Annotated in this window: 57 protein-coding genes, 3 tRNA genes, 3 rRNA genes and 10 pseudogenes (2 of these 73 running past the window's edge); 7 read left to right on the top strand and 66 right to left on the bottom strand. The window is 45.6% G+C overall.

Translation table 11 applies throughout. The features are described 5' to 3' along the window. Nucleotides 1-1,038, bottom strand: partial view of a phosphate--AMP phosphotransferase gene (locus tag ACYF68_RS04045; protein WP_461047482.1) — the 5' portion only. It extends 330 nt beyond the left edge of the window; the window shows 1,038 of its 1,368 coding nt (coding positions 1-1,038); it begins with the start codon at nt 1,036-1,038; the stop codon falls past the left edge of the window. Nucleotides 1,039-1,233: 195 nt separating this feature from the next. Between ACYF68_RS04045 and ACYF68_RS04040 the strand changes: the two genes are divergently transcribed. Continuing rightward, nucleotides 1,234-2,934 carry a M3 family oligoendopeptidase gene (locus tag ACYF68_RS04040; protein WP_461045461.1) on the top strand — a complete coding sequence of 567 codons (1,701 nt, stop codon included), beginning with the start codon at nt 1,234-1,236 and terminating at the stop codon, nt 2,932-2,934. 118 nt (nt 2,935-3,052) lie between these two features. Here ACYF68_RS04040 and ACYF68_RS04035 read toward each other — a convergent pair whose 3' ends face one another. The 8 genes and pseudogenes from ACYF68_RS04035 to ACYF68_RS04000 form a co-directional block, all read right to left on the bottom strand. After that, nucleotides 3,053-3,487 (bottom strand): hypothetical protein, encoded by a 435-nt coding sequence (locus ACYF68_RS04035; RefSeq protein WP_461045460.1) that lies wholly within the window; start codon nt 3,485-3,487, stop codon nt 3,053-3,055. A gap of 17 nt (nt 3,488-3,504) precedes the next feature. Continuing rightward, nucleotides 3,505-3,924, bottom strand: a complete 420-nt coding sequence (locus tag ACYF68_RS04030; RefSeq protein WP_461045459.1) for a hypothetical protein — start codon at nt 3,922-3,924, stop codon at nt 3,505-3,507. A 212-nt stretch (nt 3,925-4,136) separates the two neighbouring features. Continuing rightward, nucleotides 4,137-4,973, bottom strand: coding sequence for a MurR/RpiR family transcriptional regulator (locus ACYF68_RS04025; RefSeq protein ID WP_380570472.1), 837 nt, complete (start codon nt 4,971-4,973; stop codon nt 4,137-4,139). 124 nt (nt 4,974-5,097) lie between these two features. Next, nucleotides 5,098-5,547 carry a GH32 C-terminal domain-containing protein gene (locus tag ACYF68_RS04020; protein ID WP_461047480.1) on the bottom strand — a complete coding sequence of 150 codons (450 nt, stop codon included), beginning with the start codon at nt 5,545-5,547 and terminating at the stop codon, nt 5,098-5,100. A gap of 84 nt (nt 5,548-5,631) precedes the next feature. Further along, nucleotides 5,632-6,515: pseudogene (locus tag ACYF68_RS04015) on the bottom strand (glycoside hydrolase family protein); the annotation flags it as partial. Nucleotides 6,516-6,559: 44 nt separating this feature from the next. Further along, nucleotides 6,560-7,315 (bottom strand): twin-arginine translocase subunit TatC, encoded by a 756-nt coding sequence (gene tatC, locus ACYF68_RS04010; RefSeq protein WP_461045458.1) that lies wholly within the window; start codon nt 7,313-7,315, stop codon nt 6,560-6,562. Nucleotides 7,316-7,364: 49 nt separating this feature from the next. After that, nucleotides 7,365-7,589, bottom strand: a complete 225-nt coding sequence (locus tag ACYF68_RS04005; RefSeq protein ID WP_461047478.1) for a twin-arginine translocase TatA/TatE family subunit — start codon at nt 7,587-7,589, stop codon at nt 7,365-7,367. 19 nt (nt 7,590-7,608) lie between these two features. Next, nucleotides 7,609-8,241 (bottom strand): redox-sensing transcriptional repressor Rex, encoded by a 633-nt coding sequence (locus ACYF68_RS04000; protein ID WP_461045457.1) that lies wholly within the window; start codon nt 8,239-8,241, stop codon nt 7,609-7,611. A gap of 137 nt (nt 8,242-8,378) precedes the next feature. Here ACYF68_RS04000 and ACYF68_RS03995 point away from each other — a divergent pair. Further along, nucleotides 8,379-10,294: pseudogene (locus tag ACYF68_RS03995) on the top strand (ABC-F family ATP-binding cassette domain-containing protein). A gap of 288 nt (nt 10,295-10,582) precedes the next feature. Here the strand turns inward: ACYF68_RS03995 and tsaD are convergent. The 12 genes and pseudogenes from tsaD to ACYF68_RS03935 form a co-directional block, all read right to left on the bottom strand. Further along, nucleotides 10,583-11,603, bottom strand: a pseudogene (gene tsaD, locus ACYF68_RS03990) (tRNA (adenosine(37)-N6)-threonylcarbamoyltransferase complex transferase subunit TsaD). Next, nucleotides 11,596-12,021, bottom strand: coding sequence for a ribosomal protein S18-alanine N-acetyltransferase (gene rimI / locus ACYF68_RS03985; RefSeq protein WP_461047476.1), 426 nt, complete (start codon nt 12,019-12,021; stop codon nt 11,596-11,598). Before rimI ends, tsaD begins: the two are co-directional and overlap by 8 nt. Nucleotides 12,022-12,026: 5 nt before the next feature. Beyond that, nucleotides 12,027-12,680, bottom strand: a complete 654-nt coding sequence (gene tsaB, locus ACYF68_RS03980) for a tRNA (adenosine(37)-N6)-threonylcarbamoyltransferase complex dimerization subunit type 1 TsaB (protein ID WP_461045456.1) — start codon at nt 12,678-12,680, stop codon at nt 12,027-12,029. Next, nucleotides 12,661-13,128, bottom strand: coding sequence for a tRNA (adenosine(37)-N6)-threonylcarbamoyltransferase complex ATPase subunit type 1 TsaE (gene tsaE / locus ACYF68_RS03975; RefSeq protein ID WP_461045455.1), 468 nt, complete (start codon nt 13,126-13,128; stop codon nt 12,661-12,663). The genes tsaB and tsaE overlap by 20 nt, the downstream gene beginning before the upstream one ends. A 102-nt stretch (nt 13,129-13,230) precedes the next feature. After that, a 5S ribosomal RNA gene (gene rrf / locus ACYF68_RS03970) occupies nt 13,231-13,345 on the bottom strand. A gap of 88 nt (nt 13,346-13,433) precedes the next feature. Beyond that, nucleotides 13,434-16,308, bottom strand: a 23S ribosomal RNA gene (locus ACYF68_RS03965). Between the two features lie 227 nt (nt 16,309-16,535). Continuing rightward, nucleotides 16,536-18,088 (bottom strand): 16S ribosomal RNA (locus tag ACYF68_RS03960). The 16S, 23S and 5S rRNA genes sit together here with 3 tRNA genes alongside, the layout of an rRNA operon. Before the next feature lie 135 nt (nt 18,089-18,223). Next, nucleotides 18,224-18,297 (bottom strand) — tRNA-Gly (locus ACYF68_RS03955). 30 nt (nt 18,298-18,327) lie between these two features. Continuing rightward, nucleotides 18,328-18,415, bottom strand: a tRNA-Leu gene (locus ACYF68_RS03950). Nucleotides 18,416-18,506: 91 nt separating this feature from the next. Next, nucleotides 18,507-18,578 (bottom strand) — tRNA-Glu (locus tag ACYF68_RS03945). A gap of 319 nt (nt 18,579-18,897) precedes the next feature. Next, nucleotides 18,898-19,110: a hypothetical protein gene (locus ACYF68_RS03940; RefSeq protein WP_461045454.1), complete on the bottom strand. Its 213-nt coding sequence runs from the start codon at nt 19,108-19,110 to the stop codon at nt 18,898-18,900. An 11-nt stretch (nt 19,111-19,121) separates the two neighbouring features. Further along, entirely contained in the window at nt 19,122-19,364 is a 243-nt protein-coding gene (locus ACYF68_RS03935; protein WP_461045453.1) for a hypothetical protein, read from the bottom strand. A 299-nt stretch (nt 19,365-19,663) separates the two neighbouring features. On the opposite strand from ACYF68_RS03935, the gene ACYF68_RS03930 reads away from it, so the two are divergent. Continuing rightward, on the top strand, nt 19,664-21,220 hold the full coding sequence (locus ACYF68_RS03930) for a catalase (RefSeq protein WP_461045452.1): 1,557 nt from the start codon (nt 19,664-19,666) through the stop codon (nt 21,218-21,220). Between the two features lie 44 nt (nt 21,221-21,264). Here the strand turns inward: ACYF68_RS03930 and ACYF68_RS03925 are convergent, their stop codons facing one another. The 18 genes and pseudogenes from ACYF68_RS03925 to ACYF68_RS03840 form a co-directional block, all read right to left on the bottom strand. After that, complete coding sequence (locus ACYF68_RS03925; RefSeq protein WP_344700762.1) at nt 21,265-23,400, bottom strand: Tex family protein; 2,136 nt, start codon at nt 23,398-23,400, stop codon at nt 21,265-21,267. A gap of 83 nt (nt 23,401-23,483) precedes the next feature. Then, nucleotides 23,484-24,259: pseudogene (gene sigB / locus ACYF68_RS03920) on the bottom strand (RNA polymerase sigma factor SigB). After that, nucleotides 24,234-24,710 (bottom strand): anti-sigma B factor RsbW, encoded by a 477-nt coding sequence (rsbW, locus tag ACYF68_RS03915; protein WP_461045451.1) that lies wholly within the window; start codon nt 24,708-24,710, stop codon nt 24,234-24,236. Before rsbW ends, sigB begins: the two are co-directional and overlap by 26 nt. A gap of 1 nt (nt 24,711) precedes the next feature. Next, nucleotides 24,712-25,038 (bottom strand): anti-sigma factor antagonist, encoded by a 327-nt coding sequence (locus ACYF68_RS03910; protein ID WP_380570436.1) that lies wholly within the window; start codon nt 25,036-25,038, stop codon nt 24,712-24,714. A gap of 79 nt (nt 25,039-25,117) precedes the next feature. Next, nucleotides 25,118-26,134, bottom strand: coding sequence for a PP2C family protein-serine/threonine phosphatase (locus ACYF68_RS03905; RefSeq protein ID WP_461045450.1), 1,017 nt, complete (start codon nt 26,132-26,134; stop codon nt 25,118-25,120). Between the two features lie 54 nt (nt 26,135-26,188). After that, entirely contained in the window at nt 26,189-26,554 is a 366-nt protein-coding gene (locus ACYF68_RS03900; protein WP_461045449.1) for a type II toxin-antitoxin system PemK/MazF family toxin, read from the bottom strand. Then, on the bottom strand, nt 26,555-26,719 hold the full coding sequence (locus ACYF68_RS03895) for a hypothetical protein (protein ID WP_344700768.1): 165 nt from the start codon (nt 26,717-26,719) through the stop codon (nt 26,555-26,557). Nucleotides 26,720-26,788: 69 nt separating this feature from the next. Next, nucleotides 26,789-27,937, bottom strand: a complete 1,149-nt coding sequence (alr, locus tag ACYF68_RS03890) for an alanine racemase (protein WP_461045448.1) — start codon at nt 27,935-27,937, stop codon at nt 26,789-26,791. Nucleotides 27,938-27,940: 3 nt separating this feature from the next. Beyond that, complete coding sequence (acpS, locus tag ACYF68_RS03885) at nt 27,941-28,303, bottom strand: holo-ACP synthase (RefSeq protein ID WP_344700770.1); 363 nt, start codon at nt 28,301-28,303, stop codon at nt 27,941-27,943. Further along, nucleotides 28,300-28,773, bottom strand: coding sequence for a PH domain-containing protein (locus ACYF68_RS03880; RefSeq protein WP_461045447.1), 474 nt, complete (start codon nt 28,771-28,773; stop codon nt 28,300-28,302). The genes acpS and ACYF68_RS03880 overlap by 4 nt, the downstream gene beginning before the upstream one ends. Then, nucleotides 28,727-29,149 carry a PH domain-containing protein gene (locus ACYF68_RS03875; protein WP_461045446.1) on the bottom strand — a complete coding sequence of 141 codons (423 nt, stop codon included), beginning with the start codon at nt 29,147-29,149 and terminating at the stop codon, nt 28,727-28,729. The genes ACYF68_RS03880 and ACYF68_RS03875 overlap by 47 nt, the downstream gene beginning before the upstream one ends. Beyond that, nucleotides 29,149-29,349, bottom strand: a complete 201-nt coding sequence (locus tag ACYF68_RS03870; RefSeq protein WP_461045445.1) for a hypothetical protein — start codon at nt 29,347-29,349, stop codon at nt 29,149-29,151. Before ACYF68_RS03870 ends, ACYF68_RS03875 begins: the two co-directional genes overlap by 1 nt. A gap of 20 nt (nt 29,350-29,369) precedes the next feature. Next, nucleotides 29,370-29,855: a hypothetical protein gene (locus ACYF68_RS03865; protein ID WP_461045444.1), complete on the bottom strand. Its 486-nt coding sequence runs from the start codon at nt 29,853-29,855 to the stop codon at nt 29,370-29,372. Beyond that, on the bottom strand, nt 29,852-30,253 hold the full coding sequence (locus ACYF68_RS03860) for a PH domain-containing protein (RefSeq protein ID WP_461045443.1): 402 nt from the start codon (nt 30,251-30,253) through the stop codon (nt 29,852-29,854). Before ACYF68_RS03860 ends, ACYF68_RS03865 begins: the two co-directional genes overlap by 4 nt. After that, nucleotides 30,246-30,455 (bottom strand): annotated as a pseudogene (locus ACYF68_RS03855) (PH domain-containing protein); the annotation flags it as partial. The pseudogene ACYF68_RS03855 and the gene ACYF68_RS03860, both read right to left, overlap by 8 nt. A gap of 366 nt (nt 30,456-30,821) precedes the next feature. Further along, a pseudogene (locus ACYF68_RS03850) lies at nt 30,822-32,313 on the bottom strand (DEAD/DEAH box helicase). 75 nt (nt 32,314-32,388) lie between these two features. Continuing rightward, nucleotides 32,389-33,072 (bottom strand): alpha/beta hydrolase, encoded by a 684-nt coding sequence (locus ACYF68_RS03845; protein ID WP_461047474.1) that lies wholly within the window; start codon nt 33,070-33,072, stop codon nt 32,389-32,391. Nucleotides 33,073-33,082: 10 nt separating this feature from the next. Continuing rightward, complete coding sequence (locus ACYF68_RS03840) at nt 33,083-34,447, bottom strand: UDP-N-acetylmuramoyl-tripeptide--D-alanyl-D-alanine ligase (protein WP_461045442.1); 1,365 nt, start codon at nt 34,445-34,447, stop codon at nt 33,083-33,085. A gap of 181 nt (nt 34,448-34,628) precedes the next feature. Between ACYF68_RS03840 and ACYF68_RS03835 the strand changes: the two are divergent. Further along, a pseudogene (locus ACYF68_RS03835) lies at nt 34,629-35,758 on the top strand (FtsW/RodA/SpoVE family cell cycle protein). Between the two features lie 30 nt (nt 35,759-35,788). On the opposite strand, the gene ACYF68_RS03830 reads toward ACYF68_RS03835, so the two are convergent. Further along, nucleotides 35,789-35,938, bottom strand: a complete 150-nt coding sequence (locus ACYF68_RS03830) for an Lmo0850 family protein (RefSeq protein WP_344700777.1) — start codon at nt 35,936-35,938, stop codon at nt 35,789-35,791. Nucleotides 35,939-36,072: 134 nt separating this feature from the next. On the opposite strand from ACYF68_RS03830, the gene cls reads away from it, so the two are divergent. Beyond that, entirely contained in the window at nt 36,073-37,557 is a 1,485-nt protein-coding gene (gene cls, locus ACYF68_RS03825; RefSeq protein ID WP_344700778.1) for a cardiolipin synthase, read from the top strand. A 53-nt stretch (nt 37,558-37,610) separates the two neighbouring features. Here cls and yidC read toward each other — a convergent pair whose 3' ends face one another. The 3 genes from yidC to ACYF68_RS03810 form a co-directional block, all read right to left on the bottom strand. After that, nucleotides 37,611-38,480 (bottom strand): membrane protein insertase YidC, encoded by an 870-nt coding sequence (yidC, locus tag ACYF68_RS03820; RefSeq protein ID WP_344700779.1) that lies wholly within the window; start codon nt 38,478-38,480, stop codon nt 37,611-37,613. Nucleotides 38,481-38,662: 182 nt separating this feature from the next. Then, nucleotides 38,663-39,625 (bottom strand): transglycosylase family protein, encoded by a 963-nt coding sequence (locus ACYF68_RS03815; protein ID WP_461045441.1) that lies wholly within the window; start codon nt 39,623-39,625, stop codon nt 38,663-38,665. Nucleotides 39,626-39,948: 323 nt separating this feature from the next. Then, nucleotides 39,949-40,521, bottom strand: a complete 573-nt coding sequence (locus tag ACYF68_RS03810) for a single-stranded DNA-binding protein (RefSeq protein ID WP_461045440.1) — start codon at nt 40,519-40,521, stop codon at nt 39,949-39,951. A 189-nt stretch (nt 40,522-40,710) separates the two neighbouring features. On the opposite strand from ACYF68_RS03810, the gene ACYF68_RS03805 reads away from it, so the two are divergent. Beyond that, entirely contained in the window at nt 40,711-40,953 is a 243-nt protein-coding gene (locus ACYF68_RS03805) for a YwpF family protein (protein WP_461045439.1), read from the top strand. Between the two features lies 1 nt (nt 40,954). Continuing rightward, entirely contained in the window at nt 40,955-41,137 is a 183-nt protein-coding gene (locus ACYF68_RS03800) for a YwpF family protein (protein ID WP_461045438.1), read from the top strand. Here the strand turns inward: ACYF68_RS03800 and fabZ are convergent. The 23 genes and pseudogenes from fabZ to prfA form a co-directional block, all read right to left on the bottom strand. After that, nucleotides 41,134-41,577 (bottom strand): 3-hydroxyacyl-ACP dehydratase FabZ, encoded by a 444-nt coding sequence (fabZ, locus tag ACYF68_RS03795; protein WP_461045437.1) that lies wholly within the window; start codon nt 41,575-41,577, stop codon nt 41,134-41,136. The genes ACYF68_RS03800 and fabZ overlap by 4 nt on opposite strands. A gap of 4 nt (nt 41,578-41,581) precedes the next feature. Further along, the gene (locus ACYF68_RS03790; protein ID WP_344700784.1) at nt 41,582-41,770 is read right to left on the bottom strand and encodes a DNA-directed RNA polymerase subunit beta; all 189 of its coding nucleotides are present in this window, start codon (nt 41,768-41,770) and stop codon (nt 41,582-41,584) included. Nucleotides 41,771-41,782: 12 nt separating this feature from the next. Beyond that, nucleotides 41,783-43,072, bottom strand: a complete 1,290-nt coding sequence (gene murA / locus ACYF68_RS03785) for a UDP-N-acetylglucosamine 1-carboxyvinyltransferase (protein WP_461045436.1) — start codon at nt 43,070-43,072, stop codon at nt 41,783-41,785. Between the two features lie 89 nt (nt 43,073-43,161). Then, nucleotides 43,162-43,389: a DUF1146 family protein gene (locus ACYF68_RS03780; RefSeq protein WP_461045435.1), complete on the bottom strand. Its 228-nt coding sequence runs from the start codon at nt 43,387-43,389 to the stop codon at nt 43,162-43,164. 45 nt (nt 43,390-43,434) lie between these two features. After that, on the bottom strand, nt 43,435-43,842 hold the full coding sequence (locus ACYF68_RS03775; protein WP_380570418.1) for a F0F1 ATP synthase subunit epsilon: 408 nt from the start codon (nt 43,840-43,842) through the stop codon (nt 43,435-43,437). A gap of 18 nt (nt 43,843-43,860) precedes the next feature. Next, nucleotides 43,861-45,271: pseudogene (gene atpD / locus ACYF68_RS03770) on the bottom strand (F0F1 ATP synthase subunit beta). 22 nt (nt 45,272-45,293) lie between these two features. After that, nucleotides 45,294-46,172, bottom strand: coding sequence for an ATP synthase F1 subunit gamma (gene atpG / locus ACYF68_RS03765; protein WP_380570416.1), 879 nt, complete (start codon nt 46,170-46,172; stop codon nt 45,294-45,296). 32 nt (nt 46,173-46,204) lie between these two features. Beyond that, the gene (gene atpA, locus ACYF68_RS03760) at nt 46,205-47,713 is read right to left on the bottom strand and encodes a F0F1 ATP synthase subunit alpha (RefSeq protein ID WP_461045434.1); all 1,509 of its coding nucleotides are present in this window, start codon (nt 47,711-47,713) and stop codon (nt 46,205-46,207) included. A gap of 17 nt (nt 47,714-47,730) precedes the next feature. Continuing rightward, on the bottom strand, nt 47,731-48,273 hold the full coding sequence (gene atpH, locus ACYF68_RS03755) for an ATP synthase F1 subunit delta (RefSeq protein ID WP_461045433.1): 543 nt from the start codon (nt 48,271-48,273) through the stop codon (nt 47,731-47,733). Continuing rightward, nucleotides 48,273-48,787: pseudogene (locus ACYF68_RS03750) on the bottom strand (F0F1 ATP synthase subunit B). Before ACYF68_RS03750 ends, atpH begins: the two are co-directional and overlap by 1 nt. 98 nt (nt 48,788-48,885) lie before the next feature. Beyond that, a complete protein-coding gene (gene atpE, locus ACYF68_RS03745) occupies nt 48,886-49,101 on the bottom strand; it encodes a F0F1 ATP synthase subunit C (RefSeq protein ID WP_031545243.1) in 216 nt (71 codons plus the stop codon). A gap of 53 nt (nt 49,102-49,154) precedes the next feature. Further along, on the bottom strand, nt 49,155-49,889 hold the full coding sequence (gene atpB, locus ACYF68_RS03740; RefSeq protein WP_344700793.1) for a F0F1 ATP synthase subunit A: 735 nt from the start codon (nt 49,887-49,889) through the stop codon (nt 49,155-49,157). Between the two features lie 78 nt (nt 49,890-49,967). Beyond that, complete coding sequence (locus ACYF68_RS03735) at nt 49,968-50,177, bottom strand: hypothetical protein (protein WP_461047471.1); 210 nt, start codon at nt 50,175-50,177, stop codon at nt 49,968-49,970. A 227-nt stretch (nt 50,178-50,404) separates the two neighbouring features. Further along, nucleotides 50,405-51,538, bottom strand: a complete 1,134-nt coding sequence (wecB, locus tag ACYF68_RS03730) for a non-hydrolyzing UDP-N-acetylglucosamine 2-epimerase (protein ID WP_461045432.1) — start codon at nt 51,536-51,538, stop codon at nt 50,405-50,407. Between the two features lie 27 nt (nt 51,539-51,565). After that, nucleotides 51,566-52,195: a uracil phosphoribosyltransferase gene (upp, locus tag ACYF68_RS03725; protein ID WP_380570411.1), complete on the bottom strand. Its 630-nt coding sequence runs from the start codon at nt 52,193-52,195 to the stop codon at nt 51,566-51,568. 60 nt (nt 52,196-52,255) lie between these two features. Next, the gene (glyA, locus tag ACYF68_RS03720) at nt 52,256-53,491 is read right to left on the bottom strand and encodes a serine hydroxymethyltransferase (protein WP_461045431.1); all 1,236 of its coding nucleotides are present in this window, start codon (nt 53,489-53,491) and stop codon (nt 52,256-52,258) included. 23 nt (nt 53,492-53,514) lie between these two features. Next, nucleotides 53,515-54,060 carry a TIGR01440 family protein gene (locus ACYF68_RS03715; RefSeq protein WP_461045430.1) on the bottom strand — a complete coding sequence of 182 codons (546 nt, stop codon included), beginning with the start codon at nt 54,058-54,060 and terminating at the stop codon, nt 53,515-53,517. Further along, nucleotides 54,029-54,457 (bottom strand): ribose 5-phosphate isomerase B, encoded by a 429-nt coding sequence (gene rpiB / locus ACYF68_RS03710; RefSeq protein WP_461045429.1) that lies wholly within the window; start codon nt 54,455-54,457, stop codon nt 54,029-54,031. The genes ACYF68_RS03715 and rpiB overlap by 32 nt, the downstream gene beginning before the upstream one ends. Nucleotides 54,458-54,520: 63 nt before the next feature. Then, nucleotides 54,521-54,934: an arsenate reductase/protein-tyrosine-phosphatase family protein gene (locus ACYF68_RS03705; RefSeq protein ID WP_461045428.1), complete on the bottom strand. Its 414-nt coding sequence runs from the start codon at nt 54,932-54,934 to the stop codon at nt 54,521-54,523. Beyond that, complete coding sequence (locus ACYF68_RS03700) at nt 54,931-55,878, bottom strand: L-threonylcarbamoyladenylate synthase (RefSeq protein ID WP_461045427.1); 948 nt, start codon at nt 55,876-55,878, stop codon at nt 54,931-54,933. Before ACYF68_RS03700 ends, ACYF68_RS03705 begins: the two co-directional genes overlap by 4 nt. A gap of 99 nt (nt 55,879-55,977) precedes the next feature. Next, nucleotides 55,978-56,235: a hypothetical protein gene (locus ACYF68_RS03695; protein WP_461045426.1), complete on the bottom strand. Its 258-nt coding sequence runs from the start codon at nt 56,233-56,235 to the stop codon at nt 55,978-55,980. Further along, nucleotides 56,186-56,827, bottom strand: coding sequence for a N5-glutamine methyltransferase family protein (locus tag ACYF68_RS03690; protein WP_461045425.1), 642 nt, complete (start codon nt 56,825-56,827; stop codon nt 56,186-56,188). Before ACYF68_RS03690 ends, ACYF68_RS03695 begins: the two co-directional genes overlap by 50 nt. Further along, a pseudogene (prfA, locus tag ACYF68_RS03685) lies at nt 56,814-57,269 on the bottom strand (peptide chain release factor 1); it runs 623 nt beyond the window's last position. The gene ACYF68_RS03690 and the pseudogene prfA overlap by 14 nt, the downstream one beginning before the upstream one ends.

The raw sequence follows: 57,269 nt of genomic DNA, 5'->3' as shown, positions 1-57,269 counted from the left end.
CTTGATTTCCTCGTAGGATTGCTGCCATTCCTGTTTTGAAGCCAGTCCTTCAATGCGTTCCACCAGTACCCGGCCGTACCAGCTCCGGTCGTAGAAGGCCACATGGCCGCTTCTCGGAAGAGCTGTGGCAAACCGCCATAGATAATGATGGCGAAGCTCCACATCAGTCGGGGCACCGGTTGCATTGACCGTATAGCCGGTCGGATCCAGATGCTCTCGGATGCGTTTGATATTTCCGCCCTTGCCGGCTGCGTCCATACCCTCATAGACGAGGATGAGCGGCACCTTTTCCTTGTAGAGTTGGAATTGGATTTCCCTCATCCTAGACTGCAGATCAGGGAGGATGGCTTTATAGTCTTTACGGCTGATCTTTTCATCCTCAAAATTAAAGTCAAAGCACTCTGCTTCATAATTTTTTGTAAAATCACCATCGACTACTTCTTCCTGTGTCTGATCTTCTCTCTCCAGACGTGCTTCAAGACGTTCGACAACTGTGGAGAACAAAGCGTTGACCGCGCCGCCTTTATCCTCAAAGTCGATGACGGTCCACGGACACCCGGTCGGCATGTCCAAAAACTTTTTCATTTCCTTGATGTAGTCTGTTTTGTCCAGCTGTTCCTCAAATTCTTCAGCTTTCCATTTAAGTATCGGGTTATCCTTCAGCTTTTGTATATGCCGTGCCCTGACCGCTTCTGGAGCATCAATATAGAGTTTGATGATTTCATAGCCATTATCCGTCAGCATCTGTTCGAAGTGCTTCATGTCCTGTCTGATGTCGGCATATCCCGTCCGGATATTTTCCTTGATGCCATACGACTTATAATTGATGTACTGGGCATACCAGCTTCTGAAGTGGATGTTGATGTCCCCGGCTTTAGGCAGATGGTTCCAGAACCGCTGCAGAAAAGGGTATCTGAGATCGATATCCCTGGGCGGACGCGTGGCCATGAAGTTTGTATATTTTGCATCCAATGCCATGTATAAAGCATTTGCCAGCCGCGACTTCCCGGAGGCCGGGGGCCCTTCTATCACAATCATCAACGGGATGCCCCGCTTCTTCGTCTCCCGCGTGAGTTCCCCAAACGATTTTCCAGTGCTTCATCAAATTCTGCCATGCTATCGCTCCTTTCTTTCCGTTATAGATGTGTACCCTTAATTTCCATTATCTGAACATACAGAAGATAATGGAATCTATGTTACTATATTGTTAGAAACTGATAAGGGGATGAACTGATGGTACATACGTTTTCGGAATATGAATATGAAAGACCCGATATCAAAAAGATAGCGGCGGAAGTCGACACACTGCTTGAAGAGTTTAAGGAAAAGGATTCGGCGGATGCTCAAGCCGAGGTCATCGACCGCCTTAACACATACTTCAATCACCTCTCCACGATGAGTAATCTGGCGCTTATCCGTTCGACAATAGATACAAGGGATGCATTTTACGATAAAGAGCGGAATTTCTTCGATGAATACGGCCCAGCCATCCAGGAGATCGATTTCAAATACTACCAGACGCTCATTGCCAGCCCCTATAGAAGTGAGTTGGAACAGCGCTACGGCAAGCAACTTTTCTCATTGGCTGAAAAAGCCGTCAAAGGATTCGACCCTAAAGTCAAATCCCTCCTTCAAAAAGAGAACAAGCTTGATTCGGAATACTCCAGACTGCTCGCTTCAGCAGAAATCGAATTCGATGGAAAGGTCCTCAACCTATCGGAATTCGGACCCTACGCCCAACATACTGACCGTCAAATGCGTCGATCAGCCACTGAAGCGGTCCAAGGATTCATGGGGACGCATCTGGATAAAATCGACCAGATTTATGACGACCTGGTTAAGACGCGCCACCAGATTGCGGTGGAGCTCGGCTACAAAAACTTCATCGAACTCGGTTATATCCGCATGAACCGCATCGATTATGACAGTGATATGGTACAGAACTTCAGGGATCAGGTTGCAGAACATGTCGTGCCACTCGTCACTGAACTTAAGGAGAGGCAGCGTAGGCGGATTGGTGTCGAGAAACTGAAGATATATGATGAATCATTCGATTTTACAACCGGTAATGCTGTGCCCAAAGGGGATACCGAAGATATCCTGCAGGCGGGCGAAAATATGTATCTTGAATTATCCAAGGAAACTGGTGAATTCTTTAAGTTCATGAGGCAGCGCGAACTGTTTGATGTTGAGGCCAAAAAAGGAAAAGAAGGCGGCGGGTACTGCACTTTCATACCAGACTACTCCTCCCCTTTCATCTTCTCCAACTTCAACGGCACCCTTGATGATGTGACCGTTTTGACGCACGAAGCGGGTCATGCGTTCCAAAGCTATATGTCAAGCGGCTTCGAGGTGCCGGAGTATCAGTTCCCGACTCTTGAATCTGCAGAGATCCATTCCATGAGCATGGAGTATTTCACATATCCGTGGATGGAACAGTTCTTCAAGGAGGATACTGATAAATTCAAATACACGCACATGGCGGATAACATTTCTTTCCTGCCTTACGGAGTTGCCATAGATGAATTCCAGCACATCGTCTATGAGCATCCTGAACTGTCTCCAGCAGAACGGCGACAAGAATGGCAGAAACTCGAAGACAAGTATTTGCCGCATCGTGATTACGATGGCATAGAACCGCTTGCAAGTGGCGCTTTTTGGCATAAACAGGGGCATGTCTTCAGCGATCCGTTCTACTATATCGACTATACCCTTGCACAAGTCTGTGCCATGCAATTCTGGAAGCGTGCCAATGAGGATTTCGATGGCGCATGGAGCGACTACATCAACCTGTGCCGTCTCGGTGGCTCATTGCCGTTCAATGCACTGGTTGAAGAAGCAAATCTCATCTCGCCTTTTGAAGATGGTTGCCTACAATCGGTCGTTAAAGAAGCGGAAGGCTATCTCAATTCGATTGATGACAGTGCACTATAGATTGAAACGCCCATTTCTCATCGAAATGGGCGTTTCAATCTTTTTTTATGGACGTATGATGCAGACCATTTCTGCACATTCACTCTACTGCCAACTTCAACAATTTTGGTGTTCCAGCTTAGTCAGCTCTAAGGATTCTTGAGCACATCAGTTTGTTGACCCGTTCATCCAACAAGTTCAACTCTTCAACAGGAGCACCTGGGTGCAATGAAATACCTTCCAGTATATCACCATGGTCATAACGATAGAACTTAGGTGCCGAGGCAGTTCCTGTAATGTTTTGCTTGGCAGGAGCGCTTTCATCATACTGTTCTGTTTCTCTAGTACTGTCCTGGGGTGGGTTCTTCGGAGAAGGTGCATTGTCACCATCTCTCACCCCGCTTTGTACAGTCCCCTTCTCTTCGGCAGCAGGCATTCCGGCATCTTCAGATTCTTCTTCGTTCGAGGGTTCGGCTTTGGGTCTATCAGTTGACCCTTCTCTATTCTCCGCTACACCTCCAGTTGGTTCTGGAGCAGCTGGTTCCTCTGAAGTTGATTCTGGTTCTTCTATCATATATTCAGCATCTTCCACTATTGAATCAGCGATGGGCGGGGCTTCTCCTGTGGAAGGTTCAGATGTATCCGGTGTGTTTTCCCATATTTCTCCGCTCTCTTCTTCTGAAGAGGGAGCAGATTCCGCTTCTTTTTGTCCTCTGCTGCACGCTTATGAATTGCTTCTTCCTGACTCTGTTCCGGCTCTGTCTGTATCAGTAGCCCTTCTTCAGGTTCGACGGCAGGTGTTTCCGGCGCTTGCACTGCATCTTCCTGATCAGGCGTGTCTTTTATCATATCTTCCTGCCCGGGGGCCTCTTCTGCAGATGGCGCTTCATGGCCTCCCTCCGCATCTTCATCTACTTGTTCTGCCTCCATGACAGCATTTGTATTAATGGCAAACAGGGTGGATATCATCAAAAGCGATGAAATGCCCAGCCTTATTGTTCTATCTATCAATTCAATGCCTCCAAACTGCCTCTACGTTCTTTGAACAATTAATGTCATAGACCGAGTATATTAGAAGAATGCATCGGCATCTATAAAAATGGAAGTTTGTTACACAACCTTAATAATGGCTGATTTATTTTAAAGATTATTGCAGATATGTTGCAGTCAGATGTCCGCTTGACATTTCAATTTCCCCATAATAAAAGCCCCTCAATGAGGGGCTAATGTGTGATATCATATGTCTTCATAATCGTTTCATAAGCCTTCGAACCCAGTTGGCGGCACGTATAGAAGAATAGCACATCACATATCGCAAGCTGTGCGATACGGCTCGTCATATTCATATACTGAATATTGTTCTCTTCCTCCGTAATCTCTATTGCCACATCTGAATTACGCTTAGCGATCGAGGCGTGGTTCTGGGTCAGTATGACTGTCTTGATGCCCAACTTTTTGGCGAGTTTGACCACTTCCACCACTTCCCGGGTCTTACCTGATAGAGTGATGAGGAATAGTACATCATCTTCAGTCGCATTCGATAAGCGGGTCATGCAGAAGTATTTATCCGTGGTGAAGAAAGCATTGATGTTTATGCGGTGGAGGTTCTGTTCGAACTCGGTACCGACGCTCGCTGCGTCGCCCACTCCGAATATGAAGGTATTGCGGGATTTTGCAAATAGTTCCGCCGCTTGCTTGATTGCATCGCGGTCCACTATCTTTTCGGTATTATAGAGTGCCTGGATGGTGTTTTTGAAAACTTTATCGAAAATCTCCCGATGGGTATCCTGCTCCAGATCGATCACTCTTGAAATATTCTCTTTCTCAAGTGTATGTAACTCTTTGGCAAGTTCCACTTTCAATTCCTTGATGCCTGCAAGACCAATCCGCTTTGAAAACCTGACGATGGCAGCATCACTCGTACTGCTGTTTTTAGCGATATCCTTGACTGGCATGTTGATGACTTTAGCTGGATTTTCCAGCATGAAATTAGCAATGCGCTGCTCCACAGGTGTCATGTATTCAAACCGTTTACGAATCTGACTTAATACCGAAAACATAGTTTTTCCCCTCTCGCCTACGTTGTTACTCCCAATGATAACAAAATAATCAAAATATTATAAGAAGAAATGAAAGTTTTTATCCTTCAATAATAAAATTTATTTCATGATGCGGAGCGAAGCGTTAATCACCATTGATTGGCTTTATATCATACCTTGCCATTTTGACATGACACCCTCCTATTTCCGTGGAAAATTCTACGCCTGTAGATTCACTCGAGGGAAATATTCTCGCACTCATCACCGCTTCTCCGTCATTGGCGAACACTTCTATGCTGGAGATATCCATAAAGATATTAAGATGCGATAACGGGGCATCGAGTTGGACTTTCCGGGTGGTCCCATCAACATTGCCGGGCAGTTTGCCGCTGAAGGTCCTGTCCAATGTCAAAACCTGCGATTCGCTGTCATAGATCAAGCTTGTATGTTCGCGCCTGCTTACCCGCAAATCGATGTGGATGCGGTTTGCGTTATTCTCGAGTATATCGAGGACCAATTCATAGCTGTGGCCATAGAAGTCTTTAATCTTTCTTGGATGATAATCGAAATAACCTTCAGCAGTCAGTTCGTTCATTCTATATTTGCGCAATCCGAAAAAAGGCTTCTGCATCACACGCGACCCTTGAACAGCCACCTCTCTAGGTATAGTCAAGCAATGGCCCCACTCTCCATCTGTTGGATAGTCCGTCTCCTCTGTGCCCATCCATCCGATCAACAGCCTTCTCCCTTCAAACATCACGGTTTTAGGAGCATAGAAGTCGAATCCGTGGTCCAGTTCATGAAATGCGCCATGTGTCATATGCAATGCATTAAAATCAATATCCCCTACAAGGTAGCCCGATTGATAAATATTCCAATAGCTGTTCTGATACTTATCCAGACCTTTGACATTGAAGATTAATATATCTTTGTCACTCACCTTGAAGTATTCAGGGTGGGTCCACATGAAACCGAACTGATCGAGCTCTGTAGTCAAGGGGCCATCATACTGGAAGGCGGAGGGGCTGTCACCGCTGAAAAGGAGTATACGTCCAAACTCATCTTCAGTCCCGGTTCCGAGCATCATGCGATACCTATCCTTATGAAATACATACGGCGCGTTCATTATCGGCAGATACCCCTGAGGCGTCCCTTTTACGATGGCTTCAGTTGCCTTGACTTCTTTTTGGGCATCCAATATGGAGCGATATTGAATGCATCTCCCCATTTTAAGCCAGTGTAGAAAAGATGTAGCCCATCTTGATTGTCGGCAACGATGGCAGACCCTGGTGAGTCGCCGTCCGACAACATTTTTATGACGCCTTGGTCATCGAATGTCACCATATCCTTTGATGTGAGATGATACAGACATTTCGTTCGTTGACCATATACAGGCATCCATTCATAGAACAAATGATACCCCTCATCATCCGACACAAGGCCCGCAAGGCCATTCAAGGCCCCTGTAGGGGGTTGCACATGATAACGCTGTCGCCATTCATGCGACACGTTTTTTGGGATATGTGTATCAAGCTGCCCATCAGCCGATGGATGGCTGAACATCCTTCCATCTGAATCCAATGCCATCTCAAAAAACCTCCCAAATCTTAGTCCAATGATTCTTCAATTGCCTTTTGCTCTGCCCTTAAATGTCTACGGTAACCGATTTTGGAAATATAGATGCTGATTTCGTACAGGACGATCATCGGGATTGTCAACATGATATGGGTCATCAAATCAGGTGGCGCAATCAAAGCTGCTACAACCAACAGGATGAAATAGGCATACTTTCTGTTCTTCTTCAAAAACATTGGGGTCAGCAGCCCCAGCTGAGTCAGGAAAAGTACCAGTATCGGCATTTGGAAAATCAGGCCGAATGGCAGGACTGTCCTGAACAGGAAACCAAAATATTGATTGATGCCGATCGTCGTCTCTATCCCTATATCTTCTGACAGTTCAAAGGTGAATTGTATGATGTATGGTACAAGTATGAAGTAGCTGAAAGCCATGCCAAGAAGCATAAGCAGCATGACAATCGGAATGTAGGATAGCGTCAGCTTCCTCTCATTGCTGTAGAGCCCCGGCGATACGAAGGCCCATATCTGATACAGTATTACCGGGAGTACGATTACAAAACCGATGATCATGATGACCATCAGATATATTTTAAGCGGATCGGTCACTTGGAATGCGTGCATCTGTATGGATTCGGTCCACGGTGCTTCCTGAACCTGGTATATTAACGGTTTAGAAAGGAAAAAGCCGACCAGCATTGCGCCTGCAAAAAAGTATATGACGATCATAAGCCGTTTGCGCAATTCATCAAGGTGCTCAGTGATTTCCTTCTTTTCCAATTCATTCATCAATTTTCCACCTCTTTAAAAAAAGGCGGCTTCCGCCACCTCAAGACCTTTATACTTCAGATTCGATTTTCTTCTGGGATTTCTTCTTCTCTTCTTCTTCGTCATCATCATCTGTAGCAAGGCCTTTTGTTGCATCTTTGAATTCCTTCAAAGTGGAGCCCATGGCTTTTCCGAATTGGGGCAGTTTCTTAGGTCCGAATATGATGAGCGCTACAACCGCAATTACAATCATACTCGTTGGCGTTACTACCATAAGTGTAGTCGGTATGAACATTTCGAGCACAGTATCCCTCCTAGATATGTTTCATATAAAAGAACAGTGCCTGCAATTCGACACTCAAATCTATATTGTGTACATAGATTCCATCGCTTACATCCAGCCTCATCGGTGTAAAATTAAGAATGCCTTTAATTCCGGCCGCCTCAAGACGTTCAGCCATCTCCTGGCTGACTTCTGCAGGCAATGTGAGGATTGCCACATCTATGCCGTGTTCTTTAGCCATCTTTTCAATTTCATCCGAGTGGTGGACTGTAGTATCATTGATTGTTGTTCCGACAATGCTGCTGTCATTGTCAAATGCAGCAACTATGTTCATTCTATCATTTATGTTGCTGAATTTATAGTTCAATAATGCACTACCCAAGTTACCTGCACCGATGATGGCGACATTCCGCTTCTGGTTGCCCTGGATATGTTCCATAAAGAATTTCAACAGGCTCTTGACGTTGTATCCGTAACCTTTTCGGCCAAGTTCACCGAAATAGGAGAAATCACGCCGAATTGTTGCAGAATCTATATCCAGTGCTTCACTGATCTCCCGTGAAGAAACCCGATCCACCCCTGATTTTTCGGAGTTTTTAAAGAATCTATAATACAGGGGCAAGCGCTTCATCGTTGCATTCGGGATTTTCTTTTTATTATTCAAATCTCGTACACCTCTTCTATTGCACTTTGTTGATATATTATATCATAATTGCACGCCTATAGTGCCATAAGAGTCACCTGATTTCATCGTTTTTTTACGCTATATATTGTAAACTTGAGGAAAGTGAGGGATTTATGATGATAGTGATGCAATTAGGGAACATAAAAAAATCTTTCGGTACAGATATGATTTTTGAAAATATGAACCTGGAAATTAAAACAGGACAGACAATCGGCATCGTCGGTAAGAATGGTGCCGGAAAAACAACTTTGATGAAGATGATGGCCGGTGAGATGAGTATTGATGAAGGACAGATCACCAGCCCCAAAGGCATTTCAATAGGTTATCTGACACAACAGATGACACTCGAGTCCAATCATAATGTCAGGGAGGAAATGCTACGCCCTTTCTCGAGGCTGCTTGAGACGGGAAAGGAAATGGAAAGGATTGCCGAATGGCTTGCTGTACATGACTATGATGATAAAGACTATCAAGACCAACTCAATAGATACGAGAAAGTGCAGAATATCTTCGAAGCTGAAGGCGGATATACGATAGATTCAGAAGTAAAGACCGTTCTGACCGGTCTCGGGTTCATGCCTGAGGACCTCCACCGGAGCGTAGAAGCTTTCTCCGGCGGCCAGAAGACACGCCTTGCGCTCGGACAGATGCTCCTATCCAAGCCTGATCTGCTCCTTCTGGACGAACCGACCAACCACTTGGATATGGATACCGTCGCGTGGCTCGAGCAGTATCTTAACAGCTTCTCAGGCGCCATAGCCATAATCAGCCATGATCGCTACTTCCTCGATCGTACTGTCGATAAGATATATGAAGTCGAGATGCATAGAGGCACCCTTTACCATACCGACTACTCGGGTTATGTAAAGGAAAAGGAAAAAAACCATGCGTTGCAGATGAAGGCCTTTGAACATCAACAGAAAGAGATTAAAGAACTGGAAACGTTTGTAGAGAAAAACATTGCCCGTGCCTCGACAAGCAATATGGCGAAGAGTCGCCGGAAGAAGCTAGAGAGCATGGAACGTATAAACTTGCCTAGAATGGACACGAAAAGTGCAGACTTCTCATTCGACATCAGACGGGAGAGCGGCAATGATGTGCTCAGAATCAAAAATCTCGCCATCGGGTACGAAGAGACTTTAAACAGTCACATCAATCTGAACATCGATAAAGGCGACCGTCTCGCAATCATTGGCCCGAATGGCATCGGTAAATCAACCCTGGTCAAGACGATCGCCAAAAAGTTATCACAGCATGACGGGGAAATCATCTATGGGGCCAACGTATCGATCGGTTATTATGACCAGAAGCAGGCAGAATTCACTTCCGGGAGAAGCGTCCTTGAAGAATTATGGCATGAATACCCAAACATGAACGAAAGTGATGTCCGCAAAGTGTTGGGGCGTTTCCTGTTCACCCAAGACGAGGTCATGAAACAGATCAATGATTTGAGCGGTGGGGAGAAGGCCCGCATCCAGTTGGCGAAATTGATGCTTGAAAAAAATAATCTGCTCATACTTGATGAGCCGACGAACCACTTGGATATCGACAGCAAGGAAGTCTTGGAGCAGTCGCTGCAGAATTTCCCCGGCACCCTACTATTTGTTTCGCATGATCGCTATTTCATCAACCGCATTGCCAATAAAATCGTAGAAATGGGCGATCAGCACACCGATATATATAACGGCGACTACAGTTATTATCAGCATAAAAAAGAAGAACGGGCGGCAATGCAGATAAAAATCGAACAAGAAGAGAATGAGGTAAAACACACGAACAGTTATGAAGCGCACAAGCAAAAGCGTAATGAAATTCAAAAAACAAGAAAGAGCATCACTAAAACTGAAAAAGAAATACAAGAGAAAGAAGCTGAAATTGAATCCATTGAAGAGACGCTTGCCTTGCAGAAATTTATGGGGACTATGAAAAAGCAGCAGAGTTCAACAAGCAATTGATTGACTCAGAAGCAGCACTCGAGCGCCTTATGGAAGAATGGGCCTCATTGTCGGAAGCATTGGAAGCAATGGAATGATGAACGTATGTTCGTCGTTCCCCATCTTTACCCATAATCGATTTACCCACGATATTATACACACCCTAAATGCTGTTATACCAGTTACTCCACATAGTTATCCACAGTGTTGATAACTATTAAGGACTACTTAACCACAGATATACCCACAATTACGTGCTTGATATTAGCAGATAAACCATTTTCATCAACAAGTTATCCACAGCCGTGGATAAAACAAACGTTCCGTATTGACAAACTATACTACAGAAAAAATGCCTATATGGATGTCCATCCATATAGGCATTTCTACATTGTATATTCTTCTATATCGATCGTATTGCGCCCATTTAGCTCTAATGTTCCGAAAGCACCCTTTTTATAGAGGTGATAGGCTACAGCGCCAATCATCGCTGCATTATCTGTACAGTACTTTAACTGTGGCACACTTAATTTTATACCTTCATCTTGGCATTTCTCTTCAAAACGCGCGCGCAGACCACTATTGGCTGCGACGCCACCAGCTACTATCAGATTTTCTACTCCATAATCCTTTACTGCCCTCAAAGTTTTAACAGTCAGCACTTCTACAACACTTTCCTGAAAACTTTTTGCTACATCCGCTGCATTCACTTCCTGGCCCTTCTGCCTCTGGTTATGAAGTGTGTTGATGACGGACGATTTCACGCCGCTGAAACTAAAATCATAACTCCCTGGTTCAAGATAAGCCCGTGGAAATTCATAGATATCATGTCCTTCTTTACTGAGCCGGTCGACATGTGGTCCGCCGGGATAGGGCAAGCCTATGACCCGCGCAACTTTATCGTAGGCTTCCCCACTGCATCATCACGCGTTTCACCGATGACCTCAAAGGACAGATGATCTTTCATGTAGATCAGTTCTGTATGCCCTCCTGAAACGATGAGCGCCACCAAAGGAAAATGCAGTTCTTCATCCAACTGGTTGGCATACACATGTCCTGCAATATGATGGACAGGAATAAGCGGTAGATCATGGGCAAAACTAAATGCTTTAGCTGCGTTGATACCTATCAGCAGTGCCCCTATCAACCCTGGCCCTTCCGTAACTGCAACGGCAGATAGATCCGCAGGTGTCATCCGTGCTGCTTCAAGTGCTTCTTCAATTACTACCGTAATGGTTTCCACATGGTGTCTGGAAGCCACCTCGGCACCACACCCCCAAACCTTTTATGGCTGTCGATTTGACTGACTACTATATTGGATAGCACTTCATTGCCGTTTCTTATCACACTGCACGCTGTTTCATCACAGCTTGTTTCGATACTTAAGATGACTATATCTTCATTCATTCAAATTCACCCACATCACGTGGGCATCCTTGCCTGGACCATAATAGTCCTTCCGGATGCCTCCATATTTGAAACCTTCATTCTCATATAAGGTCATTGCCCGTTCATTATCCACGCTCACTTCGAGCGACAGGATTTCGGCGGATTTTTTTGCATACGCTTTAGCATATTGCAAAAGGGCTTTACCGTAACCATGGCCCCGCATTCCTCTATCGATGGCAATTGTAGTGATCTGACTCTGATCAATGATGATCCAAGTCCCGCAATAACCTACTATTTCCCCATAATGTTCGATGACGAAATATGTAGCGAATTCATTTGCCGTCAATTCACGCCTGAAAGCCTCGATGCTCCAGGATGTGTTGGGAAATGAGGCACATTCTATGCTGTACACATCTTCTACGTCTTCTAGCGTCATCTGTCTTATGATTGCTGTTGATTCATCCAATTTTTCTCAGCCTCCGATATTTTGAGGTATTCGGGAACCATCTCATGAATGTTTTCTCTTCTGAGAATTTCAGGATACTGTTCGACTGTGGTGATGCGCGGTACAGCATGTGTATACTTAGGCAAGTTTTCAGTGAAGGCTTCACTTCCATCAGCCAATAAGCAAACTTTTTCATGTTTTTCCATTTCTTCATAAACAGTTTCCAAAGATTTATACCCTGCTGCTTCCATCTCTTCAAAGTGATCAGATACATGGTACAGTCCGCTGTAGACGTTTCCTCGTCTTCCATCGAACATCGGTAGAACATTGCCCTTAGCGCCACTAGAAGCAGCTATGACAGCGAGCGAAGAGACGGAATATAACTCTACTCCGAGAGCCTGGGCCAATGTTTTCGCAATGGTCACGCCAATTCTTACTCCAGTATAGGAGCCTGGACCTCGCGCCACTACAATACGGTTGATATCACTGCGCTTATAGCCTGAAGATTCAAGCAGATGATTGATATGTACCATAATTGTTGCTGAATGTGTTTTTCTTACCGTTGTATTTATTTCAGCGACCATACGGCCATCTTCATTAATGGCCACAGATAAAGGTCTGTTTGAGGTATCAATCATTAGCGTAATCATCTTCAAGGTCCTCCAATAGTTTAATATAATGCTCTCCAAATGCTTTAAAATGATAACGGCGCACATCTTCACTCACGTATTCTATATTAATATCCAGATGCTCAGATGGCAGGAAGTCTTGTATGAATTCAGGCCATTCGATGATTGCTACATCTTCGCCATTGAAGTATTCATCAAAGCCCATATCTTCATCACTATCTTCGAGGCGATAACAATCCATATGGTGGACTGTGAATTTTCCCTGATAACTTTTTATGATATTGAAAGTTGGAGAGCTCATTCTACGCTTCACACCTAAATACATCCCCATGAACTGGGTGAAAGTGGTCTTTCCAGCACCTAGGTCACCGGAGAGGAGGATGACAGTCCCTTCCATTATATAATTCGTTAAAGTTTTAGCCAGTTTCTCAGTTTCCATTAAGCCAGTGACTTCAATGCTGAATTCCATCGTACAACCACCTTCCTTGATTATATCCCCATTATACAAAAAAGAGACCTATAAAGGTCTCAATGCGGCTCATCGCATCCATAATTGAATTATGTACATACTGCCCGGCGGCGTCCTACTCTCACGGGACGTCAGTCCAACTACCATCGGCGCTGGAGAGCTTAACTGCTGTGTTCGGCATGGGAACAGGTGGAACCTCTCCGCGATTGCCACCGGACAATATGGAATGCTTGAATGCCCCTTGGACATTCAAAACCGGATAGAAGCAATGCGTTGCGTAGAAGACCATACACGGTTTTCTTCATTTGAATAAGTCATCGATCGATTAGTATTCGTCCGCTCAATGTGTCGCCACACTTACACGCCGAACCTATCTACCTCATCATCTCTGAGGGATCTAATGGGGAAATCTCATCTTGAGGGGGGCTTCATGCTTAGATGCTTTCAGCACTTATCCCGACCATACATAGCTACCCAGCGATGCCGTTGGCACGACAACTGGTACACCAGTGGTATGTCCATCCCGGTCCTCTCGTACTAAGGACAGCGCCTCTCAAATTTCCTACGCCCACGACGGATAGGGACCGAACTGTCTCACGACGTTCTGAACCCAGCTCGCGTACCGCTTTAATGGGCGAACAGCCCAACCCTTGGGACCGACTACAGCCCCAGGATGCGATGAGCCGACATCGAGGTGCCAAACCTCCCCGTCGATGTGAACTCTTGGGGGAGATAAGCCTGTTATCCCCGGGGTAGCTTTTATCCGTTGAGCGATGGCCCTTCCATGCGGAACCACCGGATCACTAAGTCCGTCTTTCGACCCTGCTCGACGTGTCTGTCTCGCAGTCAAGCTCCCTTATACCTTTACACTCTATGAATGATTTCCAACCATTCTGAGGGAACCTTTGAGCGCCTCCGTTACTCTTTAGGAGGCGACCGCCCCAGTCAAACTGTCCACCTGACACTGTCTCCCACCCGGATTACGGGTGCGGGTTAGAATCTCAACATCACCAGGGTGGTATCCCACCAGTGCCTCCACGTAGACTGGCGTCCACGCATCAACGGCTCCCACCTATCCTGTACAAGTGAGGTCGAGGTTCAATATCAGGCTACAGTAAAGCTCCACGGGGTCTTTCCGTCCTGTCGCGGGTAACCTGCATCTTCACAGGTACTATGATTTCACCGAGCCTCTCGTTGAGACAGTGCCCAAATCGTTACGCCTTTCGTGCGGGTCAGAACTTACCTGACAAGGAATTTCGCTACCTTAGGACCGTTATAGTTACGGCCGCCGTTTACTGGGGCTTCGATTCGCACCTTCGCTTACGCTGAGCGCTCCTCTTAACCTTCCAGCACCGGGCAGGCGTCAGCCCCTATACGTCACCTTTCGGTTTGGCAGAGACCTGTGTTTTTGATAAACAGTCGCTTGGGCCTATTCACTGCGGCTCATTTTCATGAGCACCCCTTCTCCCGAAGTTACGGGGTCATTTTGCCGAGTTCCTTAACGAGAGTTCGCTCGCTCACCTTAGAATTCTCTTCCCAACTACCTGTGTCGGTTTGCGGTACGGGCGGTAATGTATTCACTAGCGGGTTTTCTTGGCAGTGTGAACCCACAGCTTCGCCTACTATTTTCGGCTCCCCATCACATCTCGTCGTTACACAGGCGGATTTGCCTACCCTGACGACTCGATGCTTGGACGTGCTCTTCCTTCCGCACGCTCTGCTTCTCCTCCTGCGTCACCACATCGCTCAAACACACATCACCGGTACAGGAATTTCTACCTGTTATCCATCGCCTACGCAGTTTCGCCTCGGCTTAGGTCCCGACTAACCCAGAGCGGACGAGCCTTCCTCTGGAAACCTTAGTCGTTCGGTGGACGGGATTCTCACCCGTCTTTCGCTACTCACACCGGCATTCTCACTTCCGATCGCTCCACATGTCCTCACGATCATGCTTCGCTGCAATCGGAACGCTCTCCTACCATCAATATAATTGATCCACAGTTTCGGTAATATGTTTAGCCCCGGTACATTTTCGGCGCAGCGTCACTTGACTAGTGAGCTATTACGCACTCTTTAAATGATGGCTGCTTCTAAGCCAACATGCTAGTTGTCTGTGCAACGCCACATCCTTTTCCACTCAACATATATTTTGGGACCTTAACTGGTGGTCTGGGCTGTTTCCCTCTCGACAACGGACCTTATCACCCGCTGTCTGACTCCCGTGCATCACATAGGTGGCATTCGGAGTTTGTCTGAATTCGGTAACCCGGGATGGGCCCCTCGTCCAAACAGTGCTCTACCTCCACGATGCTAACACGAGGCTATACCTAAATATATTTCGGAGAGAACCAGCTATCTCCAGGTTCGATTGGAATTTCTCCGCTACCCACACCTCATCCGGTCACTTTTCAACGTAAGTCGGTTCGGCCCTCCATCCAGTGTTACCTGGACTTCAGCCTGGACATGGGTAGATCACCTGGTTTCGGGTCTGCAACCCCATACTAGACGCCCTATTCAGACTCGCTTTCGCTACGGCTCCACATTCGCTGCTTAACCTCGCATGCAATCACAACTCGCCGGTTCATTCTACAAAAGGCACGCCATCACCCATTAACGGGCTCTGACTACTTGTAAGCACACGGTTTCAGGTTCTATTTCACTCCCCTTCCGGGTGCTTTTCACCTTTCCCTCACGGTACTGGTTCACTATCGGTCACCAAGAAGTATTTAGCCTTGGGAGATGGTCCTCCCGGTTTCCGACGGAATTCCTCGTGTTCCGCCGTACTCAGGATACACCGCCACAGATCAAAACTTCGCATACGGGACTGTTACCCCCTATGGTGCGACTTTCCAGTCGCTTCTGCTCGCTTCTCTCTGCTTTTTCGGTGTCCTACAACCCCAGTCAAAGACTGGTTTGGGCTCTTCCCGTTTCGCTCGCCGCTACTCAGGGAATCGATTTTTCTTTCTCTTCCTCCGGGTACTAAGATGTTTCAGTTCCCCGGGTCTACCTCTCTCAGGCTATGTATTCACCTGAGAGTCGCACTAACGTGCGGGGTTCCCCCATTCGGAAATCTTTGGTTCAACGCTTACTTACAGCTCCCCAAAGCATATCGGTGTTGGTTCCGTCCTTCATCGGCTCTTGGTGCCAAGGCATCCACCGTGCGCCCTTCATTACTTAATCGCAATGAATTTGTGAGTGTGTCTCTCGACACAACGCGTGTTTTTTATGAACTCTTCAGTTCTCGGTTTCTACGCTTGATTTCGGTTAAAATCATTTTTCGCATTGCTTCTATACGGTTTTCAATGTGCAAGGGGTTGAATCGTCAATGAAGACCATTCAAAACTGAATACAATATGTCAAACGCCAATTCCGCCGTCCCATAAGGGACGTTCCGTAATATTCCTTAGAAAGGAGGTGATCCAGCCGCACCTTCCGATACGGCTACCTTGTTACGACTTCACCCCAGTCATCGGTCCCACCTTCGACGGCTGCCTCCATAAAGGTTGGCCCACCGGCTTCAGGTGTTACCGACTTCCGTGGTGTGACGGGCGGTGTGTACAAGACCCGGGAACGTATTCACCGTGGCATTCTGATCCACGATTACTAGCGATTCCAGCTTCATGGAGTCGAGTTGCAGACTCCAATCCGAACTGAGAACAGTTTTATGGGATTCGCTTGGCCTCGCGGCGTAGCTGCCCTTTGTAACCTGTCCATTGTAGCACGTGTGTAGCCCAAATCATAAGGGGCATGATGATTTGACGTCATCCCCACCTTCCTCCGGTTTGTCACCGGCAGTCTCACTAGAGTGCCCAACTGAATGCTGGCAACTAATGATAAGGGTTGCGCTCGTTGCGGGACTTAACCCAACATCTCACGACACGAGCTGACGACAACCATGCACCACCTGTCACTCTGCCCCGAAGGGAAGCCATGTCTCCATGGCGGTCAGAGGATGTCAAGATTTGGTAAGGTTCTTCGCGTTGCTTCGAATTAAACCACATGCTCCACCGCTTGTGCGGGTCCCCGTCAATTCCTTTGAGTTTCAGCCTTGCGGCCGTACTCCCCAGGCGGAGTGCTTAATGCGTTTGCTGCAGCACTAAGGGGCGGAAACCCCCTAACACTTAGCACTCATCGTTTACGGCGTGGACTACCAGGGTATCTAATCCTGTTTGATCCCCACGCTTTCGCACATCAGCGTCAGTTGCAGACCAGAGAGCCGCCTTCGCCACTGGTGTTCCTCCATATCTCTGCGCATTTCACCGCTACACATGGAATTCCACTCTCCTCTTCTGCACTCAAGTTCGCCAGTTTCCAATGACCCTCCCCGGTTGAGCCGGGGGCTTTCACATCAGACTTAACGAACCGCCTACGCGCGCTTTACGCCCAATAATTCCGGATAACGCTTGCCACCTACGTATTACCGCGGCTGCTGGCACGTAGTTAGCCGTGGCTTTCTGGTCAGGTACCGTCACCCGATGGACAGTTACTCCCACCGGCGTTCTTCCCTGACAACAGAGTTTTACGAGCCGAAACCCTTCTTCACTCACGCGGCGTTGCTCCGTCAGACTTGCGTCCATTGCGGAAGATTCCCTACTGCTGCCTCCCGTAGGAGTCTGGGCCGTGTCTCAGTCCCAGTGTGGCCGATCACCCTCTCAGGTCGGCTACGCATCGTCGCCTTGGTGGGCCCTTACCCCACCAACTAGCTAATGCGCCGCAGGCCCATCCATCAGTGGCAGTCAAAGACCGCCTTTCAACTCATCCCCCTGCGGGGATCAGGATCATCCGGTATTAGCCACGGTTTCCCGCGGTTATCCCAGTCTGATGGGTAGGTTGCCTACGTGTTACTCACCCGTCCGCCACTCGCAGAACCCGGAGCAAGCTCCGGGGCTGCGCGTTCGACTTGCATGTATTAGGCACGCCGCCAGCGTTCATCCTGAGCCAGGATCAAACTCTCCATAATTGGAGTGCTCTGACTCGTTGCGGTTTTACTTGTCGCCCAAGTTGAATGGTTCATGACCATCCGGTTTTATTGGAATTAACGTTGACATATTGTCATTCAGTTTTCAATGTTCTCTCGTTGACTCTTAAAAATTAATGGAGCGGGTGATCGGAATCGAACCGACGACATCAGCTTGGAAGGCTGGGGTTATACCATTTAACTACACCCGCATTATAAAGTTGCTTATTCCAAAGAATAAATGGTGCGGCTGAGAGGACTTGAACCTCCACGGGATTAACTCCCACTAGGCCCTCAACCTAGCGCGTCTGCCGATTCCGCCACAACCGCATTTATAATATCTTTTGTTTTTAGCGACATACTCTATTATATATCAACCGTTTTAAAAAGTCAACAACCTTTTAAAACTTTTTTAAGAGAATGACCCGTACGGGACTCGAACCCGTGTTACCGCCGTGAAAGGGCGGTGTCTTAACCGCTTGACCAACGGGCCAAAGGAATATTGCAACGATATTTATAATAACGGGTTTTGTTTTGGAAGTCAATGCTTTTTATTAATTTTATTACATTTCTTTTAAAAAGCCTCGAACAACGCTAAACCAATGGTCGTCTTTTCTTCATAACAACCGTGTTTCTACTATATAAGTGTCCGAATTGGAATCGGACTTCCTTACCATTGCTTAGATACCTCGTATCGTTAAGGCCTTTCTAACATCCGAGGACTTACTTTAGTCGTAAGCTAGGTGTTAGAATAGTTGCCTATGTTACATTATACATACCTTCTGATGCATTCCACTCATTTACTCCTAGTATCAATCCGTTTCAGATTCTTCAACGAATATGTAGGGTTCATTAATCCCCATATAACTTTTATAAACATTCTTTAAGTGGGATACTTCCCCTCCCTCCTCTAATTTAATTTTATCACTTTCACCACTGTAACTATAATAATCATCATCATTCTTTTCAAACTGGACAAAGGTCATGGCTAAGCTTGTTCCCCCATCTTTTACTTCAATGTCCAATCGTTCATCTTCTAACGTATAATGTCCTTCATATTCATTTCCAGATGCTCAAGTACTATGTCATCGTCTGTTTTAAAGTCGAACACTGGCATGTGCGAATCAAATATGACTTCCTTATCTTTTTTCTTTTCTTCAGTGATGGTCGGATCATAATTGGTCATCCCCAGTTTCTTACCTGCCAACTCTGAGTCCCCATTACTACACCCTGCTAGAATTAAAAGAGCAAAGCTGAATATCATTATTAAATTCTTCATAATGCCTCTCTCCTCATAAGAAGTCCGTGCGCTGGACCTGTCATTTATAAACTTACCATAATAATTAAGAAAATTGAAATAAATTATATTCTTAAATTGACCTAGAGCCATTAGCTCTGGCCCAGTGTTCAATTACATATGACTTTCGAGCTTCAGTAGACAATTGATTATCAATTTCGAAGATACACCTTTAGTAGTAATTTTCGTGCATAAAGATTGTTTTTTTTCTTCACTATGTTATTATTTATTTATAATCATTCTAAACAAGGTTATAATATTTTCTTGGAGGGACTACATCTATGGACTTTGAAAATAACGGCAACAAACCTGGTACTACCCGCAGCGGTGGTGGCACTCAACCCAGGAAACAAGGCAAAGGTGCATCCGGAGATCGTCTGACTACTCTCTTCGGAGCTCCGGTAGGAGACAGGGAAAATACAATGACTGCAGGACCACGTGGCCCAGTAGTCATGCAAGATCCTTACTTCCTTGAACAGATGGCGCACTTCGACCGTGAAGTAATTCCTGAAAGACGGATGCACGCAAAAGGTTCCGGAGCATTTGGTACTTTCACTGTAACACATGACATTACACAATATACGAAAGCTAAAATATTCAGCGAGGTCGGCAAACAGACAGAAATGTTCGCACGCTTCTCTACGGTAGCCGGAGAACGTGGTGCTGCAGATGCTGAACGTGACATCCGTGGTTTTGCGCTTAAGTTCTATACTGAAGAAGGTAACTGGGACCTGGTCGGAAACAATACACCAGTATTCTTCTTCCGCGATCCTAAGCTTTTCGCAAGCTTGAACCACGTCGTTAAACGGGATCCTAAAACAAACATGCATAATGCTGAGAGCAACTGGGACTTTTGGACATTGCTTCCTGAAGCACTGCATCAAGTCACAATATTGATGACTGATCGTGGCATTCCTAAAGGATTCAGAAACATGCATGGATTCGGTTCCCACACTTACAGTATGGTGAATGCAGACAACGAACGCGTCTGGGTGAAATTCCACTTCCGTACAGAACAGGGTATCGAAAACCTGACAGCCGAAGAAGCTGAAGAAGTAATTGCGAAAGACCGAGAGTCTTCCCAAAGGGATCTCTTCAACGCAATTGAAGATGGCAACTTCCCTAAATGGAAGATGTACATCCAGGTTATGACGGAAGAACAGGCCAAAAACCACTACCATAACCCATTCGATTTGACTAAAGTATGGTATAAAGATGAGTATCCACTTATCCCGGTTGGTGAATTCGAACTCAATCGCAACCCTGAAAACTATTTTGCAGAAGTTGAGCAAGCAGCATTCGCCCCGACCAATATCGTTCCGGGCATCGGCTTCTCACCAGATAAAATGCTTCAAGGACGCCTCTTCTCCTATGGAGATACTCAGCGTTACCGTCTTGGTGTAAACCACCACCAGATTCCTGTAAACTCCCCTAAAGGTGCAACAGGTGTCTGCCCATTCAGCCGTGATGGTGCAATGAGGGTTGATGGCAACTTAGGTTCACACACAAACTACTATCCTAACAGTTATGGTCAATATGAAGACGATCCGAGCGTTAAACAGCCACCTCTCGAAATGGATGGTTTGGTCTACGAGCATGATTTCCGTGAAGATGACGACCACTATTATGAGCAGCCAGGCAAACTCTTCAACCTCCAATCTGATGAAATGAAGCAACGCATATTCACTAACACAGCAAATGAGATGAGTGGCGTTTCCGACAAAGTGAAACACCGCCATATCAGAAACTGCTATAAAGCCGATCCAGCTTATGGTGAAGGTGTCGCAAAAGCAATGGGCATCAACATTGAAGATGTAGACATGGATAGTAATGAATAATAAATGAGAAATATCCCGATCGAGTCATTTCGATTGGGATATTTTTATTTCATGCTCAATGAGATTCTGCCTTTTCCTTCATCTATATCGATTACTGTGACATCTACTATGTCTCCGACACTGACTGCCTCCATTGGATGTTTGATGAATTTTTTCGTCAGTTTTGAAATGTGAACGAGTCCGTCCTGTTTTACACCAATATCGACAAACGCGCCAAAATCGGTGACATTGCGGACTGTTCCAGATAGTTTCATACCTTTTTTCAAGTCTTCCATCTTCAGCACATCAGATTTCAATAGAGGCACTTCGTACTCATCCCTGATATCACGCGTTGGCGCTTTCAGGCTATCTACGATATCAAGCAGTGTCGGAAGACCGATTCCAAGGTCTTCGGCCACCTCTTCCAAGTTCACCTGATCCAGCGCTTCCGCCAGTTCTTTTGTACCGATGTCAGACTCGGTCATGCCGATGAGGGAAATCAGTCTATAAGTTTCTTTATAGCGTTCGGGGTGGATAGGCGTCTGGTCGAGCGGTTCTTTTCCTTCTGCCACACGCAGAAAGCCGACACATTGCTCGAAAGTCTTTGCTCCAAGGCGGGGCACCTTTTTGATTTCATTGCGCGACTTGAAGCCTTCATTTTCTTCGCGGTATTTTACGATATTCATACTGATGGCTGGAGACAATCCCGCTACATGTTGAAGCAAAACATGCGAAGCCGTGTTTACATCGACTCCCACTTGGTTCACTGAAGTTTCAACGACAAAATTAAGCGATTCATTCAAAAACTTCTGGTTGACGTCATGCTGATATTGCCCGACTCCAATTGCCTTAGGGTCAATCTTGACCAGTTCACTGAGCGGATCCTGGACCCTTCTGGCTATGGATACAGCACTCCGTTCTTCGACATTGAAATGCGGGAATTCTTCACGCGCCACTTCAGAAGCTGAATAGACGCTGGCCCCCGCTTCGTTGACGATGATGAATTTGACATCTAAATCCTCAGATTGCACCAGCTCACTGATGAACAGTTCGGTTTCGCGCGAGGCTGTACCGTTACCGATTGCCAGAAGCGTAACTTCATGCTCATCTATCATCTTAAGCAGCTTATTTTTGGCTGCATCTTGCTTAGACTGTGGCGGATGCGGATAAATTACATCCTTATCAAGGAATTGACCGGCGGCATCGATTACCGCAAGTTTACACCCTGTCCTGAAGGCCGGATCCACACCAAGAATGACATGGCCTTTTAGGGGTGGCTGGAGCAGAAGCCGCTTCAAATTCTCTTCAAATATATGCACAGCATGCCGCTCACTCTTTTCAGTCAATTCTTGTCTGGTTTCCCGTTCGATGGAAGGGATGATAAGACGTTTTAAGGCGTCTTCAATAGCCTCCTGTATATATCGTCTGGTGGTTGACCCTTCTTTTATGGTCTGTTTGCCGATATATCTCTTGAAACGTTCTATATCGTAATCGAATTTTACAGTAAGCACACCCAATTCTTCACCACGGTTGATCGCCAATACCCTGTGCGGTACGATTTTACCGATTGGCTCACTGTAGGCATAGTACATTTCGAAGGTTTTTTGTTCATCTTCAGCATTCTTCTTCCTTTTGGTCATCAAATCCGCGCTTTCCTTGAACACTTTCAATATATACGCTCTATATTTGGGATTGTCTGATATATCTTCAGCAATGATATCAAGGGCGCCTTTGATGGCATCTTCTTCAGAAGTCACTTCTTCACTCAAGTAGCGGGTTGCTTCCGCTTCAACATTTTCTGAAGTCTGTCCCTTGATGAATTCGGCCAGGTTCTTCAGTCCCTTACGCTTTGCCTCGGTTGCCCGTGTTTTTTTCTTCTGCTTAAATGGCCTGTAGAGATCTTCTACCCTGTTCAATACAGTCTGCTTTTTTATGTCCTGTGCCAGTTCCGCAGTAAGGAGACCCTGCTCATCAATGCGTCTAAGCACTTCCTGCTTACGCTTCTCCAGATTTTCGAGATATGAAAAGCGGTCTGAAATTGCTTTAATTTCTTGTTCATCCATACCACCGGTCATTTCTTTTCGGTAGCGTGCTATGAACGGCACGGTATTCCCCTCTTGTAGAAGCCCGAGCACATTCCCTATATCCTTTGCTCGTTTTCCTGTTGTTTTTTCAAGTTCTTTAATCAGCGTTTCGTTCATCTTATCTCTCCTGTTTTAAATCTGGTTGATCCTTATATATTATAACACTGAAAACCCCCATCCTTAAGGACGGGGTAGATATTCTACTCTTTCTCGCTCACTGCCTGGCGCAACTTATTGATTGCGGTGCGCTGAAGTCGTGATACATGCATTTGACTAAGTCCGATGCGCTCTCCCGTTTCTTTCTGACTCAAACCTTCCATGAAGGTGAACTGGATGATCTCCCGTTCTCTGTCTGAAAGTATCGGAATCACCTTTTCCAGAATCAGTCTTTTTTCTGATAGATCATAGTTGTCATCAGACTGTCCCATGACATCGAGCAACGTTACTGTCGATCCGTCTTTATCTGCCTCAATGGAATGATCGACACTCAATGCATTGTAGCTTTGTCCCATTTCCATCGCTTCCAGCACGTCTTCTTCTGAAACTTGCAGATGATCTGCAATTTCACTTATCTTTGGAGATCGTTCCAATCGATTGGTGAGTTCGTCATTCGCATTTTTGATCTTGGGCTCATTTCCTTGATTCTCCTCGGGACATGTACGCTCCATGTCTTATCCCTCAGATACCTTTTGATTTCACCAACGACTGTCGGGACGAGGAATGCTTCGAAACGTCGATCAAAAGATACATCAAACCTTTTGATTGCGCCAAGAAGCCCAACCATGCCGACCTGCACAAGATCTTCATGATGGCTTTGACCCTTTGAATAGCGATAGGCGAGAGATTCGATGAGTTTCCTGTAGTGCTCTGCCAATCTCGCTTGAGCCGCATCATCCCCATTCTCCTGATGGCTGCGAATCAGTTCATTAATATCTTCCGGTGTTAATTTTCTATCGATTGACGATTGTTTCTCCATTCGAATGCACCTGACTTTCATTAATAAACTTCGTCATGCTGATTGTGACGCCAGGATCTTTTTTAATATAGACTTCATCCATTAATGTTTCAATCAGGAATAGTCCCAAGCCTCCCTCTCTGAGGTAGTTGACATTGTCATCTTCAGTATAAGGACCCAGTTCTTCTTTTACTGCTTCATAATTGAAACTCTGCCCGTGATCTGCAACGATAATCTCCACTTTTTCAGTGTATATCGCAAAACCAATCAGTACTTCTCCACCCTTTTCTTCATCATAGGCGTGTTTTACTGCATTGGTGACAGCTTCTGACACAGCAATTTTAGAGTCTTCTATCTGATCATAAGTGGCGCCTACTCTTGAGAGAACGCCGGACAATGTCAATCGTATCAATCCTACATACTCGGCGCTCGAAGGAAATTTCATTTCTATATAATCGTAATTCTCTGACATACTATTCAACCCCCGACGCTTCGTTGATATGCATAAGGTCTCTCAAACCTGTAATTTCAAACAGCCTTAATATCCGCTTTGTCACTCCAGTGACATAAAGTTCTCTATCGTGTTGATTCAATTCCTTTAAAGTACCGACGAAAATGCCGAGACCCGTAGAATCCATATATTCGACATCCGTCAAATCTATTCTGATATCGTGACTGCCCGACTGGCGGATGGGTTCCAAGATTTTCTGCAACTCAGGCGCAGTATAGACATCTAACTCCCCTTTAAGCACAATCACATATTCTTGTTCTCTCTCTGTTGTATCGATATTGAGATTCATTAAGTTCCACTCCCATTCAACTTAAATACATAAACACTTCAAGCTTTACCCGTATATGAAATTTCTAAACACATAAAGCTTAATTTTTATTATTTTTTAATATGAACAACGTCAGATCATCTTTTTTATGCGGGTTCTGGACACGCATTAGTGATTCATAGATATATTGGACAATATCCTGTGGATGATGATCCTTCACCTGCTTGATCATATCCTTTACATAGTCGAGCTCGATGAATGTATCATCATGCTTCCTCAGCTCTGTCACACCATCAGTAAATACGATGATCATGTCCTTAGGCCCGAGCCGTGTTTCTCTCTGCTCATAGCGTGCATGCCGCTTTACTCCAAGGACAATCCCCTTGGCATCAATTTCTTCAAATTCATCCGTATCATGCCTATAGAGCAGTGCAGGCTCATGTCCTGCAGAAGAGTAATAGAACCGATCTGTATTATGATCGTACAAACCATAGAACATGGTGACGAACATATTTTGATTGACGTTCTTCTCGACCACCCTGTTCAGCTTCCTCAGACTGTCGCTCGGCAATTGGGAATAACCATACGAGTCCATACCGAACTTTATCATGCTCATCGCAATTGCGGCCGGTATCCCCTTGCCTATGACGTCAGCAATTGCAAAACTGAGCATGCCGTCATTATGGTCGATGATGTTGAAATAGTCTCCGCTGACTTTCCTGGCGGGCACGCTGATGGCGCCGATTTCCATCGTGTCAAACGTTGGGATTTCAGTCTTCAGCATCGTTTCCTGCAGACTGGCTGCGACGTCCATTTCCTTATCATGGATTTTAAGCTTGTTCATCATGGACCTATAATCTCTGTATGTAAATCCGAATGAGATGATCACTTCCTGCAGGATGTCTAAAGATTGCTTTATGAGGGCACCATCCTCTATTGCCATATCATCAAGGAGCTCCATATGGAGCGAAACGATCTCCTCAGGAGAGGTGTCCATTTCAATGACTTCTTCGCTGAATGATTGGCACAGATCCATAGCTTTGTCTGCGTCTCCCCCATAAAGATAGAGCTGGATGATTTCCCTGTACTTATTTACAATATTATCAATATACGTCATGATCTCACCTCATACTGAAAAAAAGACTTTTGTACACAAAAGTCCATCAGCTTTTCATTTTCTTGGATTTCCTGGGTTTTTTGGCAGGAGATCAAGGCTTATCATCAACGCCTTGTCCACTTCTTTCATCTTTTCTTCATTCAAATATGTAAGTTTTTCCCTAAGCCGTTTCTTATCGATTGTACGGACTTGTTCAAGCAATATGACCGAATCCTTGTCCAGATTATATGTATCCTTTGAAATCTCCACATGTGTAGGTATCTTCGCTTTGTCGATCCGACCAGTAATTGCGGCAACTATCACAGTGGGGCTATGGTAGTTGCCGACGTTATTCTGGATGATCACTACTGGACGTTTACCACCCTGTTCAGAACCTTGCACAGGTGAAAGATCAGCAAGATATACTTCGCCTCTCTTCATCTATTCACCATCTTTACTGTAAACGAGGAAATCTTCGTTGCATTTTTGTGCTTCACATTCAAGCTCATGACTTTCAGACGCAATGGAAAGGTTGATCTCACTCATCTCTGTATATCCATGTTCAAGAGAGAGTACTGTGCTGCTGCACAATGTCGTGTTCATCATTACTAGACCACTCCTCTATTACATCGCTATTCATAATAATGATAACATGTATAAAAAATCATTACTAGTTTATTTTAAAACTTCATTGCTGATGCGACTACCGTCTGTGCCATGGTAAATACGCGGCAGTCTGCGGCCGAGCTTGCACATAGATTCGTAAGGTATCGTATCCACATAATCACTGTAGGATTCCATAGACTGTGCGGAATGCCGTTTTGGAATGATGATATGTACTTTGTCTCCCAACTCGATATGGTCAGGAACACGGATCATGATGTAGTCCATACATACGGTCCCGACTACCGGGCAGGGTGTGCCGTCCTCCAAGGCCACTTCATAACCTGTGCGTGAACGGAGGAACCCATCTGCATAACCGATCGGCAGCGTGGCTATGGTCACTTTCTCATCTGCTATATATTTCAATCCATAACTGACCCCCTCCCCTTCTTGCAGCACATGTGTATCCACTACATGGGTCACAAGGCCGACGGACGGCTTCAGCTCGACAGGTGATATCCCCGCTATGAAATCAGACGGATAATATCCATATAGGGAGATGCCGATGCGCATGGCATTGCATTCATCTGCCTCAAGATGAAAGGCACCTGCTGAATTCTGGACGTGCACAAACTGAGGTTTTTTAACTTGCGAAATAATGGATTTGAATGTTTCGTACTCTTTGAAGGGGCGCTCCGAATCAACCTCCGCTGAACTGAGGTGACTGAACAGGCCTTCATAGGTAAGGTAAGGAGAGTCCTCTATCAGCGCGATCATCTGATTGACCTCTTCGATGTTGGATACACCCAGTCGATTCATGCCACTGTTCACCTTGATATGGATCCAGACACCCTTTCCATCATCTTCGATAGCCTGTTCCGCTCTTTTGAGCCATTCATAGCTCGGGGCGGTGACAGCTATACGGTGCTTTATGGCTTTGTTCATATCTTCCGGCCTGATCGGTCCAAGAATGAGTATCTTCTCCCTGATGCCATGCATCCTCAACTCGACCGCTTCATCCAGCGTACCGACTGCAAAGAAACCCACACCAATATGGGATAAGTACTCTGCAACAGCAGTGCTGCCCAACCCATATGCATTCGCCTTTATGACTGCGATGAAAGTCTTATCAGGGTGCATTCCACTGACAGCTTTATAGTTGTGTCCGATAGCTGCCAGATCGACATCGACAATTGTATCCCTATAGTACTTTTCCGACATATCTCAATCTCCTCGTCCCTTATTTTCAAGTATCACTGTGGCAGTGGCATAATGATTGGAGTGAGAAATTGATACATGTGCGCACTCCTCCCCGCTTATGAAGGGTTTTCCCGCCTCATCATTCAGACAAGTGATGTCTGAAAAAGTGATACGTTCCCCTATGCCACTGCCTAGAGCCTTACTATATGCTTCCTTGACCGCAAAGCGCCCAGCCAGATACTCCATCCTTCTTTTTTCGCTGCTTAATGTCCTGTAGACTTCCATTTCCTCCTCAGATAAAATCCGCTTCGACAACCGTCCACCTTTATCTTCCGCGGCTTTGATCCGTTCGATTTCAATTATATCGGTGCCTAGGCCTCTGATCATATGGTTCTCCCTGTCTTTTCATTGATTAATGTCCTGATATCATTGCGCAGACGATCAGCTTCATCCGACTCGAGTTCAGGGATGTGGACAGGTGCTGCAGACGTTCTCAGGGTGACCCCTTTGAGAGCGTACCGTTTCATCAACGGACCAACTGTCGTATCAATATTCTGAACCCTGAACAGCGGTACAGCAAGTTCTTCTTTGAATATGATTCCTTTATGGATACGTATTTCGTCGCGAGAAACATCATAACGGAAATATTTATATTTCAATTTCGGCATCAACCATACATCGATCAGGCTGATGTAGATGAAAATCACAAAAAGTATGAGCGGCACCCACCACGGTAGCCATTTCCATACATAGAAATGCAGTATCGTTGCGGCAACTGCCACCAGCAATGCAATCAACGCGGCAATCCCTTCACGAATCCGCCACACCGTGATCGATTTCGGTGATATCTTTTTCATTGGAAGCACTCCTTTCAGCCCACTGCCAGATAGTATCCACGTCTTTTTGGTCAATGAACTTCAAGGTCGCCCGGGATCCCATCATCCCCGCGGCCGTGACCAGCGTTATAATTCCGAGTTCAGACCGCTTAAGAAACGGGTTATACGCCCATTCCGCTTCTATCAACTTCTCTGACTTGATGATATAGTGCGAACGCTTGAAAAACGATGTGGTCATCAGATTGATCTCTTCATCCCGGATTGTATAGCCACTGTTATAGGCACTGTAAAAACCAGAGAGGGCGACAATTGTGAGTAATGCCAAGCCAATGGCCCACATATAATCAAACCAGAAATATTGGATGATGGCACTGACCGTGAAGATGCCTAAAGCCATCACTTGGAAGTATCTTCTGTACCCCTGACCGGCACAATACGTGGAGGGACTTCTATATGATAATTCGGGAAAATCTCTTTTGTAATCCTATATAGGTCATCCCTTTTTATGAAAGGTAGGATTTCAACCTTGCCTTCGACATCATCCCCTTCCAGGGAGTCACTCGTAATCGTTGCGGCTAATGAATAATAGCCGATCATCCTACGGAGGATCGAGTCCCTTATAATGATGTCTGGACCCGGTTGATGTTGATGCTTTGATGTTTCTTTTCAATCAACCCATATTCGACAACAAGATCATCGTCTTTCATCTTAAGCGTGTATTTATAATATTTGATCATAAGGATGAGTATGCCTATTGCATACCCCACAAGAATGAAGGAACCTACTGCAAGCATATAAGCCCACAAGACGCTTTGGAATGCCCCTTCAAAATAGTCGAAATAGCGCTCCAGCAAAAAGTCCGCTCCGATGATGTTGATGAAACCGAATGCCAGTGCAAGAAAAGTACCTAAAGCGCCGCTGGTCATGCTCATCAGAAGGAGCGAGCGGTTGCTCATAAGATAAAGTGCCGTGAACTCCTGGGGTTCCTCCTCCGCTTCTTGCCGAGGCCAGCCGCTCGAAGCACCGATAATCGCCTCACCTTCTGCCTGTGACTTCTCATCGTAGAGTATTCTCTGCAGTGATTCGGCTTGGGTTTTCTTCATTGTATCAATACGAATGGCGTCCCCGGAGTGATGATCTCCAATTTCACAGCACCGAACATACGATGGAATATGGGTTCGCTGAAATCAATCGATTGTATCCTCCCTATATCAAGTTCTTTCTCCCGGTTGGTAATGACCCCGTCCTTGTAGATGAATTTGCCCGCTTCTATCCAAAACCGTGTCCGATATTTATTCAGGAAATCCATACCTCCGAACAGCACGATGGCAAGAACCAGTACACCGATAAAAATGACAATATATTTGAGCGAGACTTCACCTGAGAATATGACGTCACGTGAATTGAAAAGGATTATGATCAATGGAATCCAGAGATTTTTGACGCCATTGACGATACTGCCAAGATAAGCGACTGGGTGGAGTTTCTGCGGGCTATACATCTGTATGTGCCTCCTTCACCTGTTGTATGATGGTTGCTTTCATCTCCCGTGCCTCGTGCAATTTCAGAGGGGGCATCACCATGTTCGAACTGGCCGTTGATACTTCCAGTATGGCGAAATCATGCCTTCTGGAAATCGGGCCCGTTGCCAATTTGGCACCCTGCACTCTCTGGATCGGCACCATTTTTGTTGCGATGCGGAAAAACCCCTTTTGACTACGAGGCGCCCTTCATCGATTTCATAACGGGTCACTTTTCTATAGACAAACGGTCTTATGAAGATGCCCATTATCAATAACATGATAAGCACCCCGCCCGTTCCAAAGTATACCCAATGACTCCATTCAAGATAAAAGGTAAGGGCACTGGCCACAATCCCTATGAGCAACCATAGGGTGAAAGATGCCAAATAACGTTTTTGCATATATGGAACTACTTCATCATGCACTTTTTTCATGTTTGCCTCCACTTATATATCGATTATACATTATGACGATTAGCCTTATCCTTTAAATATACTACGTAGAATATAAAAAAAACACCCCTGTCCATTGGACAGGGGTATGGAATTATTTGATGTGATCTTTAAATGTGCGGCCGCCTTGGCGCTTGTTGTTGTTCTGTGGTGGTCTGTTGCCCTGACGCTTGTTGCCTGAGCGGTTATCATAGCCACGGCCTTTCTTGAATGGCTTCTTGCCACCTGAAGGCTTGCCTCCGCGTCGATTGCCACCTTTTCGTGTAAGTGGTTTTTCGAATGACAGTTGGATATTGTCATCTGATGCGTTGAACAGGAATTCATTGAGCAGTGCTGCAACGATTTCCTTCGCTTCACCTTGCTCAAGCAGGTGTTCCGCCACTTCAAGAGTATGTGCATTGTTGTTGTTGGCCTTCCATTGATCCATCTTCTCATAGATCTCTTTTTCACGTGCTTTAAGCACTTCTTTTTTAAGAGGCGGTCTGAGCGCAGAGATCGTTTTCTTTTTGGCATTTTCAATCATTCTCAAATAATCCATTTCTACTGGATTGACGAATGTGAGTGCCACACCTTCTTTACCCGCACGTCCCGTACGGCCGATTCTGTGCGTATAGCTCTCGGAATCTTGAGGGATATCGAAGTTGTAGACGTGGGATACGCCTGAAATATCGAGGCCTCTGGCTGCAACATCTGTGGCAACCAATATATCCAAGGCATTGTTCCTGAATTTCTTCAGGACTTCAAGACGTTTCGATTGCGTGATGTCGCCATGCAGTCCTTCAGCGCGGTAGCCTTTAGCGACCAACGCACTCGTCAGCTCATCAACGCGGCGTTTTGTACGCCCGAAGACGATTGCCAGTTCTGGCTGATGGACGTCTAGGAAGTCAGTAAAGACTTCAAGCTTTTCGAGCTCTTTTACGATAGTGTAATGCTCGGTAATCTGCGGGTCGCTTGCACCACCCTGATTCATGGTTTTGACGATTTTTGCGTCTTTCATGAACCGTTTGACCAACTCTTGTATTGCTGGTGGCATCGTAGCCGAGAACAGCAATGTGTGCCTGTCATCCGCAGGCATCTCGGACATGATGAACTTGACGTCATCTATGAAGCCCATGTTCATCATTTCATCCGCTTCATCGAGGACAAGTGTATGGATGCTATCGAGTTTCAATGTCCTTCTCTTGATGTGGTCGATGATACGGCCAGGTGTACCCACGATGATTTCTGGTTTTCTCTTCAAATCCTTGATTCTGGCGTTCAATGCTCATTCCGCCAAATATAGTGGATACACTGAGTTTTTTGTACTTGGCAAATTTCTTGAGCTGGTCGCTCACCTGGGCGGCCAGTTCACGCGTTGGTGTGAGGATCAGCACTTGAGTGCCGCCCTGCTTCTCGGTATTTTCAATGATCGGAATGCCGAAAGCACCTGTTTTCCCAGTACCTGTTTTTGCCTGCCCGAGAATATCTCTTCTTTCGAGCGCGAGAGGAATACTTTCCTCCTGAATTGGGGTTGGTGTTTCGAACCCTATGTCTTCCAGTGATTTCAAGGTTTCATCACTGACACCTAATTGTTTAAAAAACTTCAAATTAGAGTCTCCTTTGACTTATCGTTTCTCATTTTCGTTACGCATAACTACTCAATATTAACATTTTTATTGTCATTATACAAGTCTTATCTCTTCCGGGAATAAGAAGCGTTCGGTGAATATATTTAACTCAAGCTGATGCGCTTCTGTAAATGCAAAAAGATGCGGCGCACCCTCTATCAGCTCTAGTCTGGCGGACGGTATCTGCCTGCTCACTTCAATGCTTGATATCGAAGGCACAAGAAGATCCAGTGTACCATGGATGATCAATGTATCCGCCTTGATCTCTTCCAAGTTCCCGGACTTCGCCTCAACAATCCGCTTGAACTCCTGATACGCTTTAAACGGAATATCTTTGAGTCGCTTCCTGATCTTCTGGTAGAGGTGCATTTTCATATGTTCACTGAAATGTGCTGGAGTAAGGTTCAACCGCCCTAACCTTGAGAGCCTGATATGCTCGAAAGCCGGAGCGATGAGCACCAGTTTATCTATAGACTCATGCTGGGCGATATGGCTGGCGAAGACGCCTCCCATCGAAAAACCGATGATATAGACTGAATCTACACGCTCTTTAAGGTTTTTATACGCATGCAGCGCTTCAGCATACCAGGTTCCGCCATCTGGTTCAGTGAGATTGAGCACTGTTCCATGCCCTGGATAGACTGGAAATTCATAGTCGAATTCATACCTTGATTTCAAATAATCGAACAGAGGCTCCAATTCATACCGTCCTCCAGTGTAGCCGTGGAGAAAGAGCAGACCGATGGATCTAGATATAGTCGTTCACCCTTTCCAACGCCATTCCTCTGGATGCCTTCAATAGAATGACACTTTCAGGCGTCATCACTGATTTAAGTGCGGTGGCCAACGATTTTATATCATCATGGTGTGACCGGCTATCGATATCAACATTATCATGCACGACCTTCATTGCCTCCCCATAAGTCAGGATGTGATCAAAATGATGGTCCGAGTTGTTGATATGTTGTGCTATCGACAGATGAAGCGGCGCCGAATACTCTCCAAGTTCCAAAATATCCCCGAGGACGAGGATGCGGTTGTCAGAATCCATGCGGCCTATAGTATCAATCGCACTTTTGGTGCTGGATGGACTTGCATTATAGGCATCATTTATGATGACTGCCCCATTTTGATGAATCATGCGTTCCATGCGCATATCCGTTACGACCAGTGTCTGGAATTGGTCCTTGACGTCCTTCATGGAAAGGCCCACAGCTTCTGCTGCCAGTAGGGCCATCGAAGCATTGGCGGCGTTATGGACACCAAGCTGTGGTATCTGGACATCCATATTCCCTGGGCCTAATTCAAAATGGGTGCCCTCCCGGGTTTCTGAAACATCCATTATCCTAATATCATTGCTCGGCTGCTCCCCTGCTGTCTTTAGATTATAGGGGGCGTCACGCTGCACCAATGCCTCAAGTAAAGGGTAATCCCTCGAGTAGATGAAGGTGCCGTTTGGTTTCAAGCCATCCACAATTTCATACTTTGCACGGGCGATATTTTTCCTCGAGCCTAATTTTTCGATGTGGGACTCCCCCACATTGGTCAAGATTGCGATATCGGGCTGTGTCATTGTACTGAGCAGATTGATGTCGCCTGCTTTGTCCATCCCCATCTCCAATATGGAGATTTCAGTGTCAGCATCAAGCTGAAGCAGCGTCAATGGTAGACCAATCTCATTATTGTAGTTGCCGATCGTCTTCTTCACTTTGAAGTGTGGGGAAAGCAGACATTCGACCATATCCTTCGTGGTTGTCTTTCCGTTCGATCCCGTAATCGCGATGACTTTGGGAGACACTTCTTCAAGGTACTTTTGTGCAATGGTCTGCAGAGCAAGCAAACCGTCTGGAACATGGATGAGCGGCAAGGATGAATCAGACTGTGATGACGCTTGTTCTGTCAGGCTGATCGCCGCCCCTTTATCGAAAGCCTGCTCCATAAAACGGTGGCCATCCGTATTCTCTCCTTTGAAGGGGATGAACAGATTGCCTTTTTGCAGCGTCCTTGTATCTATAGATACCCCTTTTATGATTCTATCCTTTTGTGATTCTGCAGCAGCATTCATCTGTCCACCACAGAAATTGGCGATTGTCCCTATTGTTGTCTCAATCATAACTACTGTACAACTCCATCATCGTTTTATTTTTGTGTTCATCAAATTCATATTGGGTTAATACGCTTAATTTTATCATAAAATAGTGTATACTAAATGTCATGATTCCATAATGGGTTAGGTGAATTTTTTGGAAAAAAACAATAATTACAAAAGACAAAATGCCAATATATTCTTCAGGATGGACTGGCTGTTGCTACTGCTTATTGTAGTCCTTGGGACCGTCAGCGTCTTCATGATCCGTTCTGCAATGACCAGCGGACAATACAATACCGATTTCGCCCTTAGGCAGACTTTATTTTATCTGCTTGGTTTCCTGATGGTCTTCGTGCTGACTTTTATCCCCGTCAAATGGCTGAAGCAGTATATCTGGCTCATATACACTGCCGGCGTCCTATCGCTTGCCATTCTTTTCATCGCGCCTGTTTCCCGATTACACCGATTATAAATGGTGCCAAAAGTTGGTATCAATTCGGGTTCTTCAGCATCCAGCCATCCGAGATCGTCAAGATCATCTACATATTGACTCTGGCCTATGTCATCAACCAGCATAATAAATATAAGATAACTAATGATCTGAGTGCAGATATTAAACTGCTTATAAAAATCGCCGCAACTTCCATTCTGCCGATGCTGCTCATACTATTCCAAAATGATTTGGGCACCACCTTGGTCATGCTGGCGATACTATTCGGAATGATTATCGTCTCAGGCATCAGCTGGTGGCTTATTGTTCCGACCTTGATTGCAGCAGTTACAATCGGGGGTGCCTTGATTCTTGGCATCATCTACAGGCCGGACATACTTGAGCGTTACCTAGGCATTCACCCTTATCAGTTCGAGCGAATATACTCTTGGCTGCGGCCGGAGGAATACATGGCCGAAGGTGGCTTCCAGCTCAGCAACTCATTAAAGGCGATCGGTTCTGGTGGCATTGATGGGAAAGGCTTTGGTGATGGCATCATCTACATTCCGGAAAACCATACGGACTTCATCTTTACGATCATCGGTGAAGAATTCGGGTTTATTGGTGCCACTGCCGTCATCGTACTTATATTTATGCTTATGCTCCACCTCTTCAGGATTGCAACAGTCGTTGATGATAGTTTCTCATCTTATTTCATCATCGGCTACCTTTCCATGCTGATGTTTCATGTTTTCCAAAATATCGGCATGACTGTACAACTATTGCCGATTACCGGACTCCCTTTGCCTTTCATCAGTTATGGAGGAAGTGGGCTCTGGGCTAACATGTTGGCGATTGGAATCATAATGAGCATCTATTTCCATCAATATGACAAGAAAGCATAAAATAACCGCAGCTTAGTAGCTGCGGTTATTTTAGATGTTCTGTTCTTTCAACCGTAATTGTTCCTTATGTGCAATACCGTTCATGATTTCAAGTCTAGATCTTGAAACCTTTACTTTAACACCAAGTTCACTCAACATCGTGACAACTTGCTTCACTTTAGAACGGTCGTTTTTGTACATAATGACACTCCCCGTTTTTCAACTTACTCTTATTTTAACGTGAAATTTATATTTTTGCCATACAAATCAAAAAATAAATGTTACAGAATTTTGAATAATCTTGGTTTATAATAGAATACAAGTGAGGTGAAAATATGGAATTAGCTATATTTGAATTCCTATCCAGCGCAAAAGTGTTGAGTACCATCACCCTTATCATAATTGGAATCAACCTCCTTTTTGCCATAGGGCTGATATTTTTGGAACGGCGCAGCGCGCAGAGCATATGGGCTTGGCTTATGGTCCTTTTCTTTCTGCCGATCATCGGCTTCATATTTTATATCCTTTTCGGCCGCCAAATATACAACCAGAAGTTATTCCAGATCAATGAAGCAGACAAAGTGGGTCTTGAGCACCTGGTTGATGAGCAGCTCAGTGATCTACAGAACAACCGTATGTCTTTCGCAAACGACGTCACGAACCGTCATAGGAAAATAATCCATATGCTGCTCGATAATAATCAATCTTTTATGACCATCAACAACAAGATAGATATTTTCACAGACGGTAATGAAAAATTCGAGAAGCTGCTCGAAGATATCTACAACGCTCGAGACCACATCCATTTCCAATACTACATTTTGAAATTGGATGGCATCGGCCAAAGATTACATAAGGCATTGCTTGCAAAGCAACGAGAGGGAGTCTCTGTCAGAATTCTCTACGACGATATAGGTTCCAGAACACTCCGGTTGAGCAACTTTAAAGAATTGAAAGCAGCCGGTGGTCTGGTCGAAGCCTTCTTCCCAAGCATGCTCCGCCTCATAAATCCAAGGATGAATAACCGTAACCATCGTAAAATTGTGGTAATAGATGGCACCCTCGGATATGTAGGCGGCTTCAACGTAGGCGATGAATACATTGGTTTGAATAAAAAATTCGGCTATTGGCGCGATACCCACCTGAGGATTGAAGGGAACGCCGTTAAATCCCTCCAGTTGCGCTTTATGTTGGACTGGAATTCACATGATAAACGCAATAATATGTTCAGGGAAAATCGCTACTTCCCTGAAGTGAACCACTACTATGGCAACACGCCTATGCAAGTGGCTTCAAGTGGTCCTGATGAGAGATGGCAGCAGATCAAATATGGCTATATGAAAATGATCTACAGCGCAAAGAAGTCCATCTATATCCAGACGCCTTATTTCATCCCAGACCAATCCTTCTTGGAGGCAGTCAAAATCGCTATATTGAGCGGAGTCGAGGTACATCTGATGATTCCCAACAAGCCGGATCATCCTTTCGTGTACTGGGGCACCTACTCCAATGCAGGTGCGATAGCACGGATGGGGGCCCACGTCCATATCTACGAGAAAGGTTTCCTCCATCAAAAAGTGATGATGGTCGATGATGAAGTGTTGAGTGTCGGGACGACAAACGTCGACTCCAGAAGCTTCTTTTTGAACTTCGAAGTCAATGCTTTCATATACGATAAAAATGAAGCAACCAAATACCGTCTCATCTATGAAGCGGATATTGAGGCCTGTTCTCTGCTTACCGTTGAAAGATACGACTCCAGAAATAAATGGATCCGTATAAAGGAAGGTATTGCGAACCTCATTTCGCCCATCCTTTAATATCCAAATAAAAAGGCATGATATCTCTTGGATATCATGCCTTTTTCACTGCATTATTTTTTCTTTTTACGTTTTTTCTTCGGCATTACTTTAGCACTCTTCAAGCGTTGCTCTTTTTCTGCCTGTTCCCGTTCATGTGCTTCTATGATAGGTGCCATTTCTTCAGCCACTTTCTTTTTATAGAAGGTATTACCTGCCCAAGTCTGGAATATCAGGAAAAGACCGCCGACTGCCCAGTAGAGTGGAAGGGCTGAAGGTGAAATCAAGGAAATCCAGATGATCATAATTGGAGAGATGTACATGAATAGCTGCATCTGCTTGCGCTGTTCTGGAGATACAAACTGCATGGAAACGAATGCCTGTCCTGCATAAACGATTCCGGCGATGGCCACCATGAACAGATCCTGCTCAGTCAAATTCATCCAAAGGAAAGATGGATATTCGGTAATTCCACCTTCAGATGGGAATTTGAGGGAGAAATATAGCGCCATGACGATAGGCATCTGGATCAACATAGGTAAGCAACCCATGTTGAGCGGGTTGATGCCGTGTTTCTTGTAAAGTCCCATCATCTCCTGCTGCGCTTCCATCTTCTCTTCCTGAGTTGTTGCAACTTTGACTTTCTTTTGAATCTCTTCCATTTCAGGTTTAACGATTTTCATCTTCTCGCGCATCATCATCTGATTTTTATATGTACGCATCATGAATGGGAAAATTGCTAAGCGGACGATTAGGGTAACGGCTATAATAGCCAAGCCATAGTTATTGTTCAGGTTTTCACCGAGCCAATGAACAAGACTATCCATCGGACGGACGAAAGTATTAAAGAAAAAACCATTTCTATTTTCTTCCTGGGAATAGTCACAGCCGGAGAGCACAAGCACCAGACCGATCATTAGCGGGAAGAGCCATTTTTTACTCATTTCTTCACCTCATAATTTGTCTCACATAAAAGAAATTGTAACATAAAAGAATGTCTAAAAAAACATATTATAAAATCTTACACATCCATTAGTGACAATTTAATGATACTTCTATCTATATTCTGAGTTTCCAATGAAAAACAGACCTAGCAATTGCTAGGTCTGGTTAGGAAGGTTCATTCCTAGAGTCTTGAGCCACATACAGGCCAAGGCTGGGATCCTCTTTGATCATATAGGATTTGAGCTCTTTTGGTTTGTTCTGCTGCCGATGCATTGGATGGCAGACCGCTTCCGCCTACAGACTGCCAAGTGCGGACATCGAATTGGTAAAGACCATGATAAAGGCCATTTGCGCTTACGATGCCTGGAGCGCCGCCAGATTCACACTGCGCTAATGCTCCCCAGTTCTGTGAACTTGAATTATTGGAAGTAGACACATTTTGTGTTTTAGCTTGTTGACGCTCTTCGGCTGTTGCTTGTGCTGCCGCACGCTCTTCAGCTGCTGCTTGCTCTGCTGCACGCTCTTCAGCTGCTGCCTGTTCTGCTGCACGCTCTTCAGCTGCCGCTTGCTCTGCTGCACGCTCTTCGGCTGCTGCCTGTTCTGCTGCACGCTCTTCAGCTGCCGCTTGCTCTGCTGCACGCTCTTCGGCTGCTGCCTGTTCTGCTGCACGCTCTTCGGCTGAATCATCTTGCTGAACTTCTTCTACTGGCTGCAATTGAGCAGGTGCTTCTTCTACTGCTGGTGCTTGCACAGGCGCTTGAGACACGGTATCTCCAGAGACTGAAAGTGTTTTACCAGCAATGATGAGATCTGAAGATAGGTTGTTCCACGCCTTCAGATCTGAAACGGTAACTTCAAATTTCTGCGCGATCTCAAAAAGCGTATCTCCTGATTTTATTTTATAGACCCCTGCTTCTTTATCTTCTGAATCATTTGCTTTTGTAACTTCAAGCTCTTGACCTGGGAAGATAAGGTTGGAAGTCAAATTATTGGCTGATTTAATCGCATCGACTGTTGTATTGCTCTGATGCGCGATTTCGGAAAGAGTATCCCCTTTATCTACTGTATGAGTTGCTGCTTCTGCACTGTAAGCGAGTGTGCCGGATACAGCAACTGCTGCACCGATAGATAGTACTTTCTTCATAATTAGTATACCCTCCGTATTCCCTTAAGCGGAATAATGTTTTCTTATTAGCTGAATAGTACTATATCAGATTTAAACATTTCTTAGGTTACAGGAATATAAAGAAAAGCGTTTTTCATTACAATCAGATTACAATATCATTTCTTGTTGTAAGACCTTTTTTCACAAATAGTGTATTTATAACTCTTCTAGGTTTCAGAATTCATTCATCTTCTAAAAGTTTTCATATAAAATACCCTGCTTAAGTCCGATCGCAGTAGTCGGCCTTAAGCAGGGTATGGTGAGTAGTGTGAGTGTAGATAGTGTGAATCAATTGGACCTGTTCAGGTAAAGGCTTTTTCCTTCTTTTCATCTGAATCTTCGTTTGGCACAAGTTGCAATGTATGACTGTCCTTCTTATGTTCATTCAAAACTTTTTCCAAAGACTCCAGGTGGCGGTCCTTCAAAAGTGCCTTGCCTGGATCATCGGAGCTTTCTAATGTATGGACTGTCCTTTCACCGATGTAGTCCCACTGGTCATAATGCTTTACCGCCTCCCCTATCATGCGTGAAGGATTCGTGATGTCTTTTTGTCGGCTCATCTTATCCGGGATATGTTTAATGCTTTCAGCCCATATTTCCATCCGATATTCTTTTTCACCCTCTTGGGTTGTATGGACCGTGGTGGCGACCTGACCACTGACGCATAGGATATCACCTTCAGTAGCTTCTGTGAGTACTTTAGGTAGTGCTTTTCCGAAGGCTTTGCAGTAGATGAAATGTACTTCCTTTGATTTTCTTTCATCTTTGGGCACTCTGACGGTTGCAATGATGAATGAATTGATGCTGCCATTCACCGTTTTCTGTATCGTCACATTACGCACCAGCTCCCCCACCAGCAAGACTTTGTTCATCATTAGTTCACCTCCTTCCTGTCCCAAAGATAAACCTAAAGTAAATATTCTGCAAAAGGCTGAAATTTGATTTTACAGCCATTTCCTTTACAATTAGAATGAATATGGTGATGATAAATAAATATTGAAACGCAAGGTGATGCGATTTCAAAAAAATTGCATCCACGATTCATTATGAAGGGAGGAACTGGTATGAAGTCTTTTAAGGTAGTTGAATTGAAGCTGGAACATGAAGAGAATTATATAATACTGGATATCATCGATGGCATCATAATCAATAAGGAGAAGGGAGAGGCTCCTTGGTTGATCGAGATTTCCACTTCTCCCGACTTTAAGGATATTCTCCAGGAGATGATTGGAACGGAAGTTGAAATTCTTGTTACGATTACGAGACATTCAAACGAACCGGCCAAGATTCAGAGGAACGTTCAATGAAATGAATGAGTTGGATCAGGCACTATCCCTAATATTCAATGGCAAGATAATCGTACAAGGACCAACGTATGCTGAAGATGTACTCACCCATCTGTTGAGTGAAGGGTATGAAGAAGAGACCTTGCTCCATGAGTTCAAATCCATCATGGAGTCTAAAAAAGAAATAAAAACATCCGATGATTAATCATCGGATGTTTTTTGGTCTTGTATGGCAAAGGTAATTTCACATTTACAGGCAATCTCCCCGTCAACTGTAGCGACTGCTTCCCCTTTGCCGATAGGACCCTTTATTTTTGTTATTTCAACTGTCAGTTCCAGAGTATCCCCAGGTCTGACCTGCTTTTTGAACCTACATCTATCTATGCCTGCAAAAAAGGCAAGCTTTCCTTGGAACTGTTCCTCCTGCAAGAGCGCGACTGCACCTACCTGAGCCAATGATTCAACAATCAGGACACCTGGCATTACAGCATACTCAGGAAAATGCCCTTGAAAGAATGGCTCATTACCGGAAACTTGTTTGATCCCCGTACACTTTACACCTGGTTCTACTTCAGTGACTTTATCTATCAGCAGAAAAGGTGGGCGGTGCGGAATTATCGCCTTTATCTGATCGTAACTCAGCATTGTATCATTCCTTAGTCATATTGATGATGTGTTCCCATGTTTCCAGACGAAATACTTCCATCGGATTATTCAATATCCCATATCCAATCATGAGGCCCACAAAGAACACGATAATTGCCACATATACATAAAGCAGTATTCTAACAATCAACGGAAATCTGCGATGGACCAGCTTTCTTGATTCTTCGGCCATAACACTACCTCTTTATTTAGAAGTTATCACACTTTTTGTGCGTTGCTCATCTGTGCGCTCTATATCGGCTCCAAGCTTCTGCAACTTGCCATGGAAATCTACGTAACCACGGTCCAGATGATTCAATTCAGTGACTTCAGTATACCCTTCTGCTACCAAACCTGCAAGAATCAATGCAGCTGCGGCCCTGAGGTCAGTCGCTTTTACACGGCCCCCGGTAAGTTTGCCGCCACCTTTGATGAATGCATGGTTTTCTTCTACTTCTATATCTGCATCCATCTTTCTGAACTCATTGACGTGCATGAAACGATTCTCGAATATCGTCTCCGTCATGACGCTTGTACCGTTGATGGTCGTAAGCAATGCCATCATCTGGCTTTGCATGTCTGTTGGAAAACCAGGGTGGGGCATCGTCTTGACCCGGATGGGCTTAAGGTTCTCGGCCGGGATGACTTTGACACCATCCTCCGTACCCTCTATCCGTACACCTATTTCTTCAAGCTTGGAAATCAGTGCACTCAAATGTTCGGGCACAACGTTTTTCAGCGTGATTTCACTGCGTGTTATTGCCCCTGCAATCATAAAAGTACCTGCTTCAATTCTGTCAGGAATGACGGTGTGGTCTATTCCTTTTAGGGATTCGACACCTTCAATTTTAATGTGGGCAGTACCTACACCTTTTACATTACCGCCCATTTCATTGATATAATTGGCCAAATCTTCAATTTCAGGTTCTTGAGCTGCATTTTCAAGCTCAGTAGTCCCCTCAGCCAGGCTTGCAGCCATTATAAGGTTCTGGGTTGCGCCAACGCTAGGAAAATCCAGGTGAATCTTGGCACCTTTCAGACGGCCATCGACATGTCCTTCAAAACTACCATCTACAGTTCGGAAAGTAGTCCCCATCTTTTCGAGACCTTTGATGTGTTGTTCCACTGGCCTTGAACCGATAGCACATCCTCCTGGCATAGCTACATTACAATACCCGTAACGTGCAAGCAGGGGGCCCATAACAAGCATGCTCGCACGCATCTTGCTTACGAGGTCGAAAGGTGCATCACACGAAAGCTCTGCGCTGGCATCCACCGAAACAATCCCCTGTTCAATTTCCACTTCAGCCCCCAAGTGGCGAAGCAAGGCGGCTAAAGTCCCGACATCAGATAAGTCCGGAACATTATGTAGCCTCGATACGCCCTCTTCTGCTAATAAAGAAGCAGTCAAGACCGGCAGTACAGCATTTTTGGAACCTTCAATTTCAACAGAACCTGAAAGCTTGTTCCCACCTTTTACTATTATAGAATCCATTTTATTCACTCCATATTTTACTTACCATTTAATACTTCGTATACTATTCACTATTTTAGAGATGTATAAACACGTTTGCAAATTAAATGTCAAAACAATAGTGCTGCTTCTTGGACCAGTCTGAAGAAATCCATTATAAAGTTGCTTAAGCCACTTCCTAGAAGAACTGCCAATAATATGACGAACAATCTGATTCGACCTGTTTCCGCTTTTTTGAACCATCCATCTGTGTTCAGAGCGCCAAGTACCCAAAAGGCAAAGATTACGCACAACAAGTGCAATACGATATGCATGAATGCTAGCTGGGAAAACAACATTATAATCACCCTTAAAAAAGCCCGGGCCAGAGCCCGGCAGAATCCTTACTTATGTTTTGATACATCCAATCGATTGATTGCGCGATTCAACGCAAGTTCAGCACGATATCTATCGACTTTTTCATCCTGTGACTGCTGAAGGAGTGCTTCGGCACGATCTCTTGCAGCGATCGCACGGTCTGTATCGATGTCTTGAGCAAACTCACCCGCCTGCACAAGAACCGTCACTTTTTCAGAACGGATTTCTACAAAGCCTTCCGTTACAGCCATATATTCATACTGGCCGCCTATCTTCGCACGCAGACTGCCAATCTTGAGTGCAGCAACCGTCGGGACGTGGCCGGCCATGACACCGAGCTCACCCTGTTTAGTCTGGAGTATAATGATGTCACAGTCTTCCTCACTGAAAACCGAGCCGTTTGGTGTAACTACATCCAGTGCAATTGTACTCATTTGCTAACCCTCCCGATTTTAGACTTCTACACCCATCTCGCGTGCTTTATCCAGCACATCGGAAATGCCGCCGACAAGACGGAATGCATCTTCCGGGATATGGTCGTATTTTCCTTCAAGTATTTCCTTGAAGTCGTTGACTGTCTGTTCTACAGGCACGTATGAACCTTTTTGGCCTGTGAACTGTTCTGCTACGTGGAAGTTCTGGATAGGAAGAACTGGATCCGACGTGCACGGGAAACAGTAAGCTTATCTTCCTCGGAAAGTTCATCCATACCTAGAATCGCAATGATATCCTGAAGTTCGCGGTATTTTTGGATGGTCGCCTGAACATCCCTTGCTACTTCATAGTGCGCTTCGCCCACTACTGCTGGAGTCAACGCACGGGAAGTAGATGCCAGCGGATCGACCGCCGGGTAGATACCCATCTCAGAAAGCTTACGCTCAAGGTTCGTAGTCGCATCCAAGTGCGCAAATGTTTGAGCTGGTGCTGGGTCAGTATAGTCATCCGCAGGTACGAAGACTGCTTGGATGGACGTCACCGATCCTACATTGGTAGATGTGATGCGCTCCTGCAATTGTCCCATTTCAGTTGCCAATGTCGGCTGATAACCAACCGCTGAAGGCATACGTCCGAGCAAAGCAGACACTTCGGAGCCCGCTTGAGTAAAGCGGAAGATGTTGTCGATGAAGAGCAGTACATCCTGACCTTCCTCATCACGGAAGTATTCTGCCATAGTAAGACCCGACAAGGCTACACGCATACGCGCGCCTGGCGGTTCGTTCATCTGGCCGAACACCATCGCAGTTTTCGCGATAACACCGGAGTCGCTCATTTCATAGTAAAGGTCATTACCTTCACGAGTCCGCTCTCCGACACCTGCGAACACAGAGATACCTCCATGCTCCTGGGCGATGTTGTTGATCAGTTCCTGGATCAGAACAGTTTTACCAACTCCCGCGCCTCCAAACAGTCCAATCTTACCACCTTTAGTATAAGGAGCCAGTAAATCTACTACTTTGATTCCTGTTTCCAAAATTTCTACATTAGTGGAGAGATTTTCGAACTTTGGAGCCTGACGGTGTATCGGGTCTCTTCTTTCAGAAGCCGGTACAGCTTCCCAAGATCGATATGTTCGCCGAGCACGTTAAACACTCTGCCCAGCGTCAGCTGACCGACCGGTACTGAGATGGGGCTGCCTGTATCTTTAACTTCAGTTCCACGCTGCAGTCCATCTGTGGAACTCATCGCAATCGTCCGGACGACATTGTCTCCGAGATGGAGGGCAACTTCCAGGGCGATCGTTTCTTCTTCATTTCCTTTTTCATGAGTGATGTACAATGCGTTATTCAATTCCGGCAACTCGCCTTCATTGAAACGCACATCAACCACAGGTCCCATGACTTGAACCACTTGACCTAAAGTCATTCGATTTCCTCCTAGTCTTTCTTTATTCAAGTGCTGATGCACCGCCGACTATTTCTGTGATTTCTTGAGTGATCGCAGCCTGTCTGGCACGGTTATACTGCAGTGACAGATCATCAACCAGTTCCTTCGCATTATCCGTTGCAGCCTTCATCGCCGTCATACGCGCCGCATGCTCACTCGCTTTTGCATCGAGGAGTGCGCCGTAAACCAGACTTTCTGCATATTGTGGCAGGATTGTCTCGAGTATGGACTCCTTATCCGGTTCAAATTCGTATGTTGAGAGGTTGGACGCCTGTGTTTCATTGGCCATAACCGCACTCTCGGACAAAGGCAGCAGTTGTCTTGTGTTGACTTTCTGCTCAAGCACATTAATGAATTTATTGTAGATGATGTAGAGTTCATCAACGTCTTCATTCGCAAATTGTGCAACCGATTGTTGTGCAATTTCTTTGACACTGCTGAAGTCAGGCTGATCCTCAAGTCCAATGCGGTGATTTGTAATGCTGTAGCCCTGATTCTCAAGGAATTCGTAGCCCATTCTTCCAATTACGAAGAGATCATAGGATTCCGGGTTGTCATTATGACGCTCACTGATCAGCCTAGTGATTTCTTTCATGATGTTCGCATTATATGGACCCGCAAGACCGCTGTCTGACGTAATGATGACATAGCCGGTACGCTTGACCGGACGCTCCCTGAGCATAGGGTGGGAACTTGTATTGTCGCCTGAAGCAATGGCCTGGACAGCTTCTTGTATCTTATCCATATAAGGTTGGAACTTCTTCGTGTTCTCCTCGGCCCGCCTCAATTTAGAGTTGGACACCATGTGCATGGCGCTAGTGATCTGGCTCATTTTTTTGGTTGATCCTATACGACCTTTTATTTCTCTTAGTGAAGCCATGAATTCACCACCTTATTCTATATTCACAATTCTTAATTGGAAGAGTTGAACAGCTTTTTGAAGCTGTTGATTGCTGATTTATATGCTTCATCATCCGGAAGCTGTTTTGTTTCTTTTATGCCTTTCAGCAATTCCGGTTCGTTTGAATCGAGCCAGTTGAGGAACTCGTCTTCAAACCTTGTAATATCTTCAACAGGAATCTCATCCAGATGACCGTTCACAAGTGCATAGAGTATGGCGACTTGGCGCTCTACAGGCAGTGGGTTGTTTTCACCCTGCTTGAGTACTTCAACAGTACGTTTACCACGTTCGAGCTTTGCAGCAGTCGCTTCGTCAAGATCCGAACCGAATTGGGCAAATGCTTCCAGTTCACGGAATGCAGCGAGGTCGAGCCTCAATGTCCCCGCAACTTTCTTCATTGCTTTAATCTGTGCAGAACCACCAACACGGGATACTGATAGACCGGCGTTGATAGCTGGTCTTACACCTGAGAAGAATAGGTCTGACTGCAGGAAGATCTGTCCGTCTGTAATGGATATAACGTTCGTAGGGACGAACGCACTGATATCCCCTGCTTGCGTCTCGATGAACGGCAATGCCGTAATCGATCCACCACCCAATTCATCGTTGAGTTTCGCCGCACGTTCGAGCAGACGACTGTGCAGATAGAATACGTCACCTGGGTAGGCTTCACGGCCTGGTGGACGTTTCAGAAGCAATGACAGTTCACGATAAGCCGCCGCCTGTTTAGTCAGGTCATCATATACGATGAGGACGTGCTTGCCGTTAAACATGAATTCCTCCGCCATGGATACACCAGCATATGGCGCAATGTAAAGAAGCGGAGCTGGCATGGAAGCACCAGCCGTTACTACAATCGTATAGTCGAGTGCACCGTTTTGACGGAGCGTTTCGACAGTAGATCTTACTGTAGATTCCTTTTGGCCGATTGCTACATAGACACAAATCATATCCTGATCCTTCTGGTTCAGGATTGTATCGATTGCCACAGTAGTTTTACCTGTTTGACGGTCACCGATGATCAGCTCACGCTGGCCGCGGCCGATTGGGACAAGTGCATCAATCGCTTTAATTCCCGTCTGTAGAGGTTCATCAACTGATTTACGCGCCATCACGCCTGTCGCAGGACTTTCGATCGGCCTAGTCTTAGTCGCGCCGATTGGTCCTTTGCCATCGATAGCCTGGCCGAGTGGGTTGACCACCCGTCCGATGAGTTCCTCACCTACAGGGACTTCCATGATGCGGCCTGTGCGCTTCACTTCGTCGCCTTCTTTGATATCGTCATATGGTCCGAGGATTACGATACCAATATTGTTTTCTTCTAGGTTCTGGGCAAGCCCCAGAACACCACTTGGAAATTCAAGCAGTTCTCCAGCCATTGCATCGTTAAGACCATGAGCAAGTGCGATACCGTCACCAACTTGGATGACTGTACCAACATCTGTTACTTTCATATCTGCTTCATAGTTTTCGATCTGACTTTTCAGGAGAGCGCTTATTTCATCAGCTTTAATTGCCATCAATTGTCACTCCTTAATTAGCTATTAGTACTTTCTCTTAATTTGCTTCTCAAATCCGACAGTTTAGTATTCAATGAGCCATCATATACTTTTGTTCCGATGAACACCCGTATTCCGCCGATCAGTTCTTCATTCACTTCATTTTCGATAAGCAGTTTAGAAAGACCTGTTCTTTTGACAAAGACTTTTCCAATGCTTTCTATCTCTTCTGAAGAGAGTGGGTAGACGGACTCGATCACAACATTCTCCTGATTATGATGACGGTTATATCTATCGATGAAGGAATTGTAGACAGATGCCACTTCAGTTAATTTATTGCGATCCGAGAGAATGAGCAATGCGTTGCGCAAAGGTTCGACAACATCATTGAATGCTTCTTTAAGGACTTCCCTTTTCTTATTCCTCGGGATGCGCGGGTTTTCCGCGAACTTCATGAATAAAGGAGTGCTCTTGAAAGCTTTCATCACTTCATCAAAATCCCTGCGGGCTGCTTCAAGCTGTCCCGATTCTTCGACTGCACTGAACAGCGCCTCAGAGTATTTCTGTGCTGAGCTGGACATTATTTACCCCCTGCTTCCTGAAGGTATCTTTCAACCAGATCTTTTTGATCATCTTGATTGATTTCTTTAGCAATCATCTTCTCTGCAATCAGGACGGAAATTTCGCCGACCTGATCATTGATGTCGCGGATTGCTTTTTCTTTTTCTCTCTCAATATCCGCCTTAGCTGTCTCCATCATCTGATTCGCACGCGTATTCGCATCGTGGATAATTGCTTCCTGCTCTTTTTTGGCCTGGTTTTTAGCATTATCCATCATTGCTGAAATCTCAGTCTGTGTCTCTCTGAGCACAGCTTCATTTTCTTCTTTGAGTTTGACAGCATCCATTCTGCGCTGTTCAGCCTCATCTATCTCCGAATGGATCAGCTGCTCCCGTTCATCCATCACTTTCTTCAACGGCTTCCAACAAAGTATGAAAGTGCGCCAAGAAGTACGAGGAAAGTTACAAGCTGTACCAAACTGCTCCCAATTGCTGATGGGATCGTCTCCGTAGCCCCTAAAATAAGAAATTCCACTTATGTACACTCCTTTCGCGAGAGTTTCAATCTATTTTACAATCTACATAATAAGACGGCGAAATCTTAAAAGAAGACTTCGCCAGATGTAACGGTTCTTAGAACATGAACATGAGCATGAATGAGATAACAATTGCGATGATCGGAACGGCCTCAACAACACCGATACCGATGAACATGATTGTCATGAGTGGGCCACGGGCTTCCGGCTGGCGGGAGACCCCTTCAACTGTTTTAGAAACGATAAGGCCGATACCGATACTTGCGCCAAGTGCTGCAAGACCAGCAGCGATACCTACTGCGAGTAGATTCATCATAAGAAATAGTTCCTCCTAAAATATTTTGAAAGTAAAATTTAATTTTTATATTAATGATCCTCGTTCACCTTATGGGAAAGATAGACCATTGATAACATAACGAATATAAATGCCTGGATTGCACCAATGTAGATTGAGAATCCTTGCCAGATCATCATTGGAATGAATCCGCCGATGAATCCTATAGCGCCTGAAGTCATTACCATGACTAGGAGTGCAAGCAATATTTCACCTGCATAGATGTTACCGTAAAGACGCAAGCCAAGTGTCAGATTGTATGTGAATTCTTCGATGAATTTAAACGGTGCCATGAACCACACCGGTTCTACGTAAGATTTGATGTATGCTTTCGTGCCACGCATCTTTATACCGTAGTAATGCGTCATGACTATCATCACACTAGCCAAAGTCAAAGTTACTGCTGGATCCGCAGTCGGTGACTTCCACCACAGTGTCTGATCGGCATCCGGCGCAACAAAGGCAAAAGGCAACCCAACCATATTTGATACAAATATGTATAAAATCAATGTCAGGGCAAGGAAGTGGAATCTTCCTCCTTGTTTCCAGGCCATGTTGCCCGAGATGATACCTTTAACGAAGTTCATCAGTACTTCCATAAGTACCTGACTCTTTCCAGTCGGTCTCACTGCCAGATTTCTCGTCATAAAGAAAGCGATTAGAAATACAATGAGCGATGAAATTACTATCATCAATACTGTAGACAGGTTGAATATAATTGGAAGACCCAAAACATCTATAGTCCATATTGGATTTCCGTGCTCCATTTTTTCACCTCTTTCACTCCGTCAATTCTTTAACAGTACGAAACAGGATCATGACATAGCTGAGCATGAGCCCCGACCCTATACCGAAAATGCTGAATATATCCGGGAAACGCACCAGAATAAGCATGTAACAATTACAATGGCAAGTCTTGCCGCCGTCCCAGTCCTGATTTTTCCATCTACTGCCCCATAAGCCCTATCAAGGTTGTAATACCAATTGAACAACATCAATATGGACGCAAGGGTGCCTAGGGCGAACCCTGCTGCAAAAGTTGATGATGTAAACAGGTAGATGAGTAAGCTAATGACAAGGGGAAAAGCAGAAACCTTAAAAAGTGGTGGGAAAATCGTCTCAGAAATGGCAATTTAACACTGTCTCCTAGTGTATTATACGGCTTTCGTTGTAAACCGTTACATTACTCTTGTAATGATATAGGAGTGCTTTTTTTATGTCAATATTATGGACATATTAATTTAATTTCAGTTTGATTCTGACATATTATAGACATAATTGGTCATGCTTTGAAACTCTCTGGTTTTTCATTGAGGATGCCGTAGTAGTACTTGATGTTTTCGCAGATTCTTAAAGAAGCCCGACCGTCCCCATACGGATTGTTGGCCTGAGCCATCTTTTTGTACACTTCCTCATCCGTAAGAAGCTCATTGACCAGTCTGTAGACGTCTTCCTTTTCCGTACCAGCCAGCTTTAGAGTCCCTGCTTCTATGCCTTCGGGACGCTCTGTGGTATCACGCAACACCAACACTGGTTTTTGTAGTGATGGCGCCTCTTCCTGAACGCCTCCAGAATCCGTCAGTATGATATGACTGTTTGCTGCAAAGTTATGGAAATCGACCACGTCCAGCGGTTCAATCAGTTCAATACGATCATGGCCTGAGAGGTACTTATCTGCTATGGTCCTCACCTTAGGATTTTTATGCATTGGATATACCACTGTAACATCTTCAAACGTCTCTACGATGTCCCTGACTGCACTGAAGATATTCTCCATCGGTGTACCGATGTTTTCTCTCCTATGCGCAGTGAGCAGGATGACCTTTTTGTCTTTGTGCTTGCTGATGATGTCGCTCTGGTATGAGGCGTCAACAGTCGTCCTCAGCGCATCTATAGCGGTGTTGCCAGTGACTGAAATCGTTTCTGGCTTTTTATTTTCCTCAAGCAGATTGTTTTTTGACGTTTCTGTTGGTGAAAAATGAAGGTCTGCAAGGACACCTGTCATCTGTCGGTTCATTTCTTCCGGGAAAGGCGAATATTTATTGTGGGTCCTGAGGCCCGCTTCAACGTGCCCAATATCCACCTTACTGTAGAACGCAGCCAGACTTCCTGCGAATGTCGTCGTCGTATCCCCATGAATGAGCATCATATCTGGTTCTGCTTCTTTAATGATTGATTCAAGCCCTGTAATGACACGGCCTGTCACCTCAGAGAGTGTCTGCCCCTGTTTCATGATATTCAAATCATAGTCAGGTGTAATGCCGAAGATCGACAGCACTTGGTCAAGCATTTCTCTGTGCTGTGCTGTAACGACGACTATCGGTTCCAGTTCAGGATCATCTTTAAGCGCCAATACAAGAGGGGCCATTTTGATTGCTTCCGGCCGCGTGCCGAAAACCGTCATAATTTTCTTCATGCTCTTTCTCCTCATGATCTGTTTTCTTTATTTTGTACCGAACAGCCGGTCCCCGGCATCTCCAAGTCCCGGTACGATGTAGCTTGCATCGTTGAGCTTTTCATCAAGCGCTGCAATGTAGATGTCCACATCCGGGTGTGCTTCTTTCAAAACATCCACACCTTCAGGAGCGGCCACCAGGCAGATGAACCGAATTTTGGTCGCGCCGCGCTTTTTAACTGCTGTAATCGCTTCAACTGCAGAAGCCCCTGTTGCGAGCATCGGATCGATTACGAAGATGTCCCGTTCTTCAATATCACCAGGGAATTTCGCATAATATTCTATCGCTTCCAACGTCTCCGGATCTCGATATAGGCCGACATGGCCCACTCTCGCAGATGGGATCAACTTCAATATCCCCTGCTGCATTCCAAGACCCGCGCGGAGAATTGGTACAATACCGAGTTTTTTTCCACTCAACCGCTTCTCTGTAGTCCGTGTGACTGGCGTTTCCACTTCAACGTCTTGAAGAGAAAGATCCCGGGTCACTTCATATGCCATCAGCATACCGACCTCATCCACCAGTTCTCTGAACTCTTTAGTGGATGTGTTTTTATCTCTGATGTACCCCATCTTATGCTGGATTAATGGATGCTCCATTACTTGTACTTTAGACATATTTTTCCTCCTTTTTTTCTCAATTGTGCCGGAACAATGTTTTGCTCCGGCAGTTTGGATTTACTTATGCAGTGGGAAACCATCAGTAAGTCCGGTCACTCTTTCCCTGAGCTCCTCGAACTGCTGGCCTTCTTTGACCGCTGTCAACGCTTCTACGATGATATCCGCCACTTTTTCCATCTCCGCTTCCTTGAACCCACGTGTCGTCATCGCTGGTGTACCCAAACGGATGCCGCTTGTAACGAACGGGGACTCCTCATCGAACGGAATGGTGTTCTTATTGCATGTAATGCCGATCTCGTCAAGCGCTTCTTCTGCTTGCTTACCAGTAAGACCAAAGCTTTTGACATCGACAAGTACAAGGTGATTATCCGTTTTGCCGCCAACGATGCGCAATCCGCCATCAGCCAGTCTGGCAGCCAATGCTTTTGCGTTCTTCAGCACCTGATCTTGATATTCCTTGAAACCAGGGTTCAACGCCTCACCAAAAGCTACTGCTTTAGCAGCGATGATGTGCATGAGTGGCCCTCCCTGGATGCCTGGGAAAATCAATTTATCAACTTTTTTGGCATGTTCGCTTGTAGTGAGTATGAGGCCACCACGCGGTCCTCTCAACGTCTTATGGGTCGTCGAAGTGACAAAATCAGCATATGGCACCGGGTTTTGATGGAGTCCAGCTGCGACAAGCCCGGCGATATGTGCCATATCGACCATCAGATAAGCACCTACTTCGTCAGCTATCTCACGGAATTTCTTGAAGTCGATTTCTTGTGCATAGGCACTCGCTCCAGCCACGATCATTTTAGGCTCATGCTCTCTGGCTTTTTCCAGCACTTCATCGTAATCCAAAACTTCTCCATCTTTTACCACACCGTACTCCTCAAAGTTGAAGAGCTTACCACTGAAGTTCACAGGGCTGCCGTGCGTAAGATGACCCCCATGATTCAAGTTCATGCCAAGCACAGTATCCCCTGGTTTTAGAACAGACATATAGACAGCCATGTTCGCTTGTGAACCTGAATGGGGCTGTACGTTTGCATGCTCAGCACCAAACAGTTCCTTCGCACGTTCACGAGCCAGATCTTCTACGATATCCACATATTCACACCCGCCATAATATCGTTTGTGGGGGTAGCCTTCTGCATATTTATTGGTGAGTATTGAACCTTGTGCTTCCATTACCGCTTCTGACACAAAATTCTCAGAGGCAATCAGTTCAATATTATTCTTTTGACGGTTATGCTCATCTTCCATTGCTTCAAAAAGTTTAAGATCTTGAGACTCGATAAGTGACATGTTCTCTCTCCTTAATAATTAGGTTAATAGTGCGCGCGTGGACCTCCAATAAGCTTAGGTCTTGAGTAGGCGATTGTGATGTTAGCCTGTCCTATCGTCTTTTGTTCCACCCTGAGCGGAACGGCTACAGGCTTGATATGCATTCCAATCAGGGTCTGGCCGATATCAATGCCCCGATCTGCTGCCACATGTTCAGTAACCGCCGGGGAGTCGAAGTGATGGTAGGCATATTCACTCAGACTGCCTCCTGCCGAGCGGTGAGGCACGACACTGACAGCCGGGTAACGTCTGTTTTCGGCGACGTGCCTTTCCATGGTAATTGCACGGTTGATGTGTTCGCAGCCCTGGAACATAAGATTGACATTGTGTTGTCCAGCCTTTTCGCTGAACACATCAAATATCAATGCAGCCACTTCCTCTGAGCTATTTTCTCCGATGCGGTGACCCATCACCTCTGATGTTGAACAACCAATCAACACATCTTCCCCTGCTCTGAAAAAGTCCACAGCTTCAAGTTGTGAAACCAATGCGTCCAGGTCATTCTTCAATCTTGCAAACTCTTCGTTCATGTCTACCTCCTTCATATTCTGTCGCCAGCCAGACATCTACGATATCATCTGCAAGGCCGGGACCGATGACACGTTCTCCCATCGCCAGAATATTGGAATTGTTATGGGCTCGGGTGGCACGGGCGGAAAATGTGTCGTGGACCAGAGCACAGCGAATGCCTTTGACTTTGTTTGCACTTATGCTCATGCCGATACCAGTCCCGCAGATCAGGATGCCACGGTCGTATTCACCAGCGGCCACTTTCTCTGCAACAGGTCGTGCAAAGTCCGGATAGTCCACAGAAGCGTCGGAATCGGGACCGAAATCCGTAAAATCAACGTTATTTTCACGAAGTTTCGCAACAATTGACTGTTTCAGATTGAAACCGCCATGGTCTGAAGCAATAATCACTTTCATATACGGTTCACCTCGTTTACATTATATAATAAAAGCTTACAGAGAAAAGGCTTCATAAGCAAATCACAAGTCAAATTCATCAATGAATTTTTTAAGTTGTACAAAAGTGTCCTCATAATCATCCATCGTACCGCCGTAAGGGTCCATGACGTCTTCTATCCCTTCCCCAGCATATTCGCTAATCATCCGCACATCTGCTTCTGGAAATTGTTTAGCCACTACATCTTTATGGCTGGCTGTCATGACAAGCAACAATGAATCGGCGGTATCTGCCGCCGTCAATTGACTGGGGTCAGATGGGCGCTCCAAGTTTTCACGGTCGATGATTGCTGCTGAGCGATCATTGATGGCTGTAGCACCACCCATCAGTCCCCTCGATTCAAAAACAATATCCTTGTCCTTGAATCTGGCCTTTGCATAACTTTCTGCCATCGGACTCCTGCAAGTGTTGCCGGTACAGACAAAAATTATCCTCATGACGATTCTCCCTTGATTATTTCATTGCCAGTCGCTTTATAAATGCGGTTCATCAATGCTTCTGTCTCGGGATTTTTCGGGAAGCCTTGAATATATATGATGTCCACATCGGATTTATCCATCTTCCTTAATGCTGCGTACAGGTTGCGTGCGGCTTCCCGATAGGCCTGTTCCGTAGAACATAGACTGATGAACTCCGCGCCTTCGGGCACATATTCCCTCGTTGTTTCTGGCGCAATGACACCCATTTTTTGTCCTTCTTCAATCTGTAGATGTGTATTGTTGCGAAGCCCACCTTCGATGACCACAAGCGGCTGGTGAGGCGCATAGTGCTTATACTTCATACCTGGTGCAATCGGCTGGTTGCCGGCCGATTCATGCCGGCCCACCACTTCCTCCAACACGCCTTCCAAATCATTCTGGGTGATGCTTCCGGGCCGTGCGATGCGATAAGGGAACCTGGTGCAATCGAGCACCGTACTTTCCAATCCGTAGGTGGCCGGTTCACTTGCGACTACCCCGTAAACTTTGCCGTTCAAGTCGTCGATAACATGACTGTAATCTGTAGGAGAAGGTTTTCCGCTTAAGTTCGCACTTGGGGCAGCCAAAGGAAAACCGACTTCACGAAGTAATGCACGACCGACCGGATGGCTTGGCATCCTGACTGCCACCGAGTCCAGTTCTGCCACCGCATTACTTGCAAGCATATTCCCCTTCAACGGCAGAATGAACGAAATCGGCCCTGGCCAAAAATGTTCCATCAATGTTTCCACTTTGATATCAAGCGGCTCAGTGAATTCGGATAATTGTGCCACATCATATATATGTACTATAAGAGGATTGTCACCGGGGCGGTTTTTAGCCGCAAATATTTTCTGTATCGCCTCAGGATTTCGTGCATCACCCGCCAGACCATAGACCGTTTCTGTGGGAATTCCGATCACTTCCCATACTCGAATGCGGTCTTTATTTCATCCATCTTTTCAGAAGTTTCAACTGTATCCAGTTGACCCGTTTCAATTTCCCATATTTTTGTGTCCATACTACCCCTCCCACCTGAAGTGAAGTATTCTGTCGTTTCCGTTTATGTCTTTTATAATTTCAGGCTGCGCATCCGGCCAACATTCCGTTACATAGCGACTCAAAGCTTCAGCCTGCTGCCAGCCGATTTCGAAATAGACGCGCCCGCCCCGTTTCAAAACACTGGCCAGCTGTCGGATCATTTTTTTATACAGCCCGAGTCCGTCGTCCTCAGCATAGAGTGCCAATTCCGGTTCGTGTAGAATTACTGAGTCGTCCATATATCTTTGCTCTGATCGACTGATGTACGGGGGTTTGAGACGATGGCATCCACTTTGATATCGCATTCGATGAGTGGAGCAAAGAGGTCCCTGACAACATCTGCGGACTAACCCCGTGTCTTTCGGCATTCTCTGCAGCCACGTGCAGGGCTTCGCCCGATAGATCAGTTAAAATCACTTCATTCTTTTTCCAAGCCTTGCCCAGAGTGATTCCGATTGCGCCTGTGCCTGAACCGATATCCACTATCGTGCGCCCATCATCCTTCTCTTTGTCGAGCACCAGGGCCACAAGCTCTTCGGTTTCATTGCGCGGTATCAGCGTATGGGCATTCACTTTGAACGCCTCGCCGTAGAACCATGCCGTCCCCGAGACATATTGGTGCGGTTCCCCTTGCTCCACCCTCTCCAACGCTCGCTGATATAGTTCCCGCGCTGCATCCGGCACTTCGAGATGGCCGTCCACAAGTCGACTCGTCGTGTCCATCGAAAGCAGATCCTCTAGCAGAAGAACGGCTATGCGTGGTTCTTTACCATGCGCGATAAGAGAAGCTTCTGCTTCCCTCACCATATCCCGATAACTATAGGGAGGCATTGTTCAATTCTTCCAGTTTGCTCGTCTGTTCTTCGATTGTGAGCGCTTCGATGATTTCATCCAGCTTACCTTCTATAATCTGATCAAGCTTCTGGATCGTCAGTCCTATTCTGTGGTCTGTGACCCTGTTTTGTGGATAGTTGTATGTGCGTATCCTTTCAGAACGGTCTCCGGTACCGACTGCACTCTTCCGTTTTTCTGCATACTCTGCTTCCGCTTCGCGTTGCATCATGTCGTATACACGTGCCTTGAGAACTTTCATGGCTCGTTCACGGTTTTTGATCTGTGATTTTTCGTCTTGGGAAGTCACTACCGTTCCTGTAGGAAGGTGGGTGATCCGCACTGCTGAGTCAGTTGTATTGACGTGCTGCCCCCTGCACCACTTGAACGATAAGTATCTATTTTCAAGTCTTCATTGCGGATATCTATTTCGACATCTTCC

The organism is Salinicoccus sp. CNSTN-B1, from assembly GCF_054792835.1.
The sequence above is the reverse complement of the archived record's forward strand: the minus strand, read 5'-3'. Positions and strand labels throughout refer to the sequence as shown.

Bases quoted from the DNA above. Each gene is read 5' to 3' on its own strand.
- alr (WP_461045448.1), bottom strand. From the start codon at position 27,937: ATGTCGGAAAAGTACTATAGGGATACAATTGTCGATGTCGATCTGGCA.
- ACYF68_RS04040 (WP_461045461.1), top strand. From the start codon at position 1,234: ATGGTACATACGTTTTCGGAATATGAATATGAAAGACCCGATATCAAA.
- tsaB (WP_461045456.1), bottom strand. From the start codon at position 12,680: ATGATTACGCTAATGATTGATACCTCAAACAGACCTTTATCTGTGGCC.
- ACYF68_RS03805 (WP_461045439.1), top strand. From the start codon at position 40,711: ATGAAGTCTTTTAAGGTAGTTGAATTGAAGCTGGAACATGAAGAGAAT.
- ACYF68_RS03715 (WP_461045430.1), bottom strand. From the start codon at position 54,060: ATGAACGAAGAGTTTGCAAGATTGAAGAATGACCTGGACGCATTGGTT.
- ACYF68_RS03925 (WP_344700762.1), bottom strand. From the start codon at position 23,400: ATGAACGAAACGCTGATTAAAGAACTTGAAAAAACAACAGGAAAACGA.
- ACYF68_RS03870 (WP_461045445.1), bottom strand. From the start codon at position 29,349: ATGATCGGCTATTATTCATTAGCCGCAACGATTACGAGTGACTCCCTG.
- rpiB (WP_461045429.1), bottom strand. From the start codon at position 54,457: ATGAAAGTGATTATTGCTTCAGACCATGGCGGTTTCAATCTGAAACAG.
- ACYF68_RS03840 (WP_461045442.1), bottom strand. From the start codon at position 34,447: ATGATTGAGACAACAATAGGGACAATCGCCAATTTCTGTGGTGGACAG.
- ACYF68_RS03780 (WP_461045435.1), bottom strand. From the start codon at position 43,389: ATGTTGTTTTCCCAGCTAGCATTCATGCATATCGTATTGCACTTGTTG.
- atpB (WP_344700793.1), bottom strand. From the start codon at position 49,889: ATGGAGCACGGAAATCCAATATGGACTATAGATGTTTTGGGTCTTCCA.
- atpE (WP_031545243.1), bottom strand. From the start codon at position 49,101: ATGAATCTACTCGCAGTAGGTATCGCTGCTGGTCTTGCAGCACTTGGC.
- ACYF68_RS03790 (WP_344700784.1), bottom strand. From the start codon at position 41,770: ATGGCCGAAGAATCAAGAAAGCTGGTCCATCGCAGATTTCCGTTGATT.
- wecB (WP_461045432.1), bottom strand. From the start codon at position 51,538: ATGAAGAAAATTATGACGGTTTTCGGCACGCGGCCGGAAGCAATCAAA.
- ACYF68_RS03875 (WP_461045446.1), bottom strand. From the start codon at position 29,149: ATGGCTTTAGGCATCTTCACGGTCAGTGCCATCATCCAATATTTCTGG.
- ACYF68_RS03895 (WP_344700768.1), bottom strand. From the start codon at position 26,719: ATGATGAACACGACATTGTGCAGCAGCACAGTACTCTCTCTTGAACAT.
- ACYF68_RS03905 (WP_461045450.1), bottom strand. From the start codon at position 26,134: ATGACGTATATTGATAATATTGTAAATAAGTACAGGGAAATCATCCAG.
- atpG (WP_380570416.1), bottom strand. From the start codon at position 46,172: ATGGCTTCACTAAGAGAAATAAAAGGTCGTATAGGATCAACCAAAAAA.
- ACYF68_RS03695 (WP_461045426.1), bottom strand. From the start codon at position 56,235: ATGGACGACTCAGTAATTCTACACGAACCGGAATTGGCACTCTATGCT.
- ACYF68_RS04020 (WP_461047480.1), bottom strand. From the start codon at position 5,547: ATGAACGAACTGACTGCTGAAGGTTATTTCGATTATCATCCAAGAAAG.
- rsbW (WP_461045451.1), bottom strand. From the start codon at position 24,710: ATGTCAGAGAATTACGATTATATAGAAATGAAATTTCCTTCGAGCGCC.
- ACYF68_RS03705 (WP_461045428.1), bottom strand. From the start codon at position 54,934: ATGAGGATAATTTTTGTCTGTACCGGCAACACTTGCAGGAGTCCGATG.
- ACYF68_RS04005 (WP_461047478.1), bottom strand. From the start codon at position 7,589: ATGTTCATACCGACTACACTTATGGTAGTAACGCCAACGAGTATGATT.
- yidC (WP_344700779.1), bottom strand. From the start codon at position 38,480: ATGAGTAAAAAATGGCTCTTCCCGCTAATGATCGGTCTGGTGCTTGTG.
- murA (WP_461045436.1), bottom strand. From the start codon at position 43,072: ATGGATTCTATAATAGTAAAAGGTGGGAACAAGCTTTCAGGTTCTGTT.
- rimI (WP_461047476.1), bottom strand. From the start codon at position 12,021: ATGACGCTAGAAGACGTAGAAGATGTGTACAGCATAGAATGTGCCTCA.
- ACYF68_RS03930 (WP_461045452.1), top strand. From the start codon at position 19,664: ATGGACTTTGAAAATAACGGCAACAAACCTGGTACTACCCGCAGCGGT.
- atpH (WP_461045433.1), bottom strand. From the start codon at position 48,273: ATGTCCAGCTCAGCACAGAAATACTCTGAGGCGCTGTTCAGTGCAGTC.
- ACYF68_RS03880 (WP_461045447.1), bottom strand. From the start codon at position 28,773: ATGAAAAAGATATCACCGAAATCGATCACGGTGTGGCGGATTCGTGAA.
- ACYF68_RS03810 (WP_461045440.1), bottom strand. From the start codon at position 40,521: ATGATGAACAAAGTCTTGCTGGTGGGGGAGCTGGTGCGTAATGTGACG.
- ACYF68_RS03830 (WP_344700777.1), bottom strand. From the start codon at position 35,938: ATGTACAAAAACGACCGTTCTAAAGTGAAGCAAGTTGTCACGATGTTG.
- acpS (WP_344700770.1), bottom strand. From the start codon at position 28,303: ATGATCAGAGGCCTAGGCACCGATATAATTGAAATCGAACGGATCAAA.
- ACYF68_RS03910 (WP_380570436.1), bottom strand. From the start codon at position 25,038: ATGAATCTCAATATCGATACAACAGAGAGAGAACAAGAATATGTGATT.
- ACYF68_RS03900 (WP_461045449.1), bottom strand. From the start codon at position 26,554: ATGAAGAGAGGCGAAGTATATCTTGCTGATCTTTCACCTGTGCAAGGT.
- tatC (WP_461045458.1), bottom strand. From the start codon at position 7,315: ATGAATGAATTGGAAAAGAAGGAAATCACTGAGCACCTTGATGAATTG.
- ACYF68_RS03800 (WP_461045438.1), top strand. From the start codon at position 40,955: ATGAATGAGTTGGATCAGGCACTATCCCTAATATTCAATGGCAAGATA.
- ACYF68_RS03865 (WP_461045444.1), bottom strand. From the start codon at position 29,855: ATGAAGAAAACCCAAGCCGAATCACTGCAGAGAATACTCTACGATGAG.
- ACYF68_RS03815 (WP_461045441.1), bottom strand. From the start codon at position 39,625: ATGAAGAAAGTACTATCTATCGGTGCAGCAGTTGCTGTATCCGGCACA.
- ACYF68_RS03935 (WP_461045453.1), bottom strand. From the start codon at position 19,364: ATGAAGAATTTAATAATGATATTCAGCTTTGCTCTTTTAATTCTAGCA.
- ACYF68_RS03690 (WP_461045425.1), bottom strand. From the start codon at position 56,827: ATGCCTCCCTATAGTTATCGGGATATGGTGAGGGAAGCAGAAGCTTCT.
- upp (WP_380570411.1), bottom strand. From the start codon at position 52,195: ATGTCTAAAGTACAAGTAATGGAGCATCCATTAATCCAGCATAAGATG.
- ACYF68_RS03860 (WP_461045443.1), bottom strand. From the start codon at position 30,253: ATGTATAGCCCGCAGAAACTCCACCCAGTCGCTTATCTTGGCAGTATC.
- glyA (WP_461045431.1), bottom strand. From the start codon at position 53,491: ATGTCACTTATCGAGTCTCAAGATCTTAAACTTTTTGAAGCAATGGAA.
- tsaE (WP_461045455.1), bottom strand. From the start codon at position 13,128: ATGGAATTCAGCATTGAAGTCACTGGCTTAATGGAAACTGAGAAACTG.
- fabZ (WP_461045437.1), bottom strand. From the start codon at position 41,577: ATGCTGAGTTACGATCAGATAAAGGCGATAATTCCGCACCGCCCACCT.
- ACYF68_RS03775 (WP_380570418.1), bottom strand. From the start codon at position 43,842: ATGAGTACAATTGCACTGGATGTAGTTACACCAAACGGCTCGGTTTTC.
- ACYF68_RS04035 (WP_461045460.1), bottom strand. From the start codon at position 3,487: ATGATAGAAGAACCAGAATCAACTTCAGAGGAACCAGCTGCTCCAGAA.
- cls (WP_344700778.1), top strand. From the start codon at position 36,073: ATGGAATTAGCTATATTTGAATTCCTATCCAGCGCAAAAGTGTTGAGT.
- ACYF68_RS04025 (WP_380570472.1), bottom strand. From the start codon at position 4,973: ATGTTTTCGGTATTAAGTCAGATTCGTAAACGGTTTGAATACATGACA.
- atpA (WP_461045434.1), bottom strand. From the start codon at position 47,713: ATGGCAATTAAAGCTGATGAAATAAGCGCTCTCCTGAAAAGTCAGATC.